The 45,374-nt window shown below is 60.7% G+C and carries 31 protein-coding genes, 1 tRNA gene and 1 rRNA gene (2 of these 33 cut by a window edge); 20 read left to right on the forward strand and 13 right to left on the reverse strand.

Annotated elements, in window-relative coordinates; translation table 11 throughout:
* Positions 1–4,675, reverse strand: the 5' portion of a protein-coding gene (locus FP2506_RS18130; protein ID WP_007068363.1) for a peroxidase family protein. Its footprint begins 3,278 nt before the window's first position; the window shows 4,675 of its 7,953 coding nt (coding positions 1–4,675); the start codon lies at positions 4,673–4,675; its stop codon lies beyond the left edge, outside the window.
* A gap of 247 nt (positions 4,676–4,922) precedes the next feature.
* Here FP2506_RS18130 and FP2506_RS14825 point away from each other — a divergent pair, with 247 nt between their 5' ends.
* Positions 4,923–6,311, forward strand: a complete 1,389-nt coding sequence (locus tag FP2506_RS14825; RefSeq protein WP_040489172.1) for a sensor histidine kinase — start codon at positions 4,923–4,925, stop codon at positions 6,309–6,311.
* Here the strand turns inward: FP2506_RS14825 and FP2506_RS14830 are convergent.
* The 4 genes from FP2506_RS14830 to FP2506_RS14845 form a co-directional block, all read right to left on the reverse strand.
* A complete protein-coding gene (locus FP2506_RS14830; RefSeq protein WP_007068365.1) occupies positions 6,305–6,976 on the reverse strand; it encodes a response regulator in 672 nt (223 codons plus the stop codon). The two genes, FP2506_RS14825 and FP2506_RS14830, sit on opposite strands and share 7 nt — an antisense overlap.
* A gap of 576 nt (positions 6,977–7,552) precedes the next feature.
* Positions 7,553–8,839 carry a diaminobutyrate--2-oxoglutarate transaminase gene (gene ectB, locus FP2506_RS14835; RefSeq protein ID WP_007068366.1) on the reverse strand — a complete coding sequence of 429 codons (1,287 nt, stop codon included), beginning with the start codon at positions 8,837–8,839 and terminating at the stop codon, positions 7,553–7,555.
* Between the two features lie 170 nt (positions 8,840–9,009).
* Entirely contained in the window at positions 9,010–13,119 is a 4,110-nt protein-coding gene (locus tag FP2506_RS14840; RefSeq protein WP_007068368.1) for a Pls/PosA family non-ribosomal peptide synthetase, read from the reverse strand.
* A gap of 213 nt (positions 13,120–13,332) precedes the next feature.
* Positions 13,333–14,805 carry a hypothetical protein gene (locus FP2506_RS14845; protein ID WP_040489173.1) on the reverse strand — a complete coding sequence of 491 codons (1,473 nt, stop codon included), beginning with the start codon at positions 14,803–14,805 and terminating at the stop codon, positions 13,333–13,335.
* Between the two features lie 945 nt (positions 14,806–15,750).
* Here FP2506_RS14845 and FP2506_RS14850 point away from each other — a divergent pair.
* Positions 15,751–16,839: a S41 family peptidase gene (locus FP2506_RS14850; RefSeq protein ID WP_187289057.1), complete on the forward strand. Its 1,089-nt coding sequence runs from the start codon at positions 15,751–15,753 to the stop codon at positions 16,837–16,839.
* Positions 16,840–17,136: 297 nt separating this feature from the next.
* On the opposite strand, the gene purH is transcribed toward FP2506_RS14850, so the two are convergent.
* The 4 genes from purH to htpX form a co-directional block, all read right to left on the reverse strand.
* Positions 17,137–18,753 (reverse strand): bifunctional phosphoribosylaminoimidazolecarboxamide formyltransferase/IMP cyclohydrolase, encoded by a 1,617-nt coding sequence (purH, locus tag FP2506_RS14855; protein WP_007068372.1) that lies wholly within the window; start codon positions 18,751–18,753, stop codon positions 17,137–17,139.
* Positions 18,754–18,833: 80 nt separating this feature from the next.
* Positions 18,834–19,049 (reverse strand): hypothetical protein, encoded by a 216-nt coding sequence (locus FP2506_RS14860; RefSeq protein WP_007068373.1) that lies wholly within the window; start codon positions 19,047–19,049, stop codon positions 18,834–18,836.
* A gap of 3 nt (positions 19,050–19,052) precedes the next feature.
* Entirely contained in the window at positions 19,053–20,474 is a 1,422-nt protein-coding gene (locus FP2506_RS14865; protein ID WP_007068374.1) for an RsmB/NOP family class I SAM-dependent RNA methyltransferase, read from the reverse strand.
* Positions 20,471–21,445 (reverse strand): zinc metalloprotease HtpX, encoded by a 975-nt coding sequence (gene htpX, locus FP2506_RS14870; protein ID WP_040490036.1) that lies wholly within the window; start codon positions 21,443–21,445, stop codon positions 20,471–20,473. The genes FP2506_RS14865 and htpX overlap by 4 nt, the downstream gene beginning before the upstream one ends.
* A 193-nt stretch (positions 21,446–21,638) precedes the next feature.
* On the opposite strand from htpX, the gene FP2506_RS14875 reads away from it, so the two are divergent.
* The 3 genes from FP2506_RS14875 to FP2506_RS14885 all read left to right on the forward strand — a co-directional run bounded on the left by FP2506_RS14875 (position 21,639) and on the right by FP2506_RS14885 (position 24,103).
* Positions 21,639–21,881, forward strand: a complete 243-nt coding sequence (locus FP2506_RS14875; RefSeq protein WP_007068376.1) for a DUF1674 domain-containing protein — start codon at positions 21,639–21,641, stop codon at positions 21,879–21,881.
* 294 nt (positions 21,882–22,175) lie between these two features.
* Complete coding sequence (locus FP2506_RS14880) at positions 22,176–22,679, forward strand: thermonuclease family protein (RefSeq protein ID WP_007068377.1); 504 nt, start codon at positions 22,176–22,178, stop codon at positions 22,677–22,679.
* 113 nt (positions 22,680–22,792) lie between these two features.
* Complete coding sequence (locus tag FP2506_RS14885; protein ID WP_081448354.1) at positions 22,793–24,103, forward strand: class I SAM-dependent methyltransferase; 1,311 nt, start codon at positions 22,793–22,795, stop codon at positions 24,101–24,103.
* A gap of 16 nt (positions 24,104–24,119) precedes the next feature.
* Here the strand turns inward: FP2506_RS14885 and FP2506_RS14890 are convergent, their stop codons facing one another.
* Entirely contained in the window at positions 24,120–24,299 is a 180-nt protein-coding gene (locus tag FP2506_RS14890) for a DUF2256 domain-containing protein (RefSeq protein ID WP_040490043.1), read from the reverse strand.
* 105 nt (positions 24,300–24,404) lie between these two features.
* Here FP2506_RS14890 and FP2506_RS14895 point away from each other — a divergent pair, with 105 nt between their 5' ends.
* The 5 genes from FP2506_RS14895 (at position 24,405) to leuD (ending at position 29,952) form a co-directional block, all read left to right on the forward strand.
* Positions 24,405–25,178 (forward strand): sulfate transporter family protein, encoded by a 774-nt coding sequence (locus tag FP2506_RS14895; protein WP_007068380.1) that lies wholly within the window; start codon positions 24,405–24,407, stop codon positions 25,176–25,178.
* 123 nt (positions 25,179–25,301) lie between these two features.
* Entirely contained in the window at positions 25,302–26,747 is a 1,446-nt protein-coding gene (locus tag FP2506_RS14900; RefSeq protein ID WP_007068381.1) for a mannose-1-phosphate guanylyltransferase/mannose-6-phosphate isomerase, read from the forward strand.
* A 170-nt stretch (positions 26,748–26,917) separates the two neighbouring features.
* Positions 26,918–27,703, forward strand: a complete 786-nt coding sequence (locus FP2506_RS14905; protein ID WP_007068382.1) for an L-threonylcarbamoyladenylate synthase — start codon at positions 26,918–26,920, stop codon at positions 27,701–27,703.
* 211 nt (positions 27,704–27,914) lie between these two features.
* A complete protein-coding gene (gene leuC, locus FP2506_RS14910; protein ID WP_007068383.1) occupies positions 27,915–29,330 on the forward strand; it encodes a 3-isopropylmalate dehydratase large subunit in 1,416 nt (471 codons plus the stop codon).
* 1 nt (position 29,331) lies between these two features.
* On the forward strand, positions 29,332–29,952 hold the full coding sequence (gene leuD / locus FP2506_RS14915) for a 3-isopropylmalate dehydratase small subunit (RefSeq protein ID WP_040489174.1): 621 nt from the start codon (positions 29,332–29,334) through the stop codon (positions 29,950–29,952).
* Between the two features lie 505 nt (positions 29,953–30,457).
* Here leuD and FP2506_RS14925 read toward each other — a convergent pair.
* A tRNA-Thr gene (locus FP2506_RS14925) sits at positions 30,458–30,533 on the reverse strand.
* 276 nt (positions 30,534–30,809) lie between these two features.
* Here FP2506_RS14925 and FP2506_RS14930 point away from each other — a divergent pair.
* The 5 genes from FP2506_RS14930 to FP2506_RS14950 all read left to right on the forward strand — a co-directional run bounded on the left by FP2506_RS14930 (position 30,810) and on the right by FP2506_RS14950 (position 35,553).
* Complete coding sequence (locus FP2506_RS14930) at positions 30,810–31,589, forward strand: 3-hydroxybutyrate dehydrogenase (RefSeq protein ID WP_040490047.1); 780 nt, start codon at positions 30,810–30,812, stop codon at positions 31,587–31,589.
* Positions 31,590–31,995: 406 nt separating this feature from the next.
* Complete coding sequence (gene rbfA, locus FP2506_RS14935; protein ID WP_007068387.1) at positions 31,996–32,418, forward strand: 30S ribosome-binding factor RbfA; 423 nt, start codon at positions 31,996–31,998, stop codon at positions 32,416–32,418.
* Positions 32,418–33,404 carry a tRNA pseudouridine(55) synthase TruB gene (gene truB / locus FP2506_RS14940; protein ID WP_007068388.1) on the forward strand — a complete coding sequence of 329 codons (987 nt, stop codon included), beginning with the start codon at positions 32,418–32,420 and terminating at the stop codon, positions 33,402–33,404. The genes rbfA and truB overlap by 1 nt, the downstream gene beginning before the upstream one ends.
* A 105-nt stretch (positions 33,405–33,509) precedes the next feature.
* Positions 33,510–34,601, forward strand: coding sequence for a magnesium/cobalt transporter CorA (gene corA / locus FP2506_RS14945; protein ID WP_148227591.1), 1,092 nt, complete (start codon positions 33,510–33,512; stop codon positions 34,599–34,601).
* A 1-nt stretch (position 34,602) separates the two neighbouring features.
* Positions 34,603–35,553, forward strand: a complete 951-nt coding sequence (locus FP2506_RS14950) for an alpha/beta hydrolase (RefSeq protein ID WP_007068390.1) — start codon at positions 34,603–34,605, stop codon at positions 35,551–35,553.
* A gap of 27 nt (positions 35,554–35,580) precedes the next feature.
* Here FP2506_RS14950 and FP2506_RS14955 read toward each other — a convergent pair whose 3' ends face one another.
* Entirely contained in the window at positions 35,581–36,201 is a 621-nt protein-coding gene (locus FP2506_RS14955; RefSeq protein WP_007068391.1) for a Uma2 family endonuclease, read from the reverse strand.
* 169 nt (positions 36,202–36,370) lie between these two features.
* Here FP2506_RS14955 and metH point away from each other — a divergent pair, with 169 nt between their 5' ends.
* The 4 genes from metH to grpE all read left to right on the forward strand — a co-directional run bounded on the left by metH (position 36,371) and on the right by grpE (position 43,143).
* Complete coding sequence (gene metH, locus FP2506_RS14960) at positions 36,371–40,168, forward strand: methionine synthase (RefSeq protein ID WP_007068392.1); 3,798 nt, start codon at positions 36,371–36,373, stop codon at positions 40,166–40,168.
* A 58-nt stretch (positions 40,169–40,226) separates the two neighbouring features.
* Positions 40,227–41,042: a 3'(2'),5'-bisphosphate nucleotidase CysQ family protein gene (locus tag FP2506_RS14965; protein ID WP_007068393.1), complete on the forward strand. Its 816-nt coding sequence runs from the start codon at positions 40,227–40,229 to the stop codon at positions 41,040–41,042.
* Positions 41,043–41,191: 149 nt separating this feature from the next.
* Positions 41,192–42,289 carry a heat-inducible transcriptional repressor HrcA gene (gene hrcA / locus FP2506_RS14970; RefSeq protein WP_007068394.1) on the forward strand — a complete coding sequence of 366 codons (1,098 nt, stop codon included), beginning with the start codon at positions 41,192–41,194 and terminating at the stop codon, positions 42,287–42,289.
* Between the two features lie 164 nt (positions 42,290–42,453).
* Positions 42,454–43,143: a nucleotide exchange factor GrpE gene (gene grpE, locus FP2506_RS14975; protein ID WP_007068395.1), complete on the forward strand. Its 690-nt coding sequence runs from the start codon at positions 42,454–42,456 to the stop codon at positions 43,141–43,143.
* A gap of 57 nt (positions 43,144–43,200) precedes the next feature.
* Here the strand turns inward: grpE and FP2506_RS14980 are convergent, their stop codons facing one another.
* The gene (locus FP2506_RS14980; RefSeq protein WP_007068396.1) at positions 43,201–44,400 is read right to left on the reverse strand and encodes an MFS transporter; all 1,200 of its coding nucleotides are present in this window, start codon (positions 44,398–44,400) and stop codon (positions 43,201–43,203) included.
* A gap of 927 nt (positions 44,401–45,327) precedes the next feature.
* Here FP2506_RS14980 and FP2506_RS14985 point away from each other — a divergent pair.
* Positions 45,328–45,374 (forward strand): 16S ribosomal RNA (locus FP2506_RS14985) (it continues 1,433 nt past the right edge of the window).

Here is a 45,374-nt window from a genome sequence, read left to right on the forward strand (position 1 = left end):
CTGTGCCGTCGATCCCGACGGTCACGCCGTCACCGGCGAGGGGATCGATGTGACGGATCTCGACGAAGCCGTCGCCGTCCACGTCGCTGAAGTTCTGGCCGCCGACGCCGGCGCCCTCGATCACGTATTCCGAGATGTTGCCGCGAAAGACGGCGGTGTCGAAGCTCGAGGCCGCATCCCCTTCATCATTCAGGATTTCGCGGACGATGTGCATGTTGGTCGGTGCAATCGTGCGATCGATGAGCATCTCGAAGACCGACCGACCAACCCATGCCTGCTGCGCGGTGTTGGCATCGACATCCGCCTGCGAGAAGACGTGACGCATGGTGGTCACGGTCCCCAGCTCTTCCTGCGTCTCAGGATCGCGGATGCTGATCCGGACGTTCAGCCACCGGTCGCCATCGATGACGTCGTCGCCACCATTACCCTGGATGCGGTCGTTGCCCCGGCCGCCCATAATGAAGTTTCCGCTGTCCCAAGAGATAGCCTGCTCAAGATCGTCCGCCGTCATACCGGTCGGAGCATTTTCGATCAGATCGCCGAGCCACTCCCTGAGACCGTCGATCCGGTCGACGCCGGCTTGGCTCAGGCCGTCACCGAAGAATGTCGCCTCGTTGGCAGCGACGGTCGCAAAGTCGACGATCTCGTCCGGTACGGCATCCGCGGAGGTTCGCTCGTCGCCGAACAGCTGGTCGTCGCCGTTCCAGCCCGAAAGGCCTTCGACCTTATCGAACCGGTTGCGCAGAATGTCTTCCTCCTCGGTCGTGAAGATTCTGATCCGCATGTCGGCATAGGCGTCACGCACATTGCCCTGGAAGGAGACCCAGTCGAAGCCGAACATGCCCTCGTTGCGCATGACGCTTTCGCCCTGAACCATGATGTCGTCGCCCGATTCGGCGTCGAAATCATGCTCGTCCGAGCCTGCGAACATGACGTCGTGACCGAGGATGCGCGAGTTGAAGAACAGCTCGGAATTATCGCCCGCGGTCGTGTCGAAGCCTTTACCGGCCTCGATCCAGTCGTCGCCCTCGTTGCCCAGGAGGAAATCCGCGCCTTCGCCGCCGACGATGAAGTCATCGCCTTCGCCGCCGAAGACCTCAGACGCGTCTGCGCCGAGGAAGATCGCGTCCTTGCCTTCGCCGCCCATCAGGACGTCGAGACCGTTGGCGGTAGCCATCACGTCGTCGCCTTCGTCGCCCTTCAGGAAGTCGCCTTCGTCGCCGGCGTCCAAAATGATGTCGTTGCCGTAGCCGCCGTTCACCAGGTCGACGCCGAAGCCGCTCTCGATGTAGTCGTCGCCGGCGTCGCCCCAGATCGCGTCGTCGCCGTCGTCGGTGATGATCGTGTCGTCATCGTTGGTGCCGCCGACAACGATGTGCTCGCCACCGGTGAACTTGATGTAGTTGGTCTCCACCTCCGAAGTCGTCAGATCGTCACGCAGGACCTTCTTGCGGCCAAGCGCCTCGAGGATCGGGTCGTTGCCCTCCGGATCCTCGATCAGCTGATTCGCCTTGTTGACCTCGAGGACGAAGTCGTAGTCGGCGAAGACGTCGATCCCGATGTGGTGCGGGGTAACGTCGTCCTCGGTCCCCTTGATGCCGTCCGGTCCGGGCAGCGTGAGGTTGGTGTTCGCCATGATGATCTTGGCGAACGCGTTCTCTTCCAGCTCGTTGAGCAGGTTCTGTCCCTGCGTCCGCGTCAGATAGTAGAACCGGTCGCCGAACTGCAGCGCTTCCATCTGCGCCTCGAAGATGGCCGAGAAGGTCGACCCCAGCATGCCGCCGAAGGGCATGATGCGTTCAGCCAGGCCGCCGACCCAGAGATCGATCTCGTTCAGACCATTGTTCGCGGCGTTCCATTCGCCGCGCGACAGCATGAAGTCGAGCCGATCGGTATCGTTCAGGCTCTCGCTGCCGAACACCAGGTCGAACGCAGCGGCGCGCTTGTCAGCAAGCGTCGTAGCCCCGGTAACCGTCTCATGCAGGCCGTATGCCGCGATGAGGTTTACGACCGTCATAGGCGTCTTCAGGTTTTGGGCAAGGTCCGCCCAGCTCTCGTAGGGCTTCAGCCAGACCGAGTTGGTCTGCCCGTAGAGCTCGGCCCGGGCGTCGTTGAACGTTGGCATCCCGGTCTCACGGCCACGCGCGATGTTCAGCGCCGGCAGGTCGAGCGGCAGGCCAAGCAGGTTGCTCCGCAGCGAACTCACGACGTACTCGTCGATCGCACTTCCGCGCTCAGTCGTCATGCCGCGAACGATTGCCGCCGCGGCCTCGTCGGCCGATATCTCGTTGTCGTTCCCATCGCGCTTGAAGACGTCCGGGTTGAGAAACGCCTGGATGAGACCCATGTCGTCGGTCGACACTTCACCCGTGGTCTCGTCGACGAACACGCGCGGCATGTTGTCGGTCAGCATCGAGTGGCCGAACCGGTACACGACGTTCGCGAACTCGGCGAAGATCGCCGGGTTGATGTCGGTCACCGCGTTGAAGACGAACGGGTCGATGTTCGGATTGATCTTCCGGCCGAACTCTTCGAACACGAGGTGCTGGTACTGCATCTCGGTCGCGAAGCGCGCAGCCTGGAACAGACGCTCACCGTCCCACGACAGCGTCGCGATCACCGCCGGGTCCGTCGGAACCTCGCTGACGTCGACCGCCAGCCACTCGTTCAGCATTTCGAGGTCGCCGGTTTCGAGGATCGTCTTCTTCTGATCTTCGACCTGTCGGTTGTGCTCGGAGTGGAACACATGGTGGACCGAAGTCAGCGCGATGTTCTCATTGCCGCGCCCATCGCCCGTGATGAAGTGGCGGCCGAGAAGCTCGGAGTCATAAGTACCTTCCGCCTTCAACAATCCGGTTTGGCTGTCGACCGGGTTTGCAGCGTGGGCGATGTCGTCAAGGAAGGCGTGTCCGATCCGGACCGCGCCGGTCAGCGAGCCGTCCTCCGATTGCACCGTGAAGGTGTTAATCGGGTTTTCCGGATCGCCCTCGACGACGATGTCGTCGGCAGTGTTCGGGATCCCGTCCGGCCCGACGCCCAGCACGACCTGCGGGAAGCCGTTCGGTCCGCGGACGAACTCGCCGTAGGCGTCGGTCAGGATCAGCGGGATGCTGACGGCGTCGCCGTCGGCAAGGGCGATGCCCAGCTTCTCGGCCGCCTGCACCTTCACTTCGGCCCAGGTCGCCAGTCCGCCGTTCGCGCCGTCCAGCAGGTGGCCGGTCGAAATCGGCCTGCCGTCAACCATCTCGTATTCACGGACGAAGACCTGGTGCGAGGCGTGCGAGGTATAGGTCTGGTTCTGGTCGACGAAGGGCGTTGTGACGTTCTTCCCCTCCGTCATGCTGCCGTCCGGCCCCTCGGTCGGTGTCGAGCGCGTCAGCACCATGAATTGCATGTGCGGCGGCACCTGGCCCGAGACAACGAGCGGGTCATCCGCCTGAAGCGGGATGAAAACGGTACCGTTGCCACCTTTGGTGATGAGGTCGAGGCCATGATCGAAGAACTGGCCGAAGAAGGTCATCCATGCGTTGAATGGCGCCGAAATGCCGTCATCCGGAGCGATGTTCGGCAGGGTCGCCAGATCCTCGTCGGTGATCTCGATGCGATTCCCGCTCGATGCGCTCAGCTCGACGTTGTCGATCAGCGCCTGACCACCACCGGTATGGGAGATCTCGACACGAAGCTCCGAGCCGACATGGGCGGCAAGCTGTGCCTCGCTAGCCGACAGGTTGACGTCGGCCCATGTGCCGTCGGCCGGCGCCGGCAAGTTCACCTGCGAGACGACGGTGGCGTTGCCAAGCTCGTCGATGGCGACGAGGCGGGCGACGCCTGTTGCGAGCGGATTGTCGCTGCGGTTGCCAAAGCGGAAGGACAGCGAATGGCTGGTGTTGTCGCCTATCGTACCAACGTCCTGAGACAGTACCGCGCCACTCTGGAACCAGGCCACGTTCTCGCCCGTCATTCCCGCTTGGTCGATAACGAAATCGGTCGGCGCAAACGTGCCGCCGCTGCCGGTCAGAGCCCAACCGACCGGCGCGCCAAGCGTCCAGTTTCCGCGAACTGCATCCTCGTTGACGTTGGGTTCGCCGTTGGCCAGCGATTGCTGGTCGAAGCCGGCGTTCAAGACGTCGAGCTCGACGGCGCCTTCGCCCGGCAGAACCGGGATCATGTCTTCGCCGTGGATCTCGTGCCATGCAGCGACGGCGGCCTCGTTGTTGAACCATGCGTCGACGGCGGCCGGGTTGTTGACGCTCAGATCGACGACCAGGTTCGAGATGATCCGCGGATCGGCGTCGACGACGTGGCCGGGCTGACCGTAGTCCGTGTTGGTGACAAACTGAGTGGTCGGATTCGTCGGATCGCCGAGCGGCATCTGGTCGTTGTCCTCATCGTCACGGTAGTTGGCCGTGAGAAGGCGCGGCATCGCCTGGTCGGCGGCGCCCCAGTACTCACGACCCTCGATGAGGTTGTTGTACGATCCGTCGACGGTGCGCAGGCCATAGGGGACGTGCGGATCGGATATCGCGAGCTTGGCGCCCTCCGTTCCGCTCGGTACGATATTGCCTGCCGCGTCCACGTAAATCTCGGTAAGCGGAATTCCGGCGGCGTGCGCCTCAGCGATTTTGATCTGGCGGAGGATGAAATCGAGATCGTTCTTGTTAAGTTTAACGGCCATGATGAATTCTCCTCCCAGAGGAATTTTGAATAGACAAGCGAGTTCTATTGCTTCTCTGAATCAGAGAAGTCTGATGGAGAGGGAGCATCGAGCCGTGAACAAACTCGGTAACGGCTTCTACAACTGCACCATGACCCAACGGTATGAGGTCACATGAGCGGCTGATAGGTCGGAAAGTCTGACAATGATTCAGACTAAAGTCTGATGAAACTGTAGGCCCAAAGGCCGATGCAAATAGGATGCTTTTATGTTATGGGCGCTCGAATCTTCGATCCGCAATTATTGGAAGCGTCTTGGCCTGACAGGCCGTTTCGTGGTGGCGAGCACTTCGTGGACGCTCCTTGTCCTAATCGTGGCCGGTACCGCGCAAGCGCACCTTCTGCGAGAAAATCTAAGGGACGTAAGGACCGAGGTCGCCGTGACGTATATGCGGGGAATCATCGGCCCGTTCGTCGACGCCTTTCAAGCGGATGGCTCCGTCCCCGCGAACATCAAACGTGAACTTGACGAAGTTATCGAGAGCACGGGCCTTGCTCTGCAGATCGCTGACGTGAAGATCTGGCGTTTGGATGGAAGTCAAATCTACGGCTACAAAGATCTCGATCTGCACGCACGCGCTGACAGTGACGAGTTCCAAATGGCGGTCAACGGGGAGCTTGGTTCTGATTTCGAGGATGGCGACTCATTCGCAGGAACGGCCGATCTTCACGAAATCTACATTCCACTGAGAGATCGCGACGGGCAGGTCATCGCAGTAGGGGAATTTTATGAAGATTACGGTCGCGTAGACGCCATCGCGTTCGAGATATTATCCGGTTCCTGGGCAATCCGGTTAGCCGCGCTCGCAACCCTCGTCGCCATCCTTACTTTCATCGTGAGAGAGGCGGCGCGGACACTTCAGAAACAGCGCAGTGAAATTTCCTCCAATTATAGAAAGCGTTCTGCGCTCCTACTGCAGAATCGCAATCTCATCGCCTCTGCCGAAGAGGCTCATCGTCAAGCATTGAAGAGCGGTGAGAGACTTCTGAGCCAGATTGGATCTGAAATCCATGATGGACCAATCCAAGTTCTGACCTTAGCTGCTCTGCATGCTGGCTTCGAAAAGAAAGAGCAGGGTGGTGCACCTCGGGGGGAGAATAAGGTCGCAGACCTCATTCAGAGTGCCCTTAGCGAGTTGCGCCGGATATCACACGGGCTCATCTTGCCTGATATCGAGACACTGAACACCCAAGATACCGTGAGAACGGTGGTCGATCTCCATCAGCGCTTGACAGGCAGCGAGGTAAGGCTCTCGTTCAAGACTCTGCCCGAGGGCTTATCGCCAGAACTACGAGCATGCATGTACCGAGTGATACAAGAAGGCCTCAACAATGGCTACCGGCACGCTGGGGGGCGTGGACAAGCGGTTGAGGTCGGCTCAAGTGCCGGAAAGATCGAGATCACCGTGGAAAACGACGCCTTGGAGTCTTCCAGTTCAACGGACGCCGCTCGACCTCGTCTCGGTCTAAAGGGCATACGGAACCGGGTCCAGTCGTTTCATGGGTCTGCTGATTTCCGGATAGTGGATGGGCGGGCCATTCTCGAGATCGAGCTGCCGATGACCAGATCGAATGGTGACGTCAAAGCCCGTCAATGAAAGTTTGACGTGCGCTCCATGGCTGCTTTGGGAAGCAACCCCATTCGCTGTGCTCTCATCACCACCTCCAAGCGGTTACGCGCTTCCAGTTTCTGTATCAGCCCAGTCATGTAATGCTTTACGGTTTTCTCGCTAATGTTTAGCCGTATCGCTATGGTCTTGTTCGGAAGTCCTTCCGACAAGAATCTGATTATTTGTTCCTCGCGCAAAGAAAGATCAACACGCTTCCGCTGTGTTTCAGCCTTCTGGCGGAATGACTGAATCATCTTGCTCGATAGGGAGGGCGATACATACGTTTTCCCCGCTTTGATGTCCTCGACTGCGAGAAGAAGCTCTTCGAGAGAACTGCCTTTCAGAACGTAACCATCGGCTCCGGCGTCCAGCGCGGCTATTACGTGATCGACACGATCCGACGCCGTGAACATCACGATCTTTGTTTCGGGTGCTAGTCCGCGGGTGCGGACGATTGTCTTTAAAACATCGCCGGGCATCTGAAGATCGACCAGCATCACATCCGGTTCGACATGCATTGCTATCGAAAGGATCTCGCTCGCGGCAGTCCCGACGGCAGCGACTGCGTATCCATTTACACCGCCTACCAATGAGGCGAGCCCATCTCTCAACGTCGGATGATCGTCGATGATCGCAATCGACGTTAGTCCCATTTTCACGCTCCAATCACAACGCCGCGACCTGTTATCGCCCTACGTAAACGAAAAGTAAACTTGATTTAGCCACATTAGTTAACGGTGTCTCATAATGACACATATCGATGTGCTGGGACGACGGAAGCGACTTGGGCTAATCATAAGATTAGCGGAATCGGTAAACTCGATTGACTTGGTATTATATGGCAACTGCAAACGTGGCGTGACTGCGGATTATTGACACGGGGAAAGTAGCTTCTGCTGCTCTGGTCGAGAGGAAGCGCATGTCGACGTGACTGCGACACGCTTAAGACCTCGTTTCCTCAATTCCGGGTGGTAAGTTACGTCGTACTACTGGAACGGAGGTTTTTGGAATCGAGGCTGTAGCTCGATTGGTCAGGCCCATTCGGTAATCCAGGTGTTGTCGGCTCATGGAAACTGCGGGATATTTCCAACAAACACCGCCTACGACGATTCTGAACTCTTGCGATTTGCCATTCCGGGTTCAAGCGCCAACTCGATCTCCAACCCTTGTCATCCGAGAAGTGGTGAACTGGCCGTATCAGCCTGCGTTATTCGACCGAGCTTCTATTGCTAGGCAAAGCTCAACTCGCCGGAGAGTTCGAGCGCAGCATTCCGGACAATGCCAAGACCTTCCTCCAGCTGATCGACCTCTATAGTAAGCGGGCAGAGGACCTTGATGACTTCGTCGTATGGGCCGGCTGTTTCGATAATAAGGCGCTGATCGAAGCACCGCTTCGAGATGGCGCTCGCAAGCGCCCTCGTGCCGACGTCAAGCCCCTGCATGAGCCCTCGGCCCTTGAGTCGAGCCTGTGGAAGATTACGCGCGGTTTCGGTGAGCGCGTTCGTCACGATTTCCGCTTTGACCGCGATCGCTTCTTCGAAACCGGAACCACCCCAATATTTTTCAAGGGCGATGCGCGCAGTGACGAAGGCGTGGCTGTTGCCACGGAACGTTCCGTTATGCTCTGCTGGCGACCACACGTCATATTCCGGTGCTATAAGCACGAGCGACATCGGTAAGCCGAAGCCGGACAGTGATTTCGACAACGTCACGATATCCGGCGTGAAGCCGAGCGTCTCGAAGCTGAAGAAAGTTCCTGTGCGCCCGCATCCTGCCTGGATATCATCGACGATAACCAGCGCCCCTGCTCGATGCGCGGCCGCAACGATCCTCTGACACCATCCGGCCGACGCAATATTGAGGCCGCCTTCGCCTTGCACGGTTTCGAAGATGACCGCAGCAGGCGGATCGATGCCGCCGGACGGATCTTCAAGCATCTTCACGTAGAGGTCTGCCGCCGAGATCCCATCGCCCATATAGCCGTCATAGGGCAAGCGTGTAACGCCGGTCAGCGGTATCGACGGAGCCATGCGATTGTATCGGTTCCCGGTCGCTGCGAGTGCACCCGATGTCACGCCGTGAAAACCGTTGGTGAAGGTGATGACATTGGTGCGCTTCGTCACCTTGCGCGCCAGCTTCAAGGCCGCCTCGACGGCGTTGGCGCCGGTCGGCCCGGTGAACTGCAATTTATAATCCAAATTACGCGGCGCGAGAACCAACCTGTAGAAGGCGTCGATGAAATCGCGCTTTACGTCTGTGTAGAGATCGAGACCGCTTGCAATGCCGTCGCGGCTGATATGGTCGATCAGGCCCGCCTTCATATGTTCGTCGTTGTGGCCGTAGTTCAGCGCCCCGCAGCACGACAGAAAGTCGATGTAACGGTTACCCTCTTCATCCCAGACAGAGCTGCCCTTAGCCTTGACAAAGACTTTCTCGAAGCTCCTACAGTAACCACGGGCATTCGATTCGTGATCTTCGAACGTAAAAAATCGACTTGTTTTGAAGGGCTTGTTCATTGTTTTTTCCTTTGTCTTAAGGATGAGAACTTACGTCGATACTTTCTCCGATCCGAAGGAAAGTTCGGCTGCTTCGATGTCGACGCAGGCTCGCGCCGAGACCGCGAGAGCATTGAGGTTTGGCAAAACGGATACGATGATCCTTACGGGTGAGGTCTTCGCTTCCGTCCTCATCGCAAAATCTCCCGCGCCGGATTGCCCTGCCAGAAGCTGCCGGCGGTCATCGTCTCGCCTTTCATCAGGAACGCGTCACAGTCGAGTACGGCATTCTCGCCGACAACGGCGCCGTAGTGGACGAACGCGTTGACGCCGAGCGTCGCGCCGCAGCGGACGACAGAATGATCAGACTTGAAGGCCCCTTCCTCCAAAGAGTGCGACTGCACTACCGTCTGTTCGTTGAAGCTGCAGTAATCGCCGACTTCAACCATCGTACGTTCGCTGAAGAGTACACCGTCGTCGAAGACCTTACGGCCCCACTTCACTCCGAAGGCCTTCCAGACGAGACCCCGGAAGGGCGTGCCTACCAAGGCATTGAAAAGCACGAGTTCGGTCAGTTTCCAGTAACGCTCGTGGCGCCAGTAATAGGGATCGTATATTGAGCAATATTGCGGGCGATGACGCTTGAAGCCACGGCCAATCCACTCGCATGCGACGCTAACGGAAAAGAGACATACAGCCATCGGCAGCACGATGAGTGCGATTTCCAACGCGCCGATCCATCCTTGCCCTTCCAGTTCGATGATGATCGGAAGGAACACGAAAACGACGGCCGTAGCGATCCATCGTGAGAGGAGGAAGTAGCCGATGGTCGCCAGATTGGCCTTCAGTTTTCGCGCGAGACGCTCCTTCAGGATTCGTTCGTCCTTGACGTAATCGAATTCTCGATCGCGTTTCACAGAACGCGGAATCTCAAAAGCAGGAGAACCGAGAATCCCGGTGTTCTCTCGCAAGGGTCCGTGGACGGGAACGAGTGTCTTCGTACCGACAAGGACGTTGTCGCCAATTCGGGCTCCCGCTGGCATGACGACCGCATTGCCGAAGAAGTTATGAGCGCCGATGCATGTCGGCTCGAGTTTGAAAGACGCGTTGGTGGTCAACAGATGGCTTTGCGCCAATCCGTCGGAGATCATCGTCCCTTTGCCGATCTCGCACAGGTACGGGCTGTCGTGCTTCTGGACATTGCCGAAGTTCGACCCGGTTTGGATCGAAAGGTCGAGCTTGTAGCCTAGCGCCCGCAGGTAATAGGGCGCGAGCGCGCTATCGCCGAACAGCGTATTGTAAAACTTCAGATTGGTTGCGCCGGTGACGGCACGAGCCGCCAGATGATGGAGACCATAAAGTCGGTACTCTCTGCCGGGTTTGAGGAAAGCTGCGTAGAGACGCGGAAGCGTGAGCGCGAAGAGGGCTCCTGCCAATGTGGTCGCCACAACAAACGCACCAGCCCAACCGAATTGCTCGGCAATATGCCGAAGGATAGTTTGCTCGCCTGCTTCCGAGACACGCATTACGCCAGTTTCCTGGCGATAGATCGCGACGATTGTCAGTATGGGCAATGCGGCGGCGACGAAGAAGAGATTGGCAAACTGAACGAGATTGAATAGCGCGCCGCGCAAGGCACTCGGAGCGTATGACGCCTCAATTCGGAAGCGGCCTTCGGTGATCACCGCAGGCGTGCCGTGATAGCTCTTGCCCGCAACGGTACGCTGGCCGCTCGTCAGCGAGGACGCATGGGCGAGATCGCAGTCTTCGGCGAGCTCGGTGTCGATATCGAGAACGCTCTCGTCACCAATATGCGCGTTTCTGCCAATCGTCACGGGACCGGTCTCTATCCATCCCCTCGTCACCCGATAGCCGGAATACTTGACGTCCTTGTTAATGACCGCACCGTTGCCGATTTCGATGAGATCCGTCGCGACAGGCGTAAGGCTCGACATGAGAACGACATCTCGGCCGATTTTCGCGCCGAGCAGACGCAGATAGACGTTGTAGAACGGTGTTCCGACGAATAGCAGGACCGGATTGGCACGGATCAGCGTCTTCACGAGCCAAAAGCGATAGTAACCGAAGCTCCAGACCGGTATGCGCTGCACCGCGAACCGGCCGACCAAGAGCCATTTGACCGCGATCGGCAGTATCAAGAGTCCCGTAAGATAGACTGCGCCAAACAGGACGAGGCGCAGATAGACGACCGCGAGCGTTTCAGCGGCCACCGCCCAATTAATGCCTGCCGATAAGGCCCAGATCCATACGAATGAATAGACCAGATACGTCGCCAACTGGCCCAGCCCGCAAGCATAATAGGAGAAATCACTTGCGACATGCAGGTCGGGAAACCCGCGGATGTGTTTGCATAAGGGTTTCGAAGTCCGTGCTTCACTCAGGGCAACCTGTCCGCTGACGGTCTCGCTCAGCGTGCGCACCGTTCTATTTGCATATGCGTCGCGCATCGAGGGGCTCGAGCCCGGAATGATCCGGCGGATCGTTGCGCAGGCCTTGGCGATCAAAAGGGAGTCCGCGCCGAGATCGTCAAAGAGATCGTCTTCGATTGAAACGCGCTTGAGTCCCAGAACCTCGGCGAAGACGTTCGCAATCGCGATCTCGATCTCGTCTTCGGGCGCGACATAGGCATTTGCCGCATTCGCGAGTCTTTCGCCCGTCGGCATCGGCAGGCTCTTGCGGTCAACCTTCTGCGAAGGAAGCATCGGCAGGCGGTCGAGTTTTTCGAAGAATGCCGGCACCATGTATGACGGCAATTCCATGCGCATCTGACGGAATACGTCCTCGCGCAACGGAGCTTCGAAGCCGTCGCGCACCGAATACCAGGCCGCGAGCATCACTTCGCCGGGCCGCGGCTCGACCTTGTCGACCGCCGCCTGGGCGATCGCGGGAATCTTCATGAGAACAGATTCGATTTCGGAAAGTTCGATCCGGTAGCCCCGGATTTTCACCTGCGTATCGATCCGCCCGAGATATTCGATCTCGCCTTCGGAATTGAAGAAGCCAAGATCCCCTGTGCGATAAATCATGCCGGATGTATTGTCCGGAATGGAGAGGAAATCCGGAATGAAAGCTCGCGCAGTCTGCTCGGGCCGATTGAGATAGCCACGGGAAAGGCCGGGACCGGCGATAGAGATCTCTCCTATCTCGCCGAAGGGCAGGGCCCGAGTCTCGCCTTCGGCCAGAATGACGGCGCTGTATGTGGGCAGGGGCCGGCCAATCGTGACGTCAACGTCCGGATCGAGCACGGCGAGCGTCGCGGTCACCGTGGTTTCGGTCGGTCCGTAAGCGTTGATGAACACGCGATCGGGTGCCCACCAACGTGCGACAAGATCCTTCGGGCAAGCTTCGCCGGATGCTAAGATGAACCTCAGATCGGGAAGTTCGTCATCGAAGCTCGCCAAAACGGTCGGAACGCAACAGAGCGCCGTGATCCGCCGCGATACAAGAAAGTTCGAAAGATCCTGACCGACGAGGCTGCCATGTTCCGCAGCGGGAGGAACGAGCGTCGCGCCGACACAAAGCGGAACGAGAATCTCCTCGATTGAGAAGTCGAAAGCAATCGTGAGCCCCTGATAGACGCGATCCGTCTCGCGATAGCCGTAGGTTTCACACGCAACGCGCAGAAAATTCACGATCATGGAATGGTCTATCGGCACACCCTTCGGCTTCCCGGTCGTGCCGGAGGTGTAGATGACGTAGGCCAAGCTGTCGTCCGCAGTTTCGCGCGGCTGCGGCCGCGTCGAAGGCATTGCGGCGATCGCTGCAGCGTTTGCATTCGGATCGATCAGGACACAGGCGAGGCCGTGCAAGATGGTGTCGGCCGGCGAGCAAGATATGAGGTGGCTGACACCTGCGTCTTCGCAAATGAAAAGAATGCGTTCAGCAGGAAACCCGGGATCGAGAGGGACGTATGCGCCCCCGGCCTTCGAAATGGCAAGCATCGCGACATAAAGGTCCGCGGAGCGTTCGAGCCGAATCGCAACCCGTCCACCGGGTTCCAGCCCCGTTTCGACGAGCATATGAGCCATACGGTTGGCGCGTTCGTCCAGTTCGCGATACGTGACGGTCGAGTTCTCTGTCTCAACAGCAGCGTGAAGCGGATCGAAGGCGTCGAAACGATCGCATGAGATTTCAAAGAGATGGTGGAACCGCTCGCCGGCTTGCCAGCGTCGCGAATTGTCGGCGCCAGGCCAACTTATGACGGGAAGCAGGTCCTCGCTTTCGAAGCGCCGGCGAAGCTCAGTAACGCCCGGTTGTCCGCCCAGTTCTACCGTATCCACCGACACCCTCCCTTTACGTCAGTTCGTGACGCATGGTGCCTTACGACTCAGATTTTTTGTTTCCCGGAAAAAGGGTAAGACAAAATTCACACTTTTGCTTGAAATAAAATCAAAATAGCAATAATGTGATCTAATTCGCGGCAAGAACCGCGAATTTGTGCGTAAAACGAACGAGGGGCGTTAGGTCAATCTCGCAAGTACTTCTTACGTCTTTTAAAATTTGAATACGAGTGCTCCGCCGAACTGCACGGTCTTCGTGTCCTCGTCGGAGCTTTTGTCGTTTGTCCAATTTGCTGAAACGTCTACCCGACCGGCCAGAGATTCACTCCATCGATAGCTCAGATCCGCGCCGATGAAGGTTTCGGTGCTCTCGGATCGAACGCCGTACTCGTCGATCTCGCTGAAGCCACCTTCGATCGTGCCTCCCAAGCCGAGGCTTGGCTTGTAGGCGACCGCCGCTGCGTAGGTTTTCACATCTTGAGCATAGCTGCCGAAGTCTTCCGGTTCGTCGATGATGCGGGTGACGGAGACATCGAGTTCGAAGTCTTCCGCCAACTCGAAGAGCACCTGGATGTCTGGAAAGACAGTATAGAGTGTCGGCACGTAGGGCGCATCGAAGGAACGCATATTCGCGCGACCTGCCAAATTGATCGTCAAGCCCTGCCACGGTCTCAAGCGAAAGCCAGGCGCGATACTGGCGTCGTGGGCATCACGATCGATGGGGACGAGCGTTTCGTCTTCGCCATCGTGACCACCGATGTCGTCAACCTCGCCGACGTCCTCTCCTTCCAAGAGCGAGGGGTAGATCCCGATCGGGAAGGCGACCCGGGAAGCCTGAACCGACAGTATCGGAGAAACACGGGCAAGAGGCCGCGCGAGGATCGTCGACTCCACCGAATAGCGGCGATAGTCTTCGTAACGGTCCTCGAAGCTCGTCTCACCCACCCGGTCAGTGATCACGTCATCGCTCGCAAAACTGAACCGCAGTCCGGCAGCGACCTCGTCACGCACAACCTGAACGCCGACCGCGCTTGCTGTCTCGAGCGATATGGCGGTGTCGTCGGCGTCGAGGGCCGCCGAGATCGCACCATCCAAGAAAATACCATCGAAAATCTCGCGCCGCACAGCGAGAGCCGTTTCGCCGAAAAATCTCTCTTCGACGTCGAGATCCGGCAACTCGAGGAAAGTAAGATCCGCAGATGCGAAGATGTCTGTCCCGCCGACCGTCTGTTCGACTTCGAACGCACCATTGATCTCAACGAAAGGACTTGCCTCCGGATCCACCAGTTCGTCGTAGTTCGTGTCGTAGCCGCTCCGGATCGAGAACTCGCTTTCGGAAGTCTCCAGATCGTCGCGGGTGCTTTCTCGCGTTTCGCCTGCGTCGTCTCCGACTTGCCTCGACGCGACAGCACTCGCAGCCTCTTCGTTGGAACTGTCATCGACTCCTTCCTCGTCAGCGGACGTCGTGCGGTCTTCGATGTCGTCCTCGGTCAAGGAGGCGGATCCAGTTGGCAGAGTTTCTTCAGGGTCGCCCGCATTGCCTAAGTCAGGGCCATTGTCGCCGGCAGACTGGGCAAGGCGGTCGGCAAGAGAACCGCGCAGGATCGAGATTGCCTCCTGGGCATGTACGCCCGGGGTCGTCAAAAACGTCATGGCGACGAGCAGGAGAAATCTATCAGGTCGCATCGTATAGCTCGATCCTATGGACTTACAGTCTTCGTACCCGGGTAGGGACTAATTGACGATAAATCTGCAGCCTCTCTTCATTCTTGCGCCGATCGGCAGTTCATGCACTGGTAATGCCTTCAGATGTGCTCTGGACCGCTGCTCGGGAGGCGGTCGGGCCACACGCCGCGATGTCCTAATCGACCAGCGCGACATTTCCCAGCATCGGTCATGAGTCAAATAGCTTTTCCCAAAGCGGAGTCTTATCCCGCATGGGATAAGGAATTGCTGAATTCGTCTGGCTGGAAGGTGCGGAGCGCGAATTTAAACGCCTTGGGTAAGCCCGGAAATATTTGAGCCGTGTTCCTATCAGGAAAGCCTGTATATGAGTGAAGGCCGTCTAGGTTGCCGGAATCTCAAGGCCGATCTCAACCGCTTCGACACCATGCCGACGAAAATCGATGCCGGTAAGCGCGGGCCGTAGATTTGACTTCCTATCCGCTTGGATCAGCGCATTACTGAGATGCGTTCTGCAGATTGGCGCATCCGATCAAAATCAAAGCGCTCTAGATCAGGGTTCCTGATCTCTCGCCGCATCACCCGCAGGATCGATGAAGCCGCGAAATCAGACCAAGCGAGGCAGCGAAAGGAAGTGTGATGCAGCATCGATGCGCAGGGCGGTTTCTTCTGATCGGGGCAGCAATGGTCTATGGAAGTCTTGCACATGCGAACCTTTCCGAAGGTGATCGAGCGACGGTTTTCGGTACAGAGAACGGCGCCGAGGCCGTCTCGTTTCGCGAAGTCGACAGCGCGAGCCTTCTATCGTTGGAAGGTGTTTGGCGGTCCCGCGGTTATGGCTGGCTATGGCAAATAAGCGATGGGAGAATTCGCATTTACGATGCGGTCGAATCGTATTGCGTTCACCGCGAGACCTATTTCGGAATACCGGAGGATTTTAGCCGGAGCTTGGGACTTCATCCCGGAGGTGCCGCGTTCAGCATCTCAATCGGTGACGAGACCTATCGCTATAGGTTCGACCGAATCGGTGCTTTGCCGGCCGCTTGCGGCACCGAAGATCGTAGCGGGCCCGAAGCAATCTTCGAGACGGCCGTTGCGATCTTTACCGAACATTACCCTTTCTTCCGCGAACGCGATGTCGCGTGGAGCGAAACGGTCGAGTTCCTTAGCTCGCAGGTCAGCCCGGATCTATCCGAAGAGGGCCTGTTCGCTCTCCTGTCGCGATTGCTGTCTCAAATCGACGACGGTCATATCGGCCTGTCGGCCATGGTGGAGGGACGCGAGCGTTGGTTCTCGCCGCCGTTCAAGCTGCGGCAGGTTTCACCCGAAGCCATAGAACGGTCGGAGCAGGTCGGATATTGGACGACGGGGATCGCCAGCGAACTCAGCGACAACCTCGTTCGCGTCAGCAACGGTCAAATCCAATACGGCACGATCGAAGATACAGCGTATCTCTATATCGGTTCCACCGGCAGAAGTCTGCGCCGAGCCGTCAATGGTCCACTTGACGAAGCCCGCGCCCTCTTTCGACGCGAGGGCTCGAAACGTCTGATCATCGATCTAACCGACAATACCGGCGGTACGGACGAGACTGCGAGACGCTTTGTCGCCCGCTTCGCAAGAAGCCCGGTCGTCGCCTATTCGAAACGGGCGGGCGACACGGTAAATGACCCGCTGCAAGCGGCCTGGATCGAGCCAGCCGATCCGCCGATCTTCGAAGGCCCGGTCACCGTAATCACCAATCAGGAGACGATCTCGGCAGGCGAGATACTCCTAATGGGATTACGATCTTTGCCCAACATCGACCATATCGGCATGGCGACTCGCGGTTCGCTGTCCGATATCCTGACGAAACGGCTCCCAAACGGCTGGTCGCTCGATCTTGCCAACGAGATCTATCTCGATCACGAGGGTCGCTTCTACGAAGGGATCGGAATTCCGCCGGACGTCGAAATCCCGATCTATTCCAAACAAAACGCTCCGGACGACGCTAAAGAAGCAGCCAAGCGTCTTATCGATTACCTGGACTCCTTCTAGCAAAAATGGTCGTGCAACGGTCAGCCCGTGGTTATCCAAACGAAAGACCATCGGCAGAAGCCGTCGGACTGGTATTCAGTCTGCAACGTTCGATCAGCCATTAGTCGAACTTCAGGCGACAACAGGCGTATCGATTCCGGTCGGCTCCGCTTAGAATAGATTGCGGGGAACTTGCTTTGCCTGGGGCCGTCGACATGGGGTGGCGGCGTCCGGACAGTTAGACCCATCCGAGCTCACAGACACTCAGGAGATCCAGCCGACGCGGCGAGTTGTTGCGCCATGAGCCACCGAAATGCGTCAGTGCCGGAAGTGGCGCATGCCGGTGAGGACCATGGCGACGTCGTGTTCGTCGGCCGCCCTAATAACCTCGTCGTCGCGCATGGAGCCGCCCGGCTGGATGACGGCGCGGGCGCCAGCCTCGATCGCCGAGAGAAGACCGTCCGCGAAGGGAAAGAAGGCGTCCGATGCGACGACGCAGCCCCTGGTGAGCGGTTCGGTGAGCCCCGCTGCCTTCGTTGCGTCTGCCGCCTTGCGGGCGGCGATCCCGGCGGCGTCGACGCGGCTCATCTGGCCGGCCCCGATGCCCACCGTCGCGCGGTCTTTCGCGTAGACGATCGTGTTCGACTTCACGTGCTTGGCGACGCGGAAGGCGAATTTGAGATCGGCGAGTTCGGCTTCCGTGGGTGCGCGCTTGGTGACGATCTTGAGATCGAGATCGTCGACGACACCCGCATCGCGCGACTGGATCAGAAGCCCGCCGGCGACGGATTTGACGAAACGCCCTTTGGCGCGCGGGTCCGGCAGGCCGCCGGTGAGGAGGAGGCGGAGGTTCTTCTTCGCCCTCACGATTTCGATCGCCTCGTCATCGGCGTCCGGCGCGATGATGACCTCGGTAAAGACCTCGGTGATCTCCCTCGCGCTCGCCGCATCGAGCTTCGCGTTGAGCGCGACGATGCCGCCGAAGGCTGAGACGGGGTCGCAGCGCAGCGCCATGCGATAGGCCTCGATCAGCGTCTCGCCCTCGGCGACGCCGCAAGGGTTGGCATGCTTGATGATCGCAACTGCTTTCGTCCGGGCCGGATCGAACTCGCCGACGAGCTCGAAGGCGGCGTCAGTGTCGTTGATGTTGTTGTAGGAGAGCGCCTTGCCCTGCACCTGCCGCGCGGTGGCAACGCCCGGCCTGTTCTCGCCGGTGCGGTAAAAGGCGGCGTCCTGATGCGGGTTCTCGCCATAGCGGAGGGATTCCGCGAGTTCCCCGGCGATCGAGAGACGGCGCGGGGCGGTGTCGCCCGACTGTTCGGCAAACCAGCCCGAGACGGCCGCATCGTAGGCGGCGGTACGGGCATAGGCCCGCCCGGCCATCATCCAGCGCAGCGCGAACGTCGTCTCGCCGGCATTGGTGCGTAATTCGTCGAGGAGGGACGTGTAGTCCGCCGGATCGACCAAGACAGTGACATAGCCGTGGTTCTTCGCCCCGGCGCGGATCATCGCCGGGCCGCCGATATCGATGTTCTCCACCTGCGTCGTGGTATCCGCGCCGCTCTTCATGGTTTCTTCGAAGGGGTAGAGGTTGACGACGAGGAGATCGATCGGCTGGATGTCGTGATCGGACATCGCCTTCGCATGGGCTTCGTCGTCGCGGATCGCGAGGAGACCGCCGTGGACGCCGGGATGCAGCGTCTTTACCCGGCCGTCCATCACCTCCGGAAAGCCGGTGAGATCGGAGACGTCGCGCACCGTGAGGCCGGCTTCGCTTAGGGCTTTCCGCGTGCCGCCGGTGGAGACAAGCTCGACGCCCATGCCGGCAAGCTCGGTGGCAAATTCAACGAGGCCGGTCTTGTCGGAGACGGAGATCAGCGCGCGCTTGACCTTCACCCGGTCTGGCAGGGGCGTTGCATTGGCTTTGACGGACATAAAGCGGCACTCATCGGTCGGAACGGCAAAAATGTGCCGCCGTGATAGGACCGAACGCATGATGCTGCAATGCCGGAAGGCTAGCGGGCGGCTTCGTCCTGGCAGGGCGGATTTTCGCAGCTCTGCGAAGCAGCTGTCTCGCCGCGTGCGGCGGCGCTCTTTTCTTCGAGGTCGTCGAGCGTGTTGGGGAGCACGCCGACGGCGTTCGTCATGCCGCCGCAGGCCGAAAGACCTGCGAAGGCCAGCATGAGAGCAATGCCCGCAGTCGCGGCGCCTACCTGACGACATCGGTTCATCGGCTATCCAACCCTCTGCAGTCGGCTCGCATAGAAGCCGTCGATCCCGCCGATGGCGGACAACATTTCGGGCGTCGTGCGAAGGTCGCCGTCGGATGTCACGGCTTTGTCGAAACCGGGGAGTTCGGTTGGCTCGATCGGCCGGCGCGTAAAATCTTTGCGCTCAGCGAGAAAGGCTTTCACCAGTTCTTCGCCTTCGATCGGATCGATCGAGCAGTTGGAGAAGACGAGCGTTCCGCCCGGTGCGACATGGTTCGCGGCTGCGTCGAGGAGCTTGCGCTGCACCTCGGCGAGTCGGCGGACATCGTCCAGCGATTTGGTGTGGCCGACATCCGGATGGCGGCGAAGCGTGCCTGTCGAAGAGCAGGGTGCGTCGAGGAGGACGGCGTCGAAGGTACGATCGCCGAGGGTCTCCTGGAACGGACCGATCAGCGTTTCGGCATCGTGCGCGAGACGGGTCAGGTTCGCGACGAGGCGCTTGGCGCGGGATTTGGACGCCTCGCAGGCCGTCACCGTCGCGTCCGAGAGGACAAGCTGCGCCGTCTTGCCGCCGGGGGCCGCGCAGAGATCGGCGGCGGTCTTGCCCGTTAGATCGCCGAACAGGCGCACGGGAAGCGCAGCCGAGGCGTCCTGCACCCACCATTTGCCCTCCGCAAAGCCGTCGAGCGAGGCGATGCTCCCCTGCGTCGTCGCATCGAGGCGGATCGAGGGACCGGAGACCACCTGTCCGCCGAGGCGCTCCGCCCAGGCTTCCGGATCGGTTTTCACCGTCAGATCGATCGGGGCGGGCATCCGGTGGGCTGCCGCGATCGCCTTAGCACGCGGTTCGCCATAGGCCGCAATGAGCCGTTCCAAAAGCCAGTTCGGGCAATCGATGGCTGGCTCGGTCGTGACCTCGGCTCCGCCGAGTTCGCGGGTCATGCGCCGCAGGACCGCGTTGACGACGCCCTTGAAGCGCCGGGTGCGCGGATCGGCTTCGGCCGCCGTCACGGCAAGGTCGACGGCGGCGGAGTCCGGAACGTCGAGGAAGCGGATTTGCGCTGCCGCCACATGGAGGAGATGGTTCAGCGCTGTCGCGTTGCTCGGCAGCGGGCGGTCCAGCCGGGCGGCAATCTCTTGCGTAAGCGTGCCGCGAAAGCGCAGCGCCGTCAGCAGGATCGCCTTGACGAGGCCCTGATCGCGGGCTTCGAGCTGGCGGAAATGGGGATGGCCGTGATCGGGATCGGTCAGCCCGTCGAGCGAAGTCTGCTGCTCGATGACCGCGCCCAACAGCTTGGCCGCCACCTGTCTCGCCTTCAGCCCGGGCTTGTCGGCGGCTGAGACCTGCTCGGTTTTGGGGCGGCCGGGCTCAGGCTGGTCACGCCTGGTGCGGGCGCGATCCTTGCGCTGCTGCGGCGAGAGGCTCGGCTGGCTCACGCCGCTCAACCCCACGGCCCCTGACGCGTGTCGGAGCCGCGGCCGCCGCCCTTCGACGGGCGGCTGCGATAGCCGGTGTCCGGAAGCCGGTTTCGACCGCTTTCGTGCCCTCGCGTCCTCCCATAGGCGATGGCGTCCGTCCCGCCGTCGATCCTCATCTCCCGCAGGAGCGCGATCCGCTCGTTGATGTCCGGATGGGTCGAGAACAGTCCGGCCATCTTGTTTCCCGACAGCGGGTTGATGATGAACATGTGCGCCGTCGCCGGATTGCGCTCGGCGGTCGGGTTCGGGATGCGGCCCGCGGCTCTGGCGATCTTTTCGAGCGCCGAGGCGAGCCAGTCCGGCTGGCCGCAGATTTCCGCACCGCGCCGGTCGGCGGAATATTCGCGGGTTCGGGACACCGCCGTCTGCACCAGCATCGCGGCAAGCGGTGCGACGATCACGGCCGCAAGCATGCCGACGATGCCGAGCGGATTGGCCCGGTTGCCTCCGAAGATCATACCGAAATTCGCGAGCATGGAGATCGCGCCGGCGATCGTCGCGGTGATGGTCATGGTCAGCGTGTCGCGGTTCTGGACATGGGCGAGCTCGTGCGCCATCACGCCGGCGACTTCTTCGTGGGTGAGCTGGTTCAGGAGGCCCGTGGTCGCGGCGACGGCTGCATTCTCCGGGTTGCGACCGGTCGCAAACGCGTTCGGCTGCGGGTTGTCGATGACGTAGACCTTCGGCATCGGCAGCCCAGCACGCTGCGCGAGCCCCGCGACGATGCGATGGAGTTCCGGCGCGGAGCGCTCGTCGACCTCCTTTGCCCGGTGCATCTTCAGCACCATTTTGTCGGCGTTCCAGTAGGCGAAAAGGTTCATGCCGGCGGCGATCACGAGCGCGATCAGCATGCCGCCGCGCCCGCCGATGAGAAGCCCGACGCCCATGAAAAGCGCCGTGAGCGCGGCAATCAGAGCGGCCGTCTTGATCATGTTCATGGACGTCTCAGCTTTCCCAAGATCGACGAGCGCAGAAGCCCTGCGTCTCTGGTTGGAAGAAAGATGGTCCGCACGAAGGCGGCGTTCAAGTTTCGGCCAGGCGCGCCCAGTTCGTCCGATCTCGATTTTGTCGATGCGCGCGGGATCACTAGATAGGGCCCGACAGAAATCAGGATTGAAACACGGCAGACCCATGGCAAACGATACTGCGGATGACATTCTCGGCGCCATGAAGGTTTCGAGCGAGACGAGCGTCAAGACGCTGTCGCCGGCCGCCAAGCGGGCCCTTGCCGAGGCCGAGGAGCGGCGACGGACGCGAACTGCGTTCAAGGTGGACCCGGACAGCCTGCCGTCGGAGGTCGACGGCCGGAAATCCGGCGTCGAGCCGGTGCGTTACGGCGACTGGGAAAAGGACGGCATCGTCAGCGATTTCTGAAACGGTTGGCACAGACGTGCTATCGCGATGCGTGTATTGAAGCTTGCATCAGTCGTGTGAACTAGGGATATTCGCCTTTTGCGCGTGAGTAAATTATCCTGATATCCTCACCGCCTCATCCGATCTGTCCGGCGGCGGATCGGTACATTTCTCCCGCGATTATGCCGCTTTTGACCGGTCTACCTTGTTACTCCAGGCGGAAATTTTGTGCTGCCGCCTCTTAACATGCGAATTATTAGGAATTATATCCGATATATTGCAGACGTAATTCGGAAAGGAGCAATAGTCGTATCGATGGGATTTTCGCCAAAAGGTTGCTTCAATCTTCTGATTGCTGCGGCTCTCGCCGGCTTCCCGATCACGACTGCCTCGGCGGAAGAGCCACCGCGCGACATTGCAGGTCCCGTTTCCGCCCATGTTGTAAACGTTCGCGACGGCGACACGGTGGAAGTTCAGGCCTTTATCTGGCCGATGCAATCCGTTCACGTCGCAGTGCGTTTGCGTGGTATCGATGCGCCGGAAAAGCGCGGAACTTGCGATGCGGAGAAAGAGGCCGCCGCGATTGCCACCGATCGGCTTCAGACCCTTCTTGCCGACGGCCGGGTGACACTCACCGACATTGAGGGCGACAAGTATTTCGGCCGCGTTCTCGCCGATCTCGCAACGGTCGACGAGCCGGACGTCGCCCAGCGCCTTCTCAAGGACGGGCTGGTCGTTCCTTACGGCGGCAAGACCAGGCGCGACTGGTGCACCGAACTTTCCGGCGCGCCGGTCCCGACACCTGAGCCACGCAGCTGAGTGGCGTTCCGTCCGCTTCGCTGTACTTAATCCCATGCGTCATGCCGGCTTGATGTTTCTTCGGAGCGGAGAGTAAAGCGGGCCTGCCGCAGCGATACGGGCTCGGCAGAGTGATGAGGGGACGTTCTTTGGCCAACAAGTCCGAACCGGGGTCATCCGCCGACGAAGCCCGGCTGAAGGCCATCGTCGCCCATGTGATCGCGGCGATGAGGCCGGGGTTTGCCGTCGAACTCTGGGATGGCGAGCGGATCGGACCGGAGGATGGGCCGGTTGTCGTTCTTTCCGACCCGGCCGGCCTGGCACGGCTGGCCATGCGCCCCTCGATCGGCCGGGTGGTCGCGCTCTGGATGGACAAGAGCATCGATTTCAAAGACGGCACGCTGTTCGATCTCGTCGGCAAGCGCTCCGAGACCCGCACCAAGGACGCCTTGAAGCGTATTGAGAAGAGCCAGATCGCCAAGGCGCTGCCGGCGCTGTGGCGGCTGTCGCGCAAGGCGGGCGCGGAGGAGAAGGACGGCACGGGTTCGGGCCGCAGCGGTTCCTCAAGGGAGGCGATCCAGTATCACTACGATGTCGGCAACGACTTCTACCGCCTCTTCCTCGACGAGCGAATGCTCTATTCCTGCGCCTATTTCGACGGCTGGCACGAGGATATCGGCAAGGCGCAGGAGGACAAGCTCGACATGATCTGTCGCAAGCTGCGGCTGAAGGAGGGCGAGCGCTTCCTCGACATCGGTTGCGGCTGGGGCGCGCTGCTGATCCACGCCGCCTTGCGATACGGCGTGACGGGGCAGGGCGTGACGCTCTCGGAGGAACAGTTCGATCTCGCGACCGCGCGGGTGCGGGAAGCGGGTCTCGAGGACAGGATCACCATCGAGCTGAAGCCGTTTCAGGAGCTTTCTGGCACGTTCGACAAGGTCGCCTCGATCGGCATGTACGAGCATGTCGGTTTCAAGAACCACGACGCCTATTTCTCGGCCGTCCGCAAGCTTCTGAGACCGAAAGGGCTATATCTTCACCACGCCATCACCCGGCCGGCGAAGAAGACTGAAAAGGCATTTCACCGGGGAACGCCAGAATACCGCGCGATCACCCGCTACATCTTTCCCGGTGCCGAACTCGACCATATCGGCCATTCGACGCGCATGCTGGAAAAACACCGCTTCGAGGTCCACGACATCGAGGACTGGCGCGAGCATTACGCACTCACCTGCAGGCTTTGGCACGACCGCCTGCTCGCCCGCTTTGACGAAGCCTGCGAACTCGCTGGCGAGCGCAAGGCGAGACTCTGGCTTCTCTATCTCGCCGGCTGCTCTCTCGGCTTTACGCGGGGCGGTATCCTGATCTATCAGACCCTCGCCTCCAAACGCGGCAAGGGCGGTGCCGAGTTGCCGCCGACCCGGCGCGATCTCTACGAGGCTTGACAGAGCAGACCGAGCGTCAACGCTCGTCGGGCTGCCTGACCGCCTGCCTAGGCGGCACGCCGGCCTTCGCCTCCTTCCGGCAGCGCTGGGAGCAAAATTTCACCTCGTCCCAGTTCTTTTCCCATTTCTTGCGCCAGACCATCGGCTTGCCGCACTGGACGCAGATCTTGACGGGAAGTTCGGACTTGGCGCTCATCGGCAGCGATATGGCCCGCGGTCGGGTTTCAACCAGATGCTTGTTGCGCCACGCCGGCATGCCTAGCTTGAAATCGTGTTCTTCGAACATCAACGGGATGCGGCCATGATTGTCACGAGCGCCCGGCTCGCCTTTTCAGACATTTTTTCCGAGCCGTTTCGCGCGGCACTCTGGAAGATGCTGGGGCTCGCCGCCGTTGTCCTGATTGCGTTGTGGTTTGCGATCAGCCTCGTCTTCGAGAGCTTCGCGCTGCCGCTTCTCGCCGATCTTGTTCCAGACCTTCCGAACTGGGTCGATCAGGCGGGAACGGCCGCCTCCTGGCTCCTCGGGCTGATGCTGGCGGTGCTTCTCGCGTTTCTCATCGGGCCGATCAGCGCGATCATCGCTGGGCTCTTCCTAGACGATGTCGCCGAGGTGGTGGAAACCCAGTCTTATCCCGGCGCCCCGAACGGCCGGGCAATGCCGCTCGTGCCGGGCATGATCCTCTCGGTGAAGTTCTTCGGCATCGTCATTCTCGGCAACCTCCTCGCGCTGACATTGCTGCTCGTGCCGGGAATCAATCTCGTCGCCTTCTTTCTCGTAAACGGCTATCTCCTCGGCCGGGAATACTTCGAATTCGCTGCCATGCGTTACCGGATCGGGGAGGACGCGCGCGAACTGCGCCAGCGGCACAGTTCGACGGTGTTCTTCGCCGGTCTCGTGATCGCCGCCTTCCTAAGCGTTCCGTTTCTCAACATCCTGACGCCGCTCTTCGCGGCATCCTTCATGGTGCATCTGCATCAGCGTCTGTCGGCAAAGCATGGCGAGCTGCCGGACCCGCGACAGAGCTTCGATCGGCGGATCGCTGGGGCCGAGCGTCGCGAAAGCCCGCGCGGCTGAAGTCTCGATAACCTGTTCAAAACCCTTTCCTGTGGTAATTGGGTCGAAAAGTGCAATCGACCGGAGCCGCGGTCGCATCATCCGTGCGCAGATCATCGCGTGCGATCCGGAGGGGGGGTTCTCATGGCCGCAGGCGATCCGAACGCAACCATCGTGCCCGTCATCCTGTGCGGCGGCTCGGGGACCCGGCTCTGGCCGGCCTCCCGGCGCACGCGGCCGAAACAGTTCCTTCCGCTCTTCGGCAACCTTTCACCGTTTCAGGCGACGCTGATCCGCGTCAACGCCGAGGGTTTCGGCAAGCCGCTGATCATCGCCAACACCGACCACCGATTCCTCGCCGCAGAACAGGCCGAGGAGATCGGAATCGATATCACGATCGTGCTCGAACCGGAGGCGCGCGATTCGGGGCCGGGGCTGGCTGCAGCTGCGCTCTTCGCCGCGAAGGAAGTCGCCTCCGATGCGCTGATCCTTGCGCTCGCCGCCGATCATCGCATTACGGATGTCGAAGGTTTCCGGCACACGGTGTCAGGCGCGGCGGATGTCGCACGGCAGGGCCATATCGTCACCTTCGGCATCGCGCCGGAAAAGCCGGCGACCGGCTATGGCTATATCGAGCCCGGCGAGGCGATGGCGGGCGCAGGGGATATCGAGGTGCGCAAGGCGAAGCGTTTCGTCGAAAAGCCCAACCTTGCGACGGCCGAGACCTATCTCGATGCGGGTTATCTCTGGAATTCCGGCAATTTCCTATGCCGCGCGGACGTTCTGATCTCCGAATACGAGGCGAGCGACGCCGAGACCGTCTCAGCCGTTCGTCGTTCCGTGGACGCAGCCGTGAAGGATCTCGATTTCGTGCGGCTCGATCCGGCCGCCTTCAAACAGGCCGGTAAGCGCTCGATCGACTACGCCGTCATGGAGCGTTCGGAGAGGATCGCGGTCGCGACTGCGGGCTTCGACTGGTCGGATATCGGCGATTGGGACGCGCTCGCCCCGATCCTCGATCGGGACGCGGACGGCAATGCGGTCCACGGTTCCTGCGTGTCGATCGGCTCGAAGGACAACGTCGTCTGGTCGACCGGCGCCTTCGTGGCATTCTCAGGCGTCGACAACCTTGTCATCTCGGTGACTGAGGATGCGGTGTTCGTCGCGGATCGCTCGAAGGGCGATCTGATGAAGAGCCTCGTCGAGAAGGTGAAAGGGGCGAACCCCGTTCTCACCGAGGAGCATCTCCAGAGCTTCCGCCCATGGGGCAATTACCGATCGCTCGATAAAGGCAACCGCCATCAGGTGAAGCGGATCGTGGTGAAACCCGGCGGCCGGCTATCGCTGCAGCATCACCATCACCGCGCGGAACACTGGATCGTGGTGCGCGGCCTCGCACTGGTGACGATCGACGAGCGGCAGTTCAAGCTGACGGAGAACGAGAGCACCTACATCCCGCTCGGCAGCGTCCACCGGCTGGAAAATCCGGGCAAGATCGATCTCGAACTGATCGAGGTGCAGACCGGCTCCTATCTCGGCGAAGACGACATCGTGCGGCACGAGGACATCTACGCCCGCGCGGACGCCTGATCCCTTCTAAGGGCTGAGACACTCCACTTCGGCGTTTTTTCTCTTTCAAAACGGCGCCGCACCGCCTATTGCGGCCTCCATTGCCGATTTTCGCGAGGCTTTCCGCCGCATCGCCCAAAGGGCGCTGCGCAGGGTGTTTCCCGCGTAACGAGACGTTTGATGGAGTGGACATGGCCGCCAAGGAAAAGACTGTCGCCTGGACCGGAGACCTGCAGAAAGACGGGCTGGACATCCTCACCCGCGGCGGCGGGATGATCGTTTCGCCGACCAAGGTCGGCTACATCATCATGGTGTCCGACAAGGGTGGCCTCGAGCGCAAGTTCGACGCCAAGGTCCGCAAGCGCAACAAGCCAGGCGTCGTCCTCTGCGGCTCGATGGAAGAGCTGAAGAGCCTTGCCGAGATGAACCCGGAGATCGAGGCCTTCTATCAGGCGCACTGGGACCGCAACATCCTGCTCGGTTGCATCCTGCCGTGGAAGAAGGAGGCGATTTCGAAGATTCCGGACGATGGGTCTCGTGACTTCGTGATGGACGGGCGTGAGACGAGCTGCTTCGTCATCCGTTTCGGCACGCCCTCGGAACAGCTCGCCGAGGCGCTCTGGCGCGATCACGGCAAGCTCGCCTTCGCCTCCTCGGCCAACCCCTCCGGCAAGGGCAACCGCGGCCTCGTAGAAGGCATCGGCGATCGCATCGAGGCGGAAGCCGATCTCATCATCTCGGCGAACGACTACGTCGCCTCGATCCAGCCGGACAAGGACGAGGGCTCGCGCTACGAACAGGGCGTGATGGTCTCGATGGTCGACGAGAAGGGCACGCTCGTTCCCGAACAGAAGGGCGAGCGCATGGTCTCGCCTGCCCCGATCCTCATCCGCAAGGGCCTCGACAACGACAAGATCATGTCGCTGCTTTCGGAGCATTTCCTGAGCTGGGATTATCGTCACGGCCAGTATTACTAAGGCGTTGCGGTTTTTCACGATGCGCGCGGCTCGTCATCCTCGGGCGCCGGGCCGAGGATACAGGCGATGGTCGCGTTGCCCGACGCTGCAAATTGCGCCGATGAGGAATATATCCGTTGGGTCCATGCTGGATCCTCGGGACGGTGCCCGAGGATGACGGCAAGATAAGGCGGCGGTACACGCCGCGTTCGAGAAGAGCCGGGACGTCGAAATGCCAAAAACCCTCTACGACAAGATCTGGGACAGTCATGTGGTCGCGGCGCAGGCGAACGGGCTGACGATCCTTTATATCGACCAGCATTTCGTCATTGAGGTCACCAGCCCGCAGGCTTTCGAAAGTCTGCGCGATGCCGGTCGGGCGGTCCGCCGCACCGAGGCGACGCTGGGCGTCGCGGACCATAACGTTCCGACCTTTTCTGGCCGCCGCGACGATCTCGCCGAGCCTGATTCCCGAGAGCAGCTGCGGCTGATGGCCGAGAACACGCAAGCGTTCGGCGTCACCTATTTCAACCAGACCGATCGACGGCAGGGCATCGTTCACGTGATCGGGCCCGAGCAGGGGCTGACGCAGCCCGGCATGACGATTGTTTGCGGCGACAGCCATACGGCAACCCACGGCGCGTTCGGCGCGCTCGCCTTCGGCATCGGCACGTCCGAGGTAGAGCACGTGCTGGCGACCCAGACGCTGCTCACCAAGCGCTCGAAGAACATGCGGATTTCGGTCTCGGGCACGCTGCCCTTCGGCGTGACGGCGAAGGATCTGATGCTGACGACGATCGGCAAGATCGGCACCGCCGGCGGCACCGGCCATGTGGTGGAATATGCCGGCGAGGCCATGCGCGCGCTTTCGATGGAAGGGCGCATGACGATCTCCAACATGTCGATCGAGGCCGGCGCACGGGCGGGGCTCTTCGCGCCCGACGAGAAGACCTATGCCTATATCGAGGGTAAGCCGGGCGCGCCGAAAGGCGCCCACTGGAGCCAGGCGATCGACTACTGGTCGACCCTGCCGAGCGACGACGGTGCCACCTACGACCGCGAGATCGAGTTCGCCGGCGCGGACGTCCAGCCAATGGTGACCTGGGGCACCAGCCCGGAGGACGTGATCCCGGTCTCCGGCACCGTGCCCAACCCAGACTCCGCAGCGAACGAGAAGAAGCGGCAGGCGATCCAGGCGGCGCTCGACTATATGGGCTTGAAGCCCGGTCAGGCGATCGGCGACGTGCCGCTCGACCGCATCTTCATCGGCTCCTGCACCAACAGCCGGATTGAGGATCTGCGCGCCGCCGCCGCCGTCGTCTCGGGCCATCGGATCGCTGACAGCATCACCTCGGCCATGGTCGTCCCGGGGTCGGGCCTTGTAAAGGCACAGGCCGAACAGGAGGGGCTCGACAAGATCTTCACCGAGGCCGGCTTCGAATGGCGCGAGCCCGGCTGCTCCATGTGCCTCGGCATGAATGCCGACAAGCTCTCGCCCGGCGAGCGCTGCGCCTCGACCTCGAATCGCAACTTCATTGGCCGGCAGGGGCCGGGTGGGCGCACGCATCTCGCCAGCCCCTCGATGACAGCCGCAGCTGCGATCGCCGGCCGTTTCGTCGACGTGCGCAGCTGGAATGGAGGCAGATAAGATGGAGAAGTTCGTATCCGTTACCGGGATCGCCGCGCCGATGCCAATCAACAACGTCGACACCGACATGATTACGCCGAAGCCGGTGCTGAAGGCCGTGACCAAGAAAGGCCTCGCATGGTCGCTGTTTCAGGAGCACCGCTTCAAGCCGGACGGGACGGAGAACCCGGAATTCGTCCTCAATCAGGAGCCCTGGCGGAACGCCAAGATCATTGTAAGCCTCGAAAACTGGGGCTGCGGCTCGTCGCGCGAGCACAGCCCCTGGGCGATGTACGACTTCGGCATCCGGGCGGTCATCGCGATCTCCTACGCCGACATCCACTACAACAACTGCTTCAAGAACGGCATCCTGCCCGTCACGTTGTCGCCGGACGAGGTGGACGTGGTGATGGAAGCGGCCAGGCGCGGCGAGGAGGTGACCGTCGACCTCGAAGATGAGGAGGTGCGGCTTGCCGACGGCACCGTCTTCGCCTTCGAGATCGAGGACTACCGCCGCGACGCCCTGCTGCGCGGCCTCGACGAGATCGGACAGACGCTCGATCAAGGCGATGCTATCTTTGCATTCGAGGAGAAGCAGCGAAAGGTCACGCCGTGGCTCTATGACCGCGAGCCGATCGAATGAAGCGCAAAGACGGCGACCGAGCGGTGCCTGCAACACGTCCTTCAGCAAGGCTTTTACTCTGATAAGCCGGCTTACCTGCTGTTTGTTTCGCTCGAGCGCTGCGTCGTGGTTTCAGTCGCGATAGCGCAGGATGCCGAGGACCCAGCACGCCAACGCGTCGAAATCGGCGAGGCGCCGTGGAATGCGGTCGGGCAGGTAAATTGCGCGCCTATGGCCGCTGCACCGGCGTCTTCATCGGACCACGCAAGGCGCTGACGGTGGGGCATTGCCTCTTCAATCGGCGCGCGCAGCGTTTCTGCGAAGTTCACGCTCGAATAGCAAAGCTGACATCGTGCTCTATCCTCGAAGGCTATTCCGGGGGCCCAATTTCGATCGGACCGGCAATCTCGTCGCCCATCGCTGCCAGGCAGCGAGAAGGATCTCGGCACAGTCCTCGCCGTCCGGCCGACGACACTGTTCGACTGAGATGAGTAAAGATTGGCGACTAGCTGAATTTGGGAAGAAATGGTGCCGCTTGCGTGACTCGAACACGCGACCTACGCATTACGAATGCGTTGCTCTACCGACTGAGCTAAAGCGGCCCGACCGGCGCTGCCGGCGAACTGCGCCCTGATAACGCCAAACGCGTTCACGTTCAAGCAGCGGGCCGGGCGAAAATTCCGGCACGGGCACACCGTGCAGCCGGTGTTTCGTCCCCGCAGTCAAGGCAAGGTTTGCATGCAACCGGCGACCAAGGCTTGCCGTTCGTGCTGCAGAGCACAAATCGTCTGACCGGGAAGGCAGGACAGGCCCGGCATGGCGTTCCAAGCGTCGAATCGCCGAGGTGCCGGAAGGCTGGACGGCAAGGAGATCTCATCATGCAACTTCAGGGCAATGTCGCGATCGTCAGCGGCGCATCCTCGGGTATCGGCCGGCAGATCGCACTGAGCTATGCCAGGGAGGGCGCGAACGTCGCCATCGGCGATATAGACATGGACGGTGCGAAGAAAGTCGTCGCGGAAATCGAAGATGCGGGCAGTAAGGGACTGGCCGTCGAGATGAACGTGACCGACGAGAGCGCGGTGAATGCTGGCGTCGACCAAGTGGTGGAGCGGTTCGGCAAGATCGATACGATGGTCTCGAACGCCGGCATCCAGATCGTCCATCCGATCGAGGATTTTCCGTACGATCAGTTCAAGAAGATGATCGACATCCATCTGGGAGGCGCCTTCCTTCTGACCAAGGCCTGCGTGAGGCATATGTATCCGCGGAAGTCGGGATCGCTGATCTATATGGGCTCGGTGCACAGCCACGAGCCCTCGGCGCTGAAGACGGCCTATGTCTCGGCGAAGCACGGCATTCTCGGATTGTCGCGGGTGATGGCGAAGGAGGGGGCCAAGCACGGAGTCCGGTCCAACGTCATCTGTCCGGGCTTCGTGAAGACGCCGCTGGTCGAAAAGCAGATTCCCGAACAGGCGGAAAGCCTCGGAATTTCCGAAGAAGAAGTGGTCTCGAAGATCATGCTCGGCGAGACCGTGGATACGGAATTCACGACACTCCAGGACGTCGCAGACGTTGCGGTTTTCCTAGCAGCCTTCAAAACGAATGCGCTGACGGGACAGTCGATCACGGCGAGCCACGGCTGGTATATGGCGTGATTCCGAGGCAAAATGCGATCTCGGAATACTGGTGACGAGCATATCTCTCCTGGTGACCCGCGGCAGGCAATATCGACCGCTGGGTATTCTGAGGGGCACTGGCTCACCAGAGAGGTCCGCCGGCCAGCAGGTTCTGGGTCGGATCGAAACATTGCGGGCGGAGTGCAGCCTCAGATTTGCTCGTAAGTGCGGTTGACATCTTCCGCCGGAGCCAGCAGGTAACGCCGCCTGAAACACGGACGGCCGGGCAAGTCCCATCCTTGGTGGCCGCCGCATCGAAACAAGAACTGATCGAACATGCAGCGCGGCCCGGGTGGGGCCGCCATTTGCTGTTGATGCCGAGGCACCCGGACCCGGGGCTGCCTGGCAGGAGCTTCGATCGAGCCCAGAGACCGAAAGGCCCGCCATGGCCCGATCCAAACCCAATGCCGGCCCAAGCCAGCGCCAGCTTTCAGTCGGTGAAAAGGTGCGCCACGCTCTGACCGAGGTGATGCAGCGCGGTGAGATTCGCGATCCGCTTCTCGAACGCGCGGTCGTCTCCGTATCGGAGGTGCGTATGTCGCCGGACCTGAAGATCGCGACGGCCTATGTGACCGTGCTCGGCCAAGAGGATATGCAGCCGTTCATCAAGGCGCTGAACGATCATGCGAAATTCATTCGCGGGCGAGTGACGCCCTCTCTCAAGCAGATGAAATACATGCCTGAAATTCGCTTTCGCGAAGATACATCCTTCGACAATTTCGCGCGCATCGACGCGCTCTTGAAGTCTCCCGAAGTGCAGCAGGACCTCAACCATGATGAGGACGATGCGAGCGGAGGGCGAAACTGATGGCACGCCGGGGCAAGAAGGCGAAGGGTCGGCCGATCAGCGGCTGGGTGATCCTCGACAAGCCGAAGGGTATGGGTTCGACCGATTGTGTCTCGAAATTGAAATGGCTCTACTTCGCGCAAAAATGCGGCCATGCCGGCACTTTGGATCCGCTAGCCACGGGGCTTCTGCCGATCGCATTCGGCGATGCGACCAAGACCGTTCCCTACGTGATGGACGGCCGCAAGACCTACCGCTTCACCGTACGTTGGGGCGTCCAGACGACGACGGACGACACCGAGGGCGAAGCGGTCGGGACCTCCGATCTGCGCCCGAACGCGGACGAGATCCGCGATCTCCTGCCGAACTATACCGGCGAGATCGAACAGGTACCGCCATCCTTTTCGGCGATCAAGATCGGCGGCGAACGCGCCTATGATCTCGCCCGCAGTGGGGAGGCGCCGGAGATCGAGAGCCGGATTGTGACGGTACACAGTCTCGGCCTTGTCGAGATGCCGGATGCCGACAGCGCCGTGTTCGAGGCCGAATGCGGTAAGGGGACCTATGTGCGCGCCATCGCCCGCGATCTGGGCCGCGATCTCGGCTGCTTCGGCCACATCACCGAACTGCGACGCACGACGGTCGGCGCGTTCACCGAGGAGGACATGGTGCCGCTCGACGAACTGATCGACGTCGCCGACGAGAACCGCGAGGAGTTGGACGAAGAGGCGATCGAATCCGGCGCGAAGGCCCGCATTCTCGATTTCGGGCCTCTGGACGAGTACATCATCGCGCCGGAGGCGGCGCTCTCCGAGCTCTACGAGGTGATGCTGAACGACGATCAGGCCGGGCGGGTGCTTGCAGGCAATTCCGTTCTCCTGCGTGGCCGCGACGCTCCGGCCTTCTGCGACGAGGCATTCGCTACCGGCCATGGCCGGCTGATCGCCCTCGGTGCGATCGATCAGGGCTCGTTCCATCCCAAACGCGTCTTCGGCGGCAAGGGATAGGCACGTTCGTCTGACTTTGGTCGCGGAACCGGCTACCGGCTCCTGCCTTACCTTTACCGATACTGGCTCCTGATTTTGAGGAGCGCGACGAAAGAGGGGGCGGCAGTGGTGGGAAACCCGTTCGGTAGAGGTCGAAGGCGAAAGGTTGAGAAGACCAAGCGATCAGAGATTGGCGCGCCGCCGGGCCAGCTTGTTGCCGACCCTGAGGCCGAACGCTCGCGCTTATGCTTTCGCGGGTTCGGAGGCGGGCGATACGAAGAGATTGCGGATGTCGATCTCGAAACCGCGTTCGCCAAACGCGATGAATGGCCGGTCGTCTGGCTCGACCTCACAGGACTTTCGGACGTCGATCTCGTGAAGCGGATTGGCTCGGCCTTCGGCCTCCACGATCTGGCGCTCGAGGACGTCGTCAATACGGACCAGCGGCCGAAGTGCGATGCCTACGCCGCCCATGCGTTCGTTGTGATGCGGATGCTGGACGCACAGGGGCGGTCCGAACAGCTTTCGGTGTTTTTCGGTGACGGATTCGTCCTCACCTTCCAGGAGCGGGCCGGCGACAATTTCGATCCCGTGCGCAAGCGAATCGCGAAGGGCGCACCGCGTCTTCATGCCGGTCGGTCCGACTATCTCGCCTACGCGCTGATCGACGCGGTGGTCGATGCCTACTTCCCAATCTTCGATGGACAGACGGAGAAGATTGACCGGCTTGAGGAAGAGATTTTCGAGGATGTCGACGCCGTCCAGGTGCCCGAGCTTCACGCCATGCGCCGCGAGATGCTTTACCTCAAACGCTTCGTGCGCCCGACGCGGGACGCCTTGAGCGCGCTGATCCGTCTGGAGCGGCCCTGGTTGAGCGAAGAGACGAAGATCTATCTAGCCGACGTGCAGGACCATTGCGACCAGCTGATCGACCTCAACGACACCTATCGCGATACCGCAGGTGGTCTCGTCGATTTACACATGACACTTTCGGCGGCGCAGACAAACGAGGTGATCAATCTCCTGACGATCATCTCCACCATCTTCATTCCGCTCGGCTTCCTGGCGGGCCTCTGGGGCATGAACTTCAACCCGGAGATATCCGAGTGGAACATGCCGCTCACCCAGTCGCCGATCGGCTATCCGGTAGCGCTCGGGCTGATGATCGCGATAGCGGTTGGTCTGTTGATCTACTTCAAAAAAAGGCGCTGGATCTAACATGCTGAGCGATCAGTCAAAAGCGGTTCTCGCCGATCTCGCGCGGAAGGCAGGCGTCCAGATAGCGCCCCGCGACGATGCGCAGAAGCTCGAACAGGCTCGGGCATTGACTGGGGCAATGGTCGATTATTCGGGTTCAGCGCCCGACGGTATACTGAGCGAGGAGATCGCGGTCGACGGGCCGGCGGGCGATATCCGCGTTCGGCTCTATAAGCCCGCGATGGCGGAGCGCACGAAGCTCTTGATCTGGTATCATGGCGGCGGAGCGATGGCAGGCTCGCTCGAAAGCCACGACACAGCACTCCGGCAGCTTTCGGCGGCGACCAGCCGGACGATTGCCTCGGTGGACTACCGCTTGGCGCCCGAACACGTTTCACCGGCGCCGCAGAATGACTGCATTGCGGCGACTCGGGCGCTGATGGCCAAGGCCGGCGAGCTCGGCTGCGATCGCGAAGAGATCACAATCGGTGGGGACTCCATCGGTGGGATGTTCGCCGCACTTGTCGCGATCGCCCTGCGCGATGCGGGCGATGCGATGCCCGAGGCGATGGTGATGTTATATCCGAACACAGACCTGCGTCCCGACCGGGATTTGAGGTCGCTGCATACGGAGGCCGGTCACGTGATGACCAAGGAGTCGCTGCTCTACGAGAACAGCCTCTTCGTGCCGAATGCGGCGGACCGGACATCGCCGACTGTCTCGCCACTCCTCGCTGACGATCTTACCGCCTTGCCGCGCACCCTGCTCGTCACCTGTGAGCATGACCCGCTGCGGGACGAGGGAGAGGCATTTGCCGACCGGCTGAGGGAGGGAGGGGTCGTGGTCGAGCACCATAGGCTCGACGGCACGATCCACGGCATCTTCCAGATGGCTGGCTGGATCGACGAGGGGTCCGCGATACAGAAGACGATTGGTCAATTCCTAGCGTCCGTAGAGCGGCCAGGACGGTGATTTCGCCTGTCAATCAAAGGTCCTGACTTAGCCCTTAAACGCCTCGTAATCGGCGAGGCACAGCGAGAAGCCCGGGACCGCCAGCGGTTCGAGCCGCTCCGTCGCCGCATGATCGGCGATCCAGGCGTAGCCGTCGGGGCCGGGATCGCGGAGGATGCGGGTCTTCAAGCGCGTTCCGTCGATCACCCAGAGTTCGCGCACGCCGAAGGAGGCATAGATGGCCGCCTTGGGGCCTTGGTCATAGGCGAGGCTGGACACGCCGATCTCGATCGCGAGGAGGCAGGTGGCTGGATCGAGATTCTCAATCCCCGAAGAACTCTCGTAGATGACGAAATCGGGTTCGAAGAAACTATCTTTCGTGAGCTTCAAGGTGGTTTCGGACGTCGTGAGGAAACGATCTGGGAGCTCTCGGTAAAGTGTCTTAGCGAGCCACGTCTTCAAACGTTCATGGCGCATGCCTTTTGGCGACATGGGCACGATCTCCCCACCGATCAGTTCGAACCGTTCGTGTTCGGGAATGACGCCGGTTTCTACGAAAGCCTCGATCTCCGAGACCGTAAAGCGGCGGCGCGGCAAGCCCTCGGCGGCCTGCGTGGTGTTCGGCAGGGGATCTCCAGCTTCCAGGACATCATGGGGCAGTGCGGACATTGTGAAAGCTTAGTGCCTTCTCGTGTTTCTGCCTAGTTATAAAGAGCGTTGGCCGGCGTTCTACGAGCCGCTCTGCGGGTCAGTCGGCGCCCGAGATCGCTCCATCAATTGTTGACATAAACATATCTTTATGTGATTTCGCGGGCAACTGATGAAAAGGGATCAATACATGTCCGACACGACCGACCAGCTCTTCGGCCCGATGACCGAAGGCCGGAATCCAGCGGAGACGCTTGAAGCCCTTACGCAAGCCGTTTCGGAACGCATCCTCGTGCTCGACGGTGCGATGGGTACGGAAATCCAGCTTCTCGGCCTCGGCGAGGAGGATTTCCGCGGTCACCGCTTCGGCAACTGCGAATGCCATCTGCAAGGCAACAACGACCTTCTGAACCTGACGCAGCCCAAGCAGATCGAGGATATCCATTACAACTACGCCATGGCCGGCGCGGATATCCTGGAGACCAACACGTTCTCCTCCACCTCCATCGCCCAGGCGGACTACACGATGGAGGATCAGGTCTATGAACTGAACCGGGACGGTGCGCGGCTTGCCCGCAGAGCGTGCCTGCGCGCGGAGGACACCGATGGCAGGCGCCGCTTCGTCGCCGGCGCGCTCGGACCGACGAACCGCACCGCCTCGATCTCGCCGGACGTCAACAATCCAGGCTACCGAGCCACCAGCTTCGACGAACTGCGCCAAGCCTATGGCGAGCAACTGCGCGGACTCATGGACGGCGGCATCGATCTTGTCCTCATCGAGACGATCTTCGATACGCTCAACGCGAAGGCGGCAATCTTTGCCTGCGAAGAAATCTTCGCGGAAAAAGGTGTGACGTTGCCGATTATGATCTCCGGGACGATCACCGACCTCTCGGGTCGTACACTTTCCGGTCAGACGCCGACCGGTTTCTGGCATTCGGTGCGCCACGCCAAGCCGTTCACCATCGGCCTCAATTGCGCCCTTGGCGCAGAAGCCATGAAGGATCACCTCGCCGAGATATCCAGCGTCGCGGACACCTTCGTCTGCGCCTATCCCAATGCCGGCCTGCCGAACGAGTTTGGCGAGTACGACCAGAGTCCCGAGGCTATGGGCGCCGAAGTGGAGAAGTTCGCCAAGGACGGTCTGGTCAATATCGTCGGCGGCTGCTGCGGCTCGACGCCCGATCATATAGCGGCCGTCGCCAAGGCTGTTTCCAAGCATTCACCGCGCAAGGTGCCCGAGAAGGAACCGCAGATGCGGCTTTCGGGCCTCGAGCCCTTCACGCTGACCAAGGACATTCCCTTCGTGAACGTCGGTGAGCGCACCAACGTGACCGGCTCAGCGCGCTTCCGCAAACTGATCAAGGAAAACGACTATCCTACAGCGCTCGAAGTCGCCCGCCAGCAGGTAGAGAACGGCGCGCAGGTGATCGACGTCAATATGGACGAGGGCCTGCTCGACTCCGAGCAGGCAATGGTCGACTACCTCAACCTCATCGCGTCCGAGCCCGACATCGCGCGTGTGCCGGTGATGATCGATTCCTCGAAGTTCGAGGTAATCGAGGCCGGCCTGAAATGCGTCCAGGGCAAGGGGATCGTCAATTCGATCTCCATGAAGGAAGGCGAGGAGAGCTTCAAGAAACAGGCGCGGCTCGTGCGCGAGTACGGTGCGGCGGTGGTCGTCATGGCTTTCGACGAGACCGGCCAGGCTGACACCAAGGATCGCAAGGTCGAGATCTGCGAGCGTGCCTACAGGATCCTCACCGAGGAGGTCGGCTTCCCGCCGGAAGACATCATCTTCGATCCGAACATCTTCGCGGTGGCGACGGGGATCGAGGAGCACGCCAACTACGGCGTCGACTTCATCGAGGCGGCGCGTGAGATCCGCAAGAAGATGCCGCTCGTCCATATCTCGGGCGGCGTGTCGAACCTTTCTTTCTCGTTCCGCGGCAACGATGCCGTGCGCGAAGCGATGCATGCCGTCTTCCTTTACCATGCCATCAAGGCGGGCATGGACATGGGCATCGTCAATGCGGGCCAGCTGATCGTCTACGATGCGATCGACGAAGAACTCCGCGAGGCCTGCGAGGATGTGATCCTCAACCGCGCCCCGAAGAACGGGGAAGATGCGACCGAGAACCTTCTCGAGCTTGCCGAACGCTACAAGGACAAGGGCGGCTCGAAGGGCAAGGAAAAGGACCTCTCCTGGCGCGAGAAGCCGGTCAACGAGCGCCTGTCCCATTCGCTCGTCAACGGCATCACCGACTTCATCGAGGAGGACACGGAAGAAGCGCGTCAGAACGCCGAACGTCCGCTTCACGTCATCGAAGGCCCGCTGATGGACGGAATGAACATCGTCGGCGACCTCTTCGGCGACGGCAAGATGTTCCTGCCGCAGGTGGTGAAATCGGCACGCGTGATGAAGCAGGCCGTCGCCTACCTCAACCCGTACATGGAAGCGGAGAAGAGCGACGACGACGAAGCCAAGGGTAAGATCCTGATGGCGACGGTGAAGGGCGATGTCCACGATATCGGCAAAAACATCGTCGGCGTCGTTCTCGCCTGCAACAATTACGAGGTGATCGACCTCGGCGTCATGGTGCCCGCAGCAAAGATTCTCGAAGAGGCCAAGAAGAACAAGGTCGATATCATCGGCCTCTCGGGTCTGATAACGCCGTCACTCGACGAGATGGTGAATGTCGCGGCCGAGATGGAAAAGCAGGACTTCCAAGTCCCGCTGCTGATCGGTGGCGCAACGACCAGCCGTGTCCACACGGCGGTGAAGATCCATCCGGCCTATACGAAGGGGCAGGCGATTCACGTGAACGACGCCTCGCGCGCTGTCGGCGTCGTATCGTCGCTTCTGTCGAAGGAGACCCGCGCGAGCGCGATCCAGAAGGTGCGTGATCAGTATGCTGAGGTTGCCGAGAAGCACGAGCGCTCCGAACGTGACAAGAAGCGTCTGACGCTCGCCGATGCACGCGCCAACGCAGTGAAGATCGATTGGAGCGCTTACGCGCCAAAACAGCCGAGCTTCACTGGCATCAGGGTCTTCGAGGAGTGGGATCTCGAAGATCTCGCCAAGACTTTCGACTGGACGCCTTTCTTCCAGTCCTGGGAGCTGAAGGGCCGCTATCCCGCGATCCTCGACGACGAGAAGCAGGGCGAGACGGCGCGCTCGCTATTCTCCGATGCGCAGGAGATGCTCAAGAAGATCATCGACGAGAAGTGGTTCACCCCGAAGGCCGTCATCGGTTTCTGGCCGGCCAATGCCGTCGGCGATGACATCAAGCTCTTCAGGGACGATAGTCGGAAGGACGAGCTTCAGACCTTCTTTACCTTGCGCCAGCAGCTGACCCGGCGTGGCGAGCGGCCGAACATCGCCCTGTCCGATTTCGTCGCCCCGAAGGACAGTGGCGTCAAGGATTATGTCGGGGGCTTTTGCGTCACCGCGGGGCTCGAGGAGGCAGAAATCTCCAAGCGCTTCGAGAACCAGAACGACGACTATAATTCGATTCTGGTCAAGGCGCTTGCCGACCGCTTCGCTGAAGCTTTCGCCGAGCGCATGCACGAACGCGTACGCAAGGAGTTCTGGGGTTATGAGCCGGACGAGGACCTTTCCAACGAAGATCTGATAGCCGAGAAATATGCAGGCATCCGTCCGGCACCCGGCTATCCGGCTCAACCGGATCACACCGAGAAGGAAACTCTCTTCGAGCTGCTCGATGCGAAGGAGAAGATCGGCGTGCAGCTGACCGAAAACTTCGCCATGTGGCCAAGCTCGTCAGTCTCCGGCCTCTATATCGGCCATCCGGAATCGCATTATTTCGGAGTCGCCAAGATCGAGCAGGATCAGGTTGCTGACTACGCCGAGCGTAAGGGGATGGCGGTCGAAGAGATCGAGCGTTGGCTCGGCCCGGTTCTCAACTACACGCCGAAGCCCACGGTCGGGGATGAGGTTCAGATCACGCAGGAGGCCGCCGAGTAGGCGGCTCCCAACCTTTCCCGGATAATCTGCGCTTCACAATTTTCGAAAGGGAGCCGCGGTGAGCAGCGTCACGACGGCGGACATCGATCCGAACGACATCATCGCCGCTGTCCGTGCCGGGATGGACGCGATCACCGGGATAAGGGCGAAGATCGACGTCGAGTACAAGGTCGACGAGTCGCCCGTAACTGTTGCTGACCGGGCCGCAGAGACCGCGATCACGTCTTATTTGGAAGCGCGCTACAAGCTGCCGATCGTCGCCGAGGAACGCTTTTCTGCAGGGCGTATTCCTGAGGTGAGCGATGTCTTCCTGCTTGTCGATCCGTTGGACGGCACAAAAAGCTACATCGCAGGCAAACCCGACTACACTGTCAACATTGCGGTTGTCGAAAAGGGCGTTCCAGTCTTTGGCTGCGTCGGTGTGCCGGAAACGGGGGCAGTCTATTACGGCGGGCTCGGACTGGAGCCGGCACTCGAGAAGGGCGGCGAAACGGTAAAACTCGGCGTGCGACAGGCAGGTGAATCGCTCGACGTTGTCGCGAGCCGAAATCACCTCAGCCCGGAGACCACCAAATATCTCGATGGTCTCACCGTCGCCGACCGTAAATCGATCGGCTCCTCTCTGAAGATCTGCATGATCGCCGAAGGGAAGGCGGATCTCTACCCGCGCTTCGGCCGCACCATGCAATGGGATACGGCCGCGGGCGATGCTGTGCTGAGGGCAGCCGGCGGGCGAGTGGTTACGGTTTCAGGCGAGCCACTCGCCTATGGCCGCACGCACGAGCCGGACGAGGACATCTACGCCAACGGCTTCTTCATCGCGCTCGGGGATCCGGCGCTGCTTGATCGGGATGGCGTGCTTCCAAAGGGTTAAGGAATGTGCGGATAACTGGGCCTGCCCCTGACCGCCGACCGCCTCGCTGTCTTGCGTCGGCGCCCCAACAGCCGAAGTCGACGGCGATTTGCGGATGAAACTGTCACAAGCCGTTTCATCCGGCCGCGAAACTATCTAGTCTCGCTATCATGACCGAATTGAAGCATCCGCTCGGTGAAATGCCTCAGCCCCTGGACGCCCGCTCGCGTGAGATCTTCAGGCTCATCGTCGAAAGCTATCTCGACCAGGGAGTGCCCGTCGGCTCGCGTATGCTTTCCAAACTGCTCACCACTTCGCTTTCGCCCGCCTCCGTTCGCAATGTGATGAGCGATCTCGAAGCTCTCGGCCTTATCTATTCGCCTCATGTCAGCGCCGGAAGGATGCCGACCGAACTTGGCCTGCGTTTCTTCGTCGACGCTTTTCTCGAGGTCGGCGATCTCGCCGCATCGGAGCGGGAGGAAATCGAGGAGAAGGTGCGGCTCGCCGGCGACGGCCGTTCTTTCGACGGCCTCCTGACCGAGGCGAGTCAGCTTCTTTCGGGGCTCTCGCGCGGGGCCGGTATCGTCTTGACCGCGACCTCCGATCTGCGCCTCAAGCATATCGAGTTCATTCGCCTGGAGCCCACCAAGGCGCTCGCCGTACTCGTCGGCGTGAACGGCGAGGTGGAGAACCGGCTGTTCGATCTGCCCGCTGGCGTCACCCCCTCTCAGTTGACCGAGGCCGGCAATTTCCTCAACGCCCACGTGGCTGGGCGGACGCTGCCTGAGGCACGGGCGCGAATCGACCATTTGAAGAACGAAACCAATGCCGCGCTCGACGTCCTCTCACAGCAACTGGTGGACGAGGGCCTCGCGGTCTGGTCGGAGGTCGGCGGCGACCAGCCCTCCCGGCTCATTGTACGGGGCCGGGCGAACCTTTTGGACAACGTTTCCGCAACCGAAGATCTGGAGCGCCTACGTCTCCTCTTCGACGATCTGGAAAGCAAGAGCGGCATGATCGAACTGCTCGGCCTTGCCGAGAAGGGCGATGGCGTGCGCATCTTCATCGGCAAGGAAAACAATCTCTTCTCACTCTCCGGCTCTTCACTCGTGGTTGCGCCCTATGAGAAGCAGGCGGCGGGCTCGGGACCCGAGCGGGTGATCGGCGCCGTAGGCGTCATCGGACCGACGCGGCTCAACTATCGACGCATCGTACCGATGGTCGACTATACCGCCCGACTGGTCTCGCGACTTTTGTCCCGGACCTGAGCTTCAGCTGTGCGTCCAGACTTGATTTTCCCGCGCGTCAATTCGATATGCGCGGTCGAGTTAGTGACAGTTTCCGATAGCACCCGAAGCAAACCTCAAAGACAGGCGTGCTTCCGTGCGGTGTTGTCGGACCAAGGCATGACCGACGAAGGACAACGCGACGCATGACGAGCGATACCGGCAGAAGCGAATTCGCAAATCTCGAAGGCGAGAACGACGAAACGCTTGCTTTCGACGACGCTGAGGGCACTCTGGAAGGCGAGGAAACGGCGGAGCGATATGAGGCCCGCATCATCGAGCTCGAAAGCGAGAATGCCGACGTCAAGGATCGACTGATTCGGCTTGCGGCCGATATGGAAAACCTGCGCCGGCGCACCGAGCGCGACGTGAAGGACGCGCGCAATTACGCGGTGACGAATTTCGCACGGGAGATGCTCTCGGTCGCCGACAATCTGCGCCGTGCGCTGGATGCCGTTCCGGAAGAAGCTCGTGCCGGCGGCGAGAGCGGGCTCACGGCCCTTATCGAAGGTGTCGAAATGACAGAGCGTGGGCTCCAGGCCACACTCGAAAAGCACGGTGTGAAGAAGCTGGATCCTGAAGGCCAGAAATTCGACCCGAATTACCATCAGGCGATGTTCGAAGTGCCGAACCCCGATGTGCCGAACAATACTGTGGTTCAGGTGGTTCAGGCCGGCTACGCCATCGGCGAGCGGGTGCTGCGCCCGGCCATGGTGGGCGTCGCGAAAGGCGGTCCGAAACAGGCGGCATCGAAGGCAGACGCTTCGATCATGGAGCACGACGAGGCAAACGAGCAGACCACCGGTCAGGCGAGCGCGCCGGGCAGTTCGCTTTAAGCCCCCATCGAGAGTTTCGTCGAGCCCTCGGAGCCGATCAGCTCCGAGGGCTCTCGTTTAAGCGCCGCGATCGCCCCGATCGGCTCGCTTCAACAGCCCGGCCGACAGGATGATCGCAAGGGAGATCGTCGCGAGCGCCGCGAAGATCGTCTTGAAGCCATAGGCATCGGCGACGATGCCGACGATTGCCGGCGCGATCAGTCCGCCGGAATAGGCGATTGCAGAGGCGATTGAGATGCCCGTTCCGTCGGCGAGCCGCTTCAGATTGCCAGCAGCTGAGAAGGCAATCGGTACAACGTTCGACATGCCGATGCCGAGGATCAGAAACCCGATCAGAGCGACCGGCAGCGAGGTCGCCAGGATCAGAACGACGAGGCCTGCGAGGGCGATCAGGAGCGAGGCTCGGACGGTCCGCACTGCTCCGTATCGCTCACGAATACCGTCGCCGAAGAAGCGAAACAGCGCCATGGTGAGGGAGAAGGCCGCGAAACCGAAACCGGATGCTGCGAGCGAAACGCCGAGTTCGTCGCGCAGATAGACCGCGCTCCAGTCGATGACGACTCCTTCCTGAACAAAGCCACCAAGGGCGATGACGCCGATTGCGACGGCGAGAAGAAGCGGTGTGCGCTGGGCGGCGAGGATTTGGCGCATCGACAGTCGGCCTATGGCATCCGCTGGGGTAGCGTTCCGCCGATCTTCCAGCATGTTGGGCGCGATGTAGACCAGTGCGAGCGCGGCGAAGCTTGCGACGACGAGCGTGTGGCCCAACGGGCCGAAGCCTTCGATCAGCGCGCCGCCGATTCCGGCACCTGCGACCGCACCGAGAGACCAGAAACCGTGGCAGGACGACATGATCGCTCGGTCCATGGATCTTTCCACCGAGACGGCATTGGCGTTCATCGCGACATCCATGCCCCCGAGACCGACCCCGAAGATGAAAATCGCGAATGCTGTCAGCGCCGGATGCGGTGCCGCAATGAGGCTGGCGACGGAGACCGCTAGAAGGGCTTGGGTTGCGATGGAAACCTGACGTGATCCACGCCGCGCAATCAGTGCACCGACTACCGGCATTGCAACGACGGCGCCGAGGCCGAAGATAAGGACCATGAAGCCATATGTCGCTGGCGTCAGGCCCAGCCTTTCACCGAGTACCGGCACTTCCGGCGTCCAGCTGCCGATCGCAAAGCCATTGACGAAGAAGGCAAGGCTGACGGCGGGGCGGATCGAATTTACGTACGAACGGACGGTCTGCGACATGCGGTTGGCCTTGTCAGGGTATGGAGCGCACAACGGACCCCATCGGTGTCCCGTTGCAGTATGCGAGACCGCCTGACGAGAAAGTCGGCGCGATGCAAATGACGACTTGCTGATCGCCATGCCGTTGGTCGGGCCTTCCAGGCGTCTGACTGCCTTTGCTTCCTTTTGTGCCTGATTGTTTTCTTTGTTCAGGTGACGTTTGGTCCGCTTATTTTGCGGGCTGTGGCGCTTGTTTTGGCATTTTGCTGCGGTGCGAGATTTGTTGGAAAAAACTGGTTTGGCGGTGTTGACGGTTTGGATTTGATTGGCCTATATGCCGCTCATCGACGGCGCGGGGCCGCCGGCGAGCTCTTCAGCTCGCTCTGGTTCCGGGTTTCGAGGCGGCGGTCCTGAGTTAGGGATTGTGGTGATCGGCGGAGACGCTGGTCGGGTCTTGAAGCTTTTGCGGTGTCACTCCATATCGGCGAAGCGCTTTCGCCCTCCGGGTTCTGGTCTTTGATCGAACGGGCGGGATGGAAGCTTGTTTCTCCAAACGGACGGGTGAGGGGCCTCGGTGAGGCGTTGATCTGATGTCCGGCGCAGTCATTCAATGTCTGCGTGATCTTTGACAAGTTGGTTATGTAATTGAGAAGAAAGAGAGACGTGGGCGGCGTTTTGCGGCTCCCGGCTTCTTGGGCGGTACCTTTGCCGTTCGGGATGACTGGGGAGAGCTTTTGAACGCTGACTTATGTCTTGTCTTTCGAAGCATAGATGACGTTGGTTGTTTGGCTGGTTCGGGTTTTGGCCTGGGCTGGTGGATGATCGGCGATGCCGGGTCTCATTTTGGTCTTGTTGGCTTTCGGGCTGGCTGGATTTTTTGGGGTCTGGTTCTTTCGTCTTTTTGCTTTGAGCAAGCGACAGAAGGTCAGGGTTTAACCTCTTTTGATCGAACCTGAGAGTTTGATCCTGGCTCAGAACGAACGCTGGCGGCAGGC

The sequence above is a fragment of the Fulvimarina pelagi HTCC2506 genome (genome assembly GCF_000153705.1).
In the GTDB taxonomy this organism is placed as follows: domain Bacteria; phylum Pseudomonadota; class Alphaproteobacteria; order Rhizobiales; family Rhizobiaceae; genus Fulvimarina; species Fulvimarina pelagi.

Coding starts and splice junctions, on each gene's coding strand:
- FP2506_RS14825 (WP_040489172.1), top strand. CDS start 4,923: ATGTTATGGGCGCTCGAATCTTCGATCCGCAATTATTGGAAGCGTCTT.
- FP2506_RS14830 (WP_007068365.1), bottom strand. CDS start 6,976: ATGGGACTAACGTCGATTGCGATCATCGACGATCATCCGACGTTGAGA.
- ectB (WP_007068366.1), bottom strand. CDS start 8,839: ATGAACAAGCCCTTCAAAACAAGTCGATTTTTTACGTTCGAAGATCAC.
- FP2506_RS14845 (WP_040489173.1), bottom strand. CDS start 14,805: ATGCGACCTGATAGATTTCTCCTGCTCGTCGCCATGACGTTTTTGACG.
- purH (WP_007068372.1), bottom strand. CDS start 18,753: ATGTCCGTCAAAGCCAATGCAACGCCCCTGCCAGACCGGGTGAAGGTC.
- FP2506_RS14860 (WP_007068373.1), bottom strand. CDS start 19,049: ATGAACCGATGTCGTCAGGTAGGCGCCGCGACTGCGGGCATTGCTCTC.
- htpX (WP_040490036.1), bottom strand. CDS start 21,445: ATGAACATGATCAAGACGGCCGCTCTGATTGCCGCGCTCACGGCGCTT.
- FP2506_RS14875 (WP_007068376.1), top strand. CDS start 21,639: ATGGCAAACGATACTGCGGATGACATTCTCGGCGCCATGAAGGTTTCG.
- FP2506_RS14880 (WP_007068377.1), top strand. CDS start 22,176: ATGGGATTTTCGCCAAAAGGTTGCTTCAATCTTCTGATTGCTGCGGCT.
- FP2506_RS14885 (WP_081448354.1), top strand. CDS start 22,793: ATGAGGGGACGTTCTTTGGCCAACAAGTCCGAACCGGGGTCATCCGCC.
- FP2506_RS14890 (WP_040490043.1), bottom strand. CDS start 24,299: ATGAGCGCCAAGTCCGAACTTCCCGTCAAGATCTGCGTCCAGTGCGGC.
- FP2506_RS14895 (WP_007068380.1), top strand. CDS start 24,405: ATGATTGTCACGAGCGCCCGGCTCGCCTTTTCAGACATTTTTTCCGAG.
- FP2506_RS14900 (WP_007068381.1), top strand. CDS start 25,302: ATGGCCGCAGGCGATCCGAACGCAACCATCGTGCCCGTCATCCTGTGC.
- FP2506_RS14905 (WP_007068382.1), top strand. CDS start 26,918: ATGGCCGCCAAGGAAAAGACTGTCGCCTGGACCGGAGACCTGCAGAAA.
- leuC (WP_007068383.1), top strand. CDS start 27,915: ATGCCAAAAACCCTCTACGACAAGATCTGGGACAGTCATGTGGTCGCG.
- leuD (WP_040489174.1), top strand. CDS start 29,332: ATGGAGAAGTTCGTATCCGTTACCGGGATCGCCGCGCCGATGCCAATC.
- FP2506_RS14930 (WP_040490047.1), top strand. CDS start 30,810: ATGCAACTTCAGGGCAATGTCGCGATCGTCAGCGGCGCATCCTCGGGT.
- rbfA (WP_007068387.1), top strand. CDS start 31,996: ATGGCCCGATCCAAACCCAATGCCGGCCCAAGCCAGCGCCAGCTTTCA.
- truB (WP_007068388.1), top strand. CDS start 32,418: ATGGCACGCCGGGGCAAGAAGGCGAAGGGTCGGCCGATCAGCGGCTGG.
- FP2506_RS14950 (WP_007068390.1), top strand. CDS start 34,603: ATGCTGAGCGATCAGTCAAAAGCGGTTCTCGCCGATCTCGCGCGGAAG.
- FP2506_RS14955 (WP_007068391.1), bottom strand. CDS start 36,201: ATGTCCGCACTGCCCCATGATGTCCTGGAAGCTGGAGATCCCCTGCCG.
- metH (WP_007068392.1), top strand. CDS start 36,371: ATGTCCGACACGACCGACCAGCTCTTCGGCCCGATGACCGAAGGCCGG.
- hrcA (WP_007068394.1), top strand. CDS start 41,192: ATGACCGAATTGAAGCATCCGCTCGGTGAAATGCCTCAGCCCCTGGAC.
- grpE (WP_007068395.1), top strand. CDS start 42,454: ATGACGAGCGATACCGGCAGAAGCGAATTCGCAAATCTCGAAGGCGAG.
- FP2506_RS14980 (WP_007068396.1), bottom strand. CDS start 44,400: ATGTCGCAGACCGTCCGTTCGTACGTAAATTCGATCCGCCCCGCCGTC.